The sequence below is a fragment of the Brevundimonas sp. genome, assembly GCF_044239655.1.
Taxonomy (GTDB): Bacteria; Pseudomonadota; Alphaproteobacteria; order Caulobacterales; family Caulobacteraceae; genus Brevundimonas.
The window spans coordinates 1-55,286 of record NZ_JBIIAY010000004.1; the positions used below are offsets into that span (position 1 = coordinate 1).

Sequence of the window (55,286 nt, forward strand, 5' to 3'; positions counted from 1 at the left end):
GCGCAACGAGATCCTGGCCGGATACGAGAAGTCGCTCGACCTGCCACGCTTCATCTATGCGATCGACTGGGGCTTCCTGTTCTTCCTGACGCGGCCGATCTTCACGATCGTGGAGTTCTTCTACAACTGGGTCGGGAACTTCGGCGTCGCCATCCTGCTGCTGACCCTGTCGATCAAGCTGATCATGTTCCCGCTGGCCAACAAGAGCTACGAGAGCCTGTCCAAGATGCGTCTGCTCCAGCCCAAGATGGAGGAGATCAAGGCCAAGCATAAGGACGATCCGGCGACCCAACAGAAGGAGACGATGGCCCTCTATCAGCGCGAGAAGATCAATCCGCTGGCGGGCTGCCTGCCCATCCTGGTCCAGATCCCGGTCTTCTATGCCCTGTACAAGGTGCTGTACGTCACCATCGAGATGCGGCACGCGCCCTTCTTCGGCTGGATCCGGGACCTTTCGGCACGCGACACCACCAACATCTGGAACCTGTTCGGCCTGATCCCCTGGGATCCCTCGACCGCGCCCCTGATCGGCGATCTCATCGGGTCCGACTCCACCGGCGGCATGTTCACCCTGGGGCTCAGCGTCCTGGCCATCTTCTATGGCCTGACCATGTGGCTGCAGACGGCGATGAACCCGCCCGCCGCCGATCCGGTCCAGCGCCAGATCTTCATGTTCATGCCGCTGATCTTCACCTTCATCATGGCACCCTTCCCGGCGGGCCTGCTGGTCTACTGGTCGTGGAACAACATCCTGTCGATCATCCAGCAGTATTTCATCATGCATCGCTTCAAGGCCGAGAACCCGATCGATCAGTTCTTCTCGCGTCTGAAGAAGGCGACGTGACCGACATCCCTCCAGCCTCGGATGGGCCGATCCCCGACTTCAAGGTCGGCGAATACGACGAGGCCGAGGTCGAGGCCGCGCGGGTGCTGTTCGCGCGGCCCGCGACCTTCGTCATGGGCGCCGCCAAGATCGAACAACTGCCCGAGCCGAACCTGCCGGAGATCGCCTTTGCGGGTCGGTCCAACGTCGGCAAGTCCAGCCTGATCAACGGACTGGTCGGGATGCACAAGCTGGCGCGGGCTTCCAACGAGCCGGGGCGCACCAGAGAGGTCAATTTCTTCGACCTGGACGGCAAGATGCGGCTGGTCGATCTGCCGGGCTACGGCTGGGCCAAGGCGTCCAAGACGACGGTCAAGAAATTCCAGGACCTGGGCCGCGACTATCTGCGGGGCCGGGTCACGCTGAAGCGGGTCTATCTCCTGATCGACGCCCGCCATGGGCTGAAGTCGGTGGACAAGGACGCCCTCGACGCACTCGACAACGCCGCCGTCAGCTATCAGATCGTCCTGACCAAGGCCGACAAGATCAAGGCCCACGAGCGCGAGACGGTGCGCGAGGCGACGCTGAAGGCCATCTCCAAACGCCCCGCCGCCTTCCCTGCCGTGATTGTGACCTCGGCCGAAAAGGGGCTGGGCATGCCGGAACTGCGCGCCGAGATCATGCGCACCACCGGGGCCTTGCTTTAACCGACCGCAGCGCCGATCCTTCAAGCCCGCCGCGACGACGCGGCGGGCTTTTTCGTGCCTATCCGGCCGACGGATCGTCGCCGCGCAGAGCCAGAAGATCGCCCAGAGCCTCGCGCAACTGGTCGCTGGAATAGGGCTTCCGGAGGAAGGGCCAGGGCGCGTCGGCCAGGGCCTCGTCGACGTCATCGCCAGCATAGCCTGAGGTCAGCAGGATGGGCAGGCCGGAATGCCGCTCGCCGCACAGCCGGGCCAGCTCGATTCCGGTCATCCCGCCGGGCATGACCACATCCGACACCATCACGTCGAAACCACCCCCGGCCAGTACTTGCAGGGCCTCCGGGCCCGTCTCGACCGCCTCGACCTCGAAGCCCAGCCCCGTCAGCAGGTCGACCGCGATGGCCGAGACGTTCAGGTCGTCCTCGACCAGCAACAGCCGCGTCCCCGGGACGATGACGCCGGAGCCCGCGCTCTCGTCCTCGCTGGCCAAGGTGTCGGTCGGGTCGAGTGGGGGCAGATACAGATGGATCTCGGCGCCCTTGCCGGGAGCGGAGATCACCTTGGCGGCCCCGCCGCTCTGACGCGCGAACCCATAGACCTGGCTGAGGCCCAGACCTGTGCCTTTGCCGATCGCCTTGGTGGTGAAGAAGGGCTCGAACACCCGGACCAGGGTGTCGGCGTCCATGCCCGCCCCGTTGTCGGCGACGGTGACGCAGACGTACTCGCCGGGGGCCAGGTCGAGGACCTCGCCCGGCGCGACTTCGCAGCGCAGGGTCTGGACCGTGATCCGGCCCCTGTGCCCCGGCTTGTCGCCCATCCGGGCGACGACGGCGTCCCGCGCGTTGACCAGCAGATTGATCAGGGCCGCCTCGAACTGTGAAGGGTCGACATTGACCCTCGCCCCGCCGCGACGAAGTTTGAACCGCAGGTCGATCGTCTCCCCGACCGCGCGACGCAGCAGGGGTTCGCCCTCGTGGATCTGGGCGTTCAGGTCGATCGCCTGGGGGCGCAGGGCCTGGCGACGCGAGAAGGCCAGAAGCTGATGGGTCAGGCCCTCGCCGCGCCGGGCGGCGGCCAGGGCGGCCTCGCCCAGCTTCTTGCGCCGGGCCGCGTCGTCGGGCGAGCGCAGCATCATGTCCAGCGCGCCGATGACGACCGTCAGCAGGTTGTTGAAGTCATGGGCCACGCCCCCGGTCAGCCGCCCCACCGCCTCCATCCGCTGGGCGTGCATCAGGTCGGCCTCGGCCTTGGCCTTTTCGGCGAGGGCCTCTCCGACACGCTCCTCAAGCAGTTCGTTGATGCGTTTGAGGTCGTCCTCGGCGCGGCGGGCCTCGGTGATGTCCAGGCTGGCACCGACATAGCCCTGGAACACGCCGGCGGCGTCGAAGCGTGGGATGCCTTCGCTGCGCAGCCAGCGCAGCCCCTCGGTCGGATGGGTGACGCGCATGATCGCCTCGAACCGGCCGTGGGCCTTCAGGGCGGTCATGAAGGCGCGGGTGAAGGGCTCAAGGTCGTCGGGATGGACCCGGCTCTGCCAGCGTTCCCCCATCAGCTCGCCGGTATCGACCCCGAAGACCGAGGTGTAGCGCTGATTCACGAAGACGATCCGGGTGTCGGCGTCGGTCATCCAGATGAACACAGGCGCGCTGTCGGCGATGGTGCGGAAACGGGCCTCGGATTCGCTGATCCGGTGCTCGGCGTCGATGCGGGCGGTCTCGTCGCGCAGGGTCAGGACCGCGCCGATCCGGGCCCCGTCGGGGCCGGTTACGGGGCGTGCGTTGCCGACCGCGATGACCTCGGTTCCGTCCGGGCGTCGGATGCGCCAGCGGGCGTCGGTGACGATCTCACCGTGCAGGACGGCCCGCGCCAGGGGCAGCTCCAGCGGCGGATAGGGCCGGCCGTCATCCGTGAGCAGATGATAGGTCTCCGAATAGGCCTCCGGCGTGACCCCCAGATCTGCGACACCGTGCAGGCGGCTGGCCGCGTCGTTGACGAAACTGATGGCCCCCTCGCGATCGGTGACGATCACCCCTTCGCCCAACTGACCCAGGATGGCATCGCGTTCCGCGGCCAGGGTCGCGAGGCGGGCGTTGGACTCGCGGATGTCGGTGACGTCGAAGGCCACGCCGACGAAGCCGATCACCTCGTCGGCGATGCCGAAGCGGGGCCGGGAGAAGGACTTCAGCCACCGGTACTCGCCGTCGTGCCTCAGATACCGTGCCTCCAGCGAGAAGGGCTCTCGCGTCGCCTCGCCGGCGAGGGATTCGGCGACCAGCCGATCCTGGTCCTCGGGATGGATGAAGCTGCGCCAGTCGGCGAGGCGGACGGTCTCGTAGTCGCCGCCCATGAAGGCGACATAGGCCTGGTTGACGAAGGCGCGGGCGCGGTCCTCGCGGGTCACCCAGATCAGGACGGGGGCGGTGTCGGCGATGGCGCGGAAGCGGGCCTCGCTCTCGGCCACCTCGGCCTGGGCGCGTGCGCGCTCGACCTCGGCCCAGGTGCGTTCGGCGACGTCGTCCAGCAGGCCCATCTCTTCCGCCGTCCAGATGCGCGGCGTGCTGCTATGGACGTTCATGAAGGCCTGTAACCGGTCGCCGCGCATCAGTGGCGTGGTGGCGAAGGCACGGACCCCGATGGCTTGATAGGCGCCGGTGGTCGCAGCGGTGCGCGGGTCGAGATCGACGTCCTCGACCATGATCAGGACGCCGTTCTGAAGCTCCCTTTCCAGTTCGCCGACGACACCTGGCAGGGGCCATTCCCCGGCGCTGGTCGCCGTGCCGTCCGTCCAGTCGGGATAGAGCCGGAACACCCCGTCGGTCCGGTTCAGCTCGCCGAACCCGGCGCGGGTGACGCCCAGGTGCTGACCCAGGCTTCGCGAGGCTTCGGCCATGACGGCCTCGGTGCCGGTCAACTGGCGCAGGCGGTCGCTGAGAGCCAGCAGGAAGCTCTGGCGCCGCTCCTGGGCGGCCAGGGCGTCGAGCGCCTCGCGCTTTTCCGTAACGTCGAACGCCATGCCGACATAGCCCCGGAAGGCACCGTCACCGTCGAAGCGCGGATTGACCGAGACGCTGGACCAGCGCCAGGCCCCGTCATGGCGCTGGAACCGGCACTCGAACGCATAGGGCCGATGATGCGGACGGGCCGCACCCTGGACCTCGGCGACCGCCCGGACATCGTCAGGGTGAATGGTCATGCGCCACATCTGGCCCAACAGGTCCTCGGCGGGCTTGCCGTAGAAGGCGACCAGGGCCTTGTTGACGAACTCGACGTCGCCCGCCTCGTTGGTCAGCCAGACCGGCGACGGGGCAGTGTCGGCCATCAGGCGGAATCGTTCCTCGCTCTCGCGCAGGGAGGCCTCGGTGGCCTTGGCCTCCGAGATGTCGAGAACCACGGCGATGAAGCCGCGCGGCCGACCTTCGTGATCGAGCAGCCGCTGCAGACTGGTCACGGCCCAGACGATCGAGCCATCGGGCCGCAGATAGCGCTTCTCCACCTGACCCGCGCCGCCGGCCAGGGCCGAGGCCAGCAGGGCGCGGGTGGACTCGATGTCGTCGGGATGGGTCACGTCGCGGGTGCGGATGCCGACGACGCCGTTCGGGTCGAGGCCCAGCATCTCGGCGAAGCGGGCATTGGCGCTCAGGATCGCCCCGTCCATGTCGACGCGAACGATGCCGGCAGCGGCCTGGTCGATCATGGCGCGCAGCTCGACCTCGGTCTCGTCGATGCGGGCGTCGGCGGCCTGCTGGGCGGCCTGGACGGTGGTCAGCCGGGCCATGATCTTACGCAGGGACGCCCCGACCCAGGTGCAGAAGACCCCGACGATGATGAAGTTCACCGTCGCAACCGTATTGAGGCGGGTCCCCATGCCAGCGTCGCCACTGTTCAGCGACACGATCAGCCAGCCGCCGCCGAGACAGGCGGCCGTGGCGGTCAGGCCGGCGATCCGACCCCCGGCCAGGGCCGCCAGGATTACCCCGGGCAGCAGGATGATGAAGCCGCTGATCTCCTGGTACAGGGTGCTGGCGGCATAGCGGATGGCAAGGACGGCGATGGCCCAGAGCAGGCCGATCACGGCCGAGCGCCACGGGGAAACGGGTCTGGACCTCGCGAGACGAAGCAGGCCTGCGTCCGTGTCGGCGATCCGCCTGATAAACCCGACCCAGTCCATTCATCCCCCGACCCGCAAGCGCGCCCGCGAGATCAACGCAACGCCAGCCGTTGGCCTGCCGTTCCCTGACTGCATCACCGTCGCTGGCACGAATCTCGAGCCTGGCCGGTTGGCGATGGAACCGCGAATGACTACCTGCGTCTGACGTTACGAAGTTTCGCCATCAAGGAGCAAGCATGTCCGAAAAAATCGACACCGGCATCGGCAAGGCCGAGCGCACCGACGTGGCGGGCCACCTCAGCAAGGTGCTGGCCGACAGCTATGCCGTCTATCTGAAGACCCACGGCTATCACTGGAATGTGCGGGGCCCCGAATTCTTCTCGCTGCACGGTCTGCTCGAACAGCAGTACCGCGAGATCTGGGACGCGCTGGACACCATCGCCGAACGGATCCGCGCTCTGGGCGAGCTCGCCCCCATGGGCGGATCGGCCTTCGCCAACCTGACTTCGATCAAGGACGGCGATCCTGAGAAGGACTCCCATGCCATGCTCAAGGAACTGGTCAAGGACAACGAGACCCTGATCGCCACGGCGCGCGCCGCGCTCGAGGCCTCCGAAAAGGACGGCGACGACGTCTCGGTCGATCTGATGACGCAGAGGCTGGCGGCCCACGAAAAGGCGGCCTGGATGCTGCGCGCCTCGATCGCCTGAAGGAAAGGCTGACGGATCGGGCCGCCGGGCGCGTTCAACGACGTAACGGCGGCCCGAAAACCGCCGCTATGCCCGTGCAAGGGCTCTGCCCTCCCGGCGCATCCCGCCGCTGACCGGACCCATGATGCCGTCAATCGACTGGACCAGGACCAAGGCTTCCGCCCGCAGAGCCGCCACCGGCCTGCCTGCGATGCTGGCCGCCCTGGGCGTGGCGATGGCGGCCAGCTCTGCCCCCCGGCCCGAGATCGACCGCACAGCCGCGGCCGTGGCCCGGGTGACCCATGGCGATCTGTCGGACAAGGGCCTCGCGGCCCTGGCGGCGCGGCTGGATCCCTCCCAACAGGCCCAGGCCATGCGCGCAGACCCCAGCCGCCGCGATCCGGCCCTGTACGGCCTGACCCCGGGCTGGGAGAGCCTGACCCTGGCCGGCAAGCCCTCGCTGGATTTCGGACCGACCGGCCTTGACGCCCAGCGCCTGAACGCCGCCATGCCGTCGATGACGGGGGCGCTGCGACCCGCCCTGCCGTTCGTGTTCAAGGCGGCCAGCGAGGCGGATCGCAGGCGCGCCCTGCGCTGTCTGACGCAAGGCATCTATTATGAAGCGGCCCTGGAAAGCACCGAGGGTCAGGAAGGCGTGGCCCAGGTCATCCTGAACCGCGTTCGCGATCCGAACTATCCCAACACCATCTGCGGCGTCGTCTTTCAGGGTGCCGAGCGGACCACCGGCTGCCAGTTCAGCTTCACCTGTGACGGCGCCCTGGCCAATGCGCCCGTCGGCTGGGCCTGGGAGCGGGCCCGCAGCGTCGCCGAACGCGCCCTGGCCGGCCATGTCGCGGCGCGCGTCGGCACGGCGACCCACTATCACGCCGACTATGTGCATCCCTGGTGGTCGCCGACCCTAGCCAAGATCACCCAGATCGGGGCCCACATCTTCTATCGCTGGAAGGGGGCTGCGGGCGAGACCGCATCCTTCGCCCAGGCCTATGCGACCCGCGAGCCGGTGATCGACGAGGCGCGGTTCTCGCGTCCGCGCCTGATGCTGGCTTCCGCCGACGCCCCGACCGACGCCGAGATCGCGGCGGGTGCCCCGGTGCTCAAGACTGTGGAGATCGACGGTCAGCAGCGCGTCGTCGGCGTGGTCAGCCTGGGCGGCCGTCGCCTGCCCACGCCCGAGGAAGTCGCCGCCATCAATGCGCGGATCAAGGCCTTCGAGGCCCCCGCGCCTGCGCCCCGGATCGAGGTACCCGGAGCCGTGACGATGGACGTCGAGGAAGTCGGAAAGCCGGTCAACTGACCCGCCGCGCCTGATGCCCGTTTGCAAACGCGGCAATAGAGTCGCATCTGTTCGGAACGAAGGCGCGTTCGCCCGGTTATGTTCGGGTGCCCGCCGTGAAGCTTGATCAACCCGCACCGATCTGGACCGAAGCCGACCGCGTTTCGGCCCTCCATGGCTATGGTATTCTCGACACCCCGCGCGAGGAGGCGTTCGACAAGGTCGTGCGTCTGATCGCCAGGGTGTTCGACGCCCCGATCGCCGTGGTCAATCTGATCGATACCGACCGGCAGTGGTTCAAGGCCGAGACCGGGCTGGGCGTGCGCGAGACCCCGCTGGAAACCTCGTTCTGTGCCCACGCCCTGCTGCAGCAGGACGGGATGGTTGTGCCGGACGCGACCGAGGATCCCCGTTTCCAGTGCAATCCCCTGGTCACCGGCGAGATGGGCCTGCGCTTCTATGCCGGCCGGCTGTTGAAGACGCCGGAGGGGATGCCGCTGGGGACGCTCTGCGTTCTCGATGACAAGCCCCGACCCGAGGGGATCACCGATCTTCAGGCCCAGACCCTGGACGTCCTGGCCGACCTGGTCATGGAACAGATCACCCTGCGCCGGTCCGAGCGTGAACGGGCGATGGGCGAGGCGGCGCTGGACGTCAGCGAGGCCCGGTTCGCGGCCATCGCCGATTCCATGCCCCAGATGGTCTGGTCGACGCGGCCGGACGGATTTCACGACTACTATAACGCCCGCTGGTACGAGTTCACCGGCATGCCCGCCGGATCGACCGACGGCGAGGGCTGGAACGGCATGTTCCACCCGGAGGATCAGGACCGGGCCTGGACCCTGTGGCGGCACTGTCTGGCCACCGGCGATCCCTACGAAATCGAGTACCGGCTGAGACGGCATGACGGCCTGTATCGCTGGACCCTGGGCCGGGCCATGCCGATCCGGCACGCGGACGGCACCATCGTGCGCTGGTTCGGCACCTGCACCGACATCGACGACCTGAAGCGGATGGAGCAGGGCAAGGAACTGCTCAGCCAGGAACTCAGCCACCGCATCAAGAACATCTTCGCCGTCGTCTCGGCCCTGATTGCCCTCTCGGCCCGCGAGTATCCCGAGGCCAAGACCTTTGCCGTCGCCGTGCGAGACCGCATCGCCGCCCTGGCCCGGGCCCACGAGTTCGTCCGCCCCCATACGGAGGTGTCGCGGCCCACCGTCGGGGCGATGACCCTGCATGCCTTCCTGGAAGCCCTGTTCCGACCCTATGCGGCCGATGACGGATCGGCGCGGGTCCGGCTGAGCGGCGACGACGCCCGCTTCGACGACCAGGCCGCGACCTCGGTCGCCCTGCTGTTCCACGAACTGGCCACCAACGCCGCCAAATACGGGGCCCTGTCCCTGCCGGGTGGTTATGTCGATCTGGAGACCCGTCTCGACGGCGAGCGGTTCGTCCTGACCTGGAGCGAGCGCGGTGGTCCCCCCGTCGCCGGCAAGCCCGAGCGCAGCGGTTTCGGCTCGTCCCTGGCCACGGTGTCGGTCGAGGGGCAGTTGGGCGGTCGGCTGGAACGAAACTGGGCCCCTGGGGGTTTGGTCGTGGTGGCGGACCTGCCGTCCACCGCGCTGTCGCGACGCAAGGCTGCGGAATTGATCTCGCAGATGCGAACAGCGTGAAACCCGCAAGGGCTTTCCGCGTTATTTCACGGAACGTCGATCAAGCAACCCGGCTCTAATGACTGCGCGCATTCTCATCATCGAAGACGAGGCCCTGGTGGCCATGGAGCTTCGGTTCGTGCTGGAGGACCTCGGCTATGAGGTCGTCGGCAGCGCGGCCGATGCCCGCACCGCGCGTGATCTGGCCAAACAGGCGCTGGTCGATCTGGCGCTCGTCGATATCCATCTTTCGGACGGTCCGACCGGCGTCGATCTGGGTCGTGACCTGGCGCAGGAGGACGGGGTGACCGTCGTCTATATGACCGCCAACCCCGGCATGGTCCGCAACGGCGTGGCCGGCACGATCGGCGTCCTGTCCAAACCTTCGGACGAGCGCGCGGTCGAACAGACCGTCGCCTATGCCCTGGGCCGTCGCAAGGGCGTCCCCGTCGAATACGCGCCGCCTGAACTGCAGTTGTTCGCGTGACGACCAAGCTGTCCATCGTCGGCTTGGCCGACCAGGGGGCTCTCGCCCAGCTCGTCTATCGCAGCACCAGCGTCACCGGCGTGACCAGTGCTCTGGAGATGTCCGACATCCTCGCCGAGGCCCGTCCGCGCAATGCCCAGCTGGGCATCACCGGCATCCTGACGGCCGTCGACGGCATGTTCGTGCAGCTGATCGAGGGCCCGGTCGCCAGCATCGAGAGTTTGCTGATCCGGCTCGGTCAGGACCGGCGCCATACCGATATCGAGGTCGTGGACCGCCGCCTGACCGACGACCGCGCCTTCGGTGACTGGGACATGGTCAGCCCCCGATTTGCTCCGGCGGAACTGACCGCGCTCGCGAACCTGCTGTCGACGGGCGCCCCGGGGCTGGACGACCTGATCGAGGTGCTTTCGCGCGCCCTGAAGCGCCAGGAGGCGGTTCTTGAAGGCCGCGATCGTCCTCTCGCTCAGGCCGTGTTGGGCGAGACCGGCTTCCTGGCGGACAGGGTCGAACCCGACATCTGATCGGGCTTACCAGACGCCGATCTTCTGCGCCTCATGATGGCTGATCGGGTGGTGGGCCCTGGCGTGATCGACCTCGGCAAGGAACCGCACGGCGTCCAGCGCGGCCATACAGCCCATTCCGGCAGCGGTCACGGCCTGACGGTAGATGTCGTCGGTAACGTCCCCGGCGGCATAGACGCCCTCGATCGCCGTGGCGGTGGAGCCGGACTTCACCACCAGATAGCCCCCCTGTTTGGTCTCCAGCTGGCCCTGGAACAGTTCCGACGAGGGGGCGTGGCCGATGGCGATGAAGACGCCGTCTGCGGAAACGCTCTGCTCGGCGCCGGTCGTGGTGTGCGACAGCCGCACGCCGGTGACGTTGGAGGCGATGCCGTCGCTCTGGCCCAGGATTTCCTCGACCTTGTGGTTCCAGATGACCTCGACCTTGGGGTGGGCGAACAGGCGGTCCTGCAGGATCTTCTCGGCGCGGAACTCGTCCTTGCGGTGGACGACGGTGACCTTGGCGGCGAAATTGGTCAGGAACAGCGCCTCTTCGACCGCCGTATTGCCACCGCCGACCACGATCACCTGTTTGCCGCGATAGAAGAACCCGTCGCAGGTGGCGCAGGCGGAGACGCCGAAGCCCTGGTATTTCTGCTCGCTGTCGAGCCCCAGCCATTTGGCCTGGGCCCCGGTCGAGATGATCACCGTCTCGGCAAGCAGCTCGGCCCCGGAATCGAGCTTCAGTCGGAAGGGCCGCGACGACAGGTCGGCGGAGACGACGATGTCCTCGATCACCTCGGCCCCGACATGCTCGGCCTGGGCGCGCATCTGATCCATCAGCCAGGGGCCCTGGATGGTCTCGGCAAAGCCCGGATAGTTCTCGACGTCGGTGGTGATGGTCAGCTGGCCGCCGGGCTGAAGACCCGCGATGATCACCGGCTCCAGCATGGCGCGCGCCGCATAGATGGCGGCGGTCCAGCCGGCGGGGCCCGAGCCGATGACGGCGAGGCGGACGGAGCGAGGGTCTTTGCGAAGGTCGGTCATGGTCGTCTATTTAGGCGCTGATTCCGTTTCGTGCGATGCCGGGACGCGAACTGTTCACAGGGGAGGTGCGCATGGCGCAGACGAGTTTCATGGGCGTCGGGATCGGGCTGGGCCTGGCCCTGGGTGCGGCCTTCGGGATCATCACCGACAACCTGGCCCTGGGCCTGGGGGTCGGCGTTGCGATCGGGGCCGGACTGGGCGTGGCGATCGACGCGAGCAAGAGCAAGGCGGCTGCCCGCAAGAACGACGGCGGCGACGGCGGGGTGATCACCACGAGTGACAGCGGCGGTCGTGACAAGTCGGCCGACAACGACGGTGCCATGGACGGCGGGGACGGCGGCGGAGATGGCGGAGGCGGCGGGGACTAACCCCGCGCGCCCATCGCCTCCAGCACGGCGCGCGCCGCCCGGTCGGTCTCGGTCAGGGGCTCATAGGTCCAGCTTTCCAGGACCCCGTCGAACGGGCGGGTCGCGCCGCGTTCTTCCAGGTCGGCGTGCAGGGCCGCGAACTTGCCGGGCGGCTTCAGGGGAACCATCGGCAGGATGTGGACCGGCTTGCCCGTAGAGGCGGCTTCGGTGGCCATGTTGGCGCTGTCCTCGGTGACCAGGATGTGGTCGGCGGCGGCCAGCCAGGCAAACAGCGGGTTGGGCCCCGTCCCGTCCCAGATCAGGCCGGGCAGGGCCTTGAGCCGCTCGGTCATCGCGGCGCGCGCCGCATCCGGTGTGCGACGGGAATAGGTCAGCATCAGGGAGCCACCGATCGCCCGGACCGCTTCGGCGATCTCGTCCGCCATCTCGACCGCGTGGCCTTCGGACAGGTCGAACGCCTTGGACCGCCCGCCGATCAGGACCGCGACGCGCGGGTGGGGCAGGGGGTCGATCTGGTCGGCAAATGCCGGCACCGCCTCCGCGATCCGCTCGGTGGTGACGCGATGGGGAGAGCCGGTGATCGCAAAGACATTGTCGCCCTCGAGATCGTCGTGGGCCGGGGCGACAACCATGTCGAACCGCGCGGCGTTCAGGCGGGGGTCCTGGGTCTGGACGACGAAGGTCTGGCCCCCGCTCAGGCGGCGTGCGGCCAGGGACAGCGGCAAGGTCGCCCGGCCGGTCGCGATCCACAGATCGGGCCAGGCCTCTCCGGGGGCGGGGAAGGGGGCATCTGACGTCGGGTCGAGCATGGCCGGCGTCTTCAGCGCGACCGGCAGCCGGTCGAACAGCGGCCGCCAGCGGATGCGTTTGATGGTGATCTCTGCGGGGGTCAGGCGCTGGATCGCCTCGGCGAGGCCCAGCGCCTGATTCTCGATTCCCGCGCGGCCGTCAGAGACGACCTGGATTCGCAGGGGTGAGCCTACTTCCACTCGACCTTGAGGATCTCATAGGCCTTGACCCCACCGGGGGTGTTGACCTCGACGACGTCACCGACCTCCTTGGAGATCATGGCGCGGGCGATGGGCGAGGAGATGGAGATCTTGCCCGCCTTCACGTCGGCCTCGTGCTCGCCGACGATCTGGTAACGGCCTTCGTCCTCGGTGTCCTCGTCGACCACGGTGACCGTGGCGCCGAACTTGACCTGGCTGCCCGACAGTTTCGAGACGTCGATGACCTGGGCGCGGCTGATCTTGTCCTCGATCTCGGCGATCTGGCCTTCGATCCAGCCCTGGCGTTCCTTGGCCGCATGATACTCGGCGTTTTCGGACAGGTCGCCGTGTTCGCGGGCTTCGGAAATCGCCGCGATGACGCTGGGACGCTCTACCGACTTCAACTGCTTCAACTGGTCGTCGAGGACGCGATAGCCCTCGCCCGTCATAGGCACTTTTTCCATAGGGATCAGGAGTTTCTTGGATATCGCCCGGGGTACCGGAGGCGGACTGAAGGGATTGTCTCGAGAAAGGAGCGGTCGCTGGGCGCGCGCGACCGGCCAAAGAGACTAGGGCGCCTGACGGCAAAACTCAAGTCGGCGGCCCAAACGGCTCAGGATGGGGTCACGTCCCGCGACCGGCGCTGGCTCAGCATCCGCCGGGCGATGCTGTAGGTGACCCACCCCAGTGCCGCCGCCCCAATCAGGGCGAAGACGAACGACACCAGCGCCACCCCCGCCGAGATGAATGCGATGACGAAGGCGATGGCGGCGACGACGCCGACGGTGATCTGGAGGGTCTGGATACGCATCCGTCCTTAACGCGGCCCGACCCCGCCGGTTGCCCCGATCACCGCAATGTCGGAGGCGCCGCCTCAGGCATAGGCGTAGGGCCCGCCCCGTTCCAGCGCCCGCTGATAGGCCGGGCGAGCGTGGATGGTCTGGAGGAAGGCCTTGAGCTTCGGCTTGTCCGGCCCGAACGGCACGCGGCTGGACGCCGCCTCGACCGGGAAACTCATCATGATGTCGGCGGCGCTGAAGGCCTCGCCCGCAAACCACGGCGACCGGACCAGTTCGCCCTCCCAATAGGCGGTGTGGGCGGCGATCTGGGGATCGATGAAGCCGGACTGGGCTTTGGACGACACCGCCTTGACCACCGGCCGGATCAGGCCAGGCGCGCGTCCGGGCAGGGCCCCGAAGACAAGCTTGAGCAGCAGGGGCGTCATCGCCGACCCCTCGGCATAGTGCAGCCAGTAGTTCATCCGCTTGGCCGCCTCTGTCCCGGCGGCGGGCGTCAGGGCGTTGCCGGGATGCCGGGCCAGGAGGTGCTCGATGATGGCCCCGGTCTCGGCGGTGGTGCCCGTCTCGTCCTCGATCACCGGCGACTTGCCGAGCGGGTGGATGGCGCGCAGTTCCGGCGGGGCCAGCATGGTCTGGGCATCCCGCTCATAGCGTTTCACGTCGTAGGGAACGCCCAGTTCCTCCAGCAGCCACAGCACCCGCTGCGAGCGCGAGTTGTTCAGGTGATGGACGGTGATCATCGGCTTATCCCTCGGTCGAACCCGAGACTACGCCGGTTTACGCAACGGAGGGCAAGCGTCGTGCGTCAGACGCGCCGGCCGCTCCAGCGGGTACGGCTTTGCGGGCGGGGCGGGGGCGGGGCAGTCGTCGCCTGCGGGCCGGTCGGTACGGCCTTGTTGCGATGCTGTTGATACAGCTCCCAGGCCAGGGTCGCGAGCGCCAGCTTGCCCGCATGCCGTCCGGCGAACCGACGTCCGCCCTTGGAGATCAACAGGCCGCCGAGGACGGTGGCGATACGGGACAGGGCCATGGGTCTTCTCCAGATTGCCGGGATCAACGCCGATCCGACGGTAAAGGTTCAGCCACAGCGGCAACTCGCCTCAGTGGGTCCGATCAGCTCTTCGCCAGCAGCGCCAGACCTGCGACCACCATCGCCTCAGTCCCCGTGGTGACCGAGGGCTCGGGATCGATCCTGAACAGGGGTGAGTGGTGGCCGGGGGCGGTGTCCACCTCGGCAGCCGGTGTGCCCCCGACGCTGAAATAGACGCCCTTCACATCGCTGTCGGGGGTGACGAAATAGGCGAAGTCCTCCGCCCCCATCCCGGTACGCGGTTGGTCGATCAGGACCCCGTTCCCCATGGCGGCGACGATGGCGTCGCGAACCCGCTGGGCCGTCGCCGGGTCGTTGTGGGTCGCCGGCGTGGTCTCGGTCGGCGACCGGACGACGTCGGGCAGCTTGTCCTCGGGCACGCCCAGGGCCTCGGCCGTACCCCGCGCGACCCGGTCGATACCGTCCAGCAGCCGGGTGCGGACCTCGGGCGTATCCGCGCGGACGGTCAGTTGCAGATCGACACGGTCGGAGATGATGTTGTGCTTGATCCCGCCGTGGACGGCGCCGACCGTGACCACCGCCCCCTCCAGCGGATTGATCTCGCGGCTGCGCAGCGACTGCAGATTGACGACGATCGACGAGGCGACCAGCACCGGATCGACGCCCAGGTGCGGATAGGCGCCGTGCGTCCCCACGCCGTGGACCGCGATATCGACGCTGTCCGAGCTGGACGAAACGATGCCCAGGGGCACCTCCACCCGCCCGGTCGGCAGGTCGGCCGCGACGTGGAAGGCGATCGCATAGTCGGGCTTGGGAAAGCGGGAATACAGGCCGTCCTCGACCATGGCCCGGGCACCGAAAATGCGTTCTTCTGCCGGCTGGACGATGAGGACCAGGTTGCCGGACCAGTCACCCTTCCGCTCCATCATCTGGCGCGCCGCTCCGACCAGGGCGGTGATGTGAACGTCGTGGCCACAGGCGTGCATGACCGGCTTCTCGGTCCCGTCGGCATCGACCTGGGTCACCGTGGAGGCATTGGCGAGGCCCGAGTTTTCCTTCAGCGGCAGGCCGTCCATGTCGGCGCGCATCATGACCGTGGGCCCGTCACCGTTCCTCAGAACCGCCACCACGCCCGTTCCGCCGACGCCGGTGGTGACCTGATACCCCAGGCCGGTCAGCAGCGCCGCCATCCGGGCCGAGGTCCGCACCTCCATGCCCGACAGTTCGGGATGGCGGTGGAAGTCGTCGAAGATGGCGCCCAGGCTGGTCTCGTAATCCCGCTGGATCGCGTCCTTGAGAGGGGTCGAGGTCTGGGCAGTGGCGGAGCCGGCTACGGCCAGGATCATCAGGGCTGCGGTCGTCGCCAGTCTGCGCATCAGTCGTCCTTGGGGTCGGAGGAGGGTTCGGGGGAGGGGGGAGGAACCTCGTGCTCGGCGGGCTCATCGGCGGCCGGTGCCGTTGTGGAAGGCGCTGTCGTGGACGGTGCGGTCGCGGGTGCCGTCGATGCCGGCTCCGATCCCGGCGGTGTCGCGGCATTGCCGCTGGCCGGCAGGCCCGTGCCCGAAACGGCCGGGCCGCCGCTGATATAGACGGGCGGGATCACGGTCACGATCGTCCCGTCGGGCCGCACCGTGGTCGCACCCGCCGTCGCCGGGCCCAATCCAGAAAGAGCGGGCGAGGTCTGGGCGCTGACCGCCGCCGTCGCGCCCGCCGGGACCGAGGCGACGGCGCTCAGGGGCGAGACCCCGGTGTCGCCGAAGGCCTCGACCGCGAAGAAATAGTCCACGCCCACGTTCAGCGCGCCGATCTCGACCTGACCCCCACGTGCGGCCAGTTCATCGGCCCAGACCTGATAGGTCAGGTGCAGGCGATCGGCCCTGACGCCCCAGCGGATATTGTAGCCCAGGATACGCCCGCCCGCCGGATCTGCGACAGGCGCGACCTTGACCGTGGCGTTTCTCTGGTCCTTGCCGCGCGTGACGGTGATCTCGGCGGGCGCGAGGGGGAGCGGCCCCGTCGCATTGCCGAACACCCGCAGGTCGGCGATGGCCAGATGGGCGCCGGGCGTCTCGCCGTGCTGATAGCGGATGAAGCGGGCTCGTGTCGGTCGCTCGGCCTGGACATAGGCATTGGGGCTGTCGCGGTTGGACGACATCCGGTTGGCCAGGGTGAACCACTGCTCGCCGTCCAGCGACCACTGGATGCGGAACCGGGTGCGCTGGTTCGGAGCGTTCTCGAACATCCCGGACTGGTAGTCAGCGTAATTGACCTGGACCGACTGGACGACCTTCACCGCCCCGAGATCCAGCGTCAGGGTCTGGTCCGGGGTATTGGATTGCGCGACCCAGAAGGTGCGCGGATCCTCGTCCACGGCCCGGTCGGCGGTGAACACGCCCTCGGTCGAGGAGGCGGTCGCCTTCGCCTTGTAGGACAGCGGCATCCAGCCGGTGAACAGGCTCTCGGGATTCAGCACCGGCCCGTCCGGCGTCCGCTGCGGGAAGTCGCCGAACCGGCTGGAGAAATACAGCTGGCCATCGGTGTGGAAGGCGCCGGGGAACATCGCGACCCGGCGCTCGAAGCTCCAGTTCAACCCGATCCAGGCCCCGCCGGTGTTCCACCAGTTGCCGTAGCGGTCCTGGAAGGTCGAGCCGTTGCCCGCACCCTGGACGAAGCCGCCGGGCTTGTAGCTGGTCGGGTTCCACGGCGCATAGGTGAAGGGACCCAGGGGCGATGTGCCGACATAGGCCCCGTTGGCCGAGCCGTTGTATTCCGCGCCGGGTGCCGAATACTGCAGGTAATAGCGCCCGCCGTTGCGGGTCATCGAGGCCCCGTCGATATAGGGGGCCACCGGCGTGCCGTCCGGCAGGGTGCCCGAATGGTCCTGGCCGTAACGCTCCCAGCCGTGGCGCGCCGGATCGAGCCGGAACATCGTCGTCGGCTCGTCGATGAAGGCCATGGGCGAGATCGGGTCGATCTCCGACCCGTACAGCGGAAACACGTCGGACGACCCCCAGTACAGGTACCACCGATTGTCGTTGTCGATGAACAGGTCGGGCGACCACGGCCCGGCCGGCAGGTCGGTATTGGGGCCGGGTGCCGGGTCGCGGCCGGTCACGGCACCCGGAATGCGCGGCATCCTGCGGGTATAGAAGTCCCACCGCCCGGTTTCGGGCCGGTCGCTGGCCAGCATCCCGAGCGGATCCAGCGACGACTGCATCAGATAAAGCCGCTCCCCGTCCGACACGGCGGCGGGCCCCACAGATCCGTCCAGCGGCCAGCGGTTGGGCTCGACGAAGCTCCATTCGGCCAGGTCGCGCGACACCCAGTATCCGTCGGCCTGGGTCACGAACAGATAATAGCGGTCCTGATGCAGGACCACGGTCGGCTCGGCCCCGGTGCGATAGCTGACGCCCTCATGGGTCTGTTCGAAATTGTATTTGTAATCGATATCGACCGGGTTGGCCCAGGTCCGCCCGATCGACTGGGCGGCGGCCGGCGCAGCGGCCAGCATCGTCACGAAGGGGGCCGTGGCGGCGGTAAGCAACAGGGCGGCCAGGACCGGAAACGATACGCGCATGTCGCGATGCTATCACGGCTTTCGCCCGTGGCCATGGGGGGTCGCGCGCGACGGGTGCAACGGGCTCTCTGGCGTCCTGACGCGGGAATGTTAAGGATGACGGATGCCGATGTCTCGCCCCCGATCGCGCCTGCGCGCCCTTCTGTCGTCGATGAGCCTGTGGGTCGTGGCGGCCCTGATCCTGGGCCTGGTCGTGGGGGCCCTGGTCGAGGTGTCGGGGTCAGCGGCGCTGACCGGTGCGATCGAGGCGGTCGAGCCGGTGGGCGGCCTCTGGCTGAATGCGCTCCGGATCACCGTCATCCCCCTGGTCTTCGCCATGCTGGTGACCGGGATCGTGTCGATCGCCGATGCGGCCTCGACGGGGCGGCTGGCGGTCAAGGCCCTGGTGGTGTTCGGCATCATGCTGACGGCGGCGACGACCTACGCCATCCTGGCGGGGCTGGGCCTGCTGAACCTGTGGCCGATCGATCCGGTGGCGGGCCAGGCCCTGCTGCGCGGCATCCCCGGCGACTCGATCGCCGCCGTGGGCGAGGCCGCCCACACCGACGGCTTCAGGGCCTTCCTGAGCAGCCTGGCCCCCGCCAACCTGATCAAGGCGGCGGCCGACGACGGGGTACTGGGCGTCGTGGTCTTCGCCATCGCCTTCGGGTTCGCGGCGACCCGGCTCCAGCCCCGGCTGCGCACCCCGATCGCCCTGTTCTTCGAGGCGACGGCCGAGGCCGTGGTGGTCATCGTCCACTGGGTCCTGCTGGCCGCCCCGATCGGGGTCTTCGCCCTGGCGCTCGGCGTCGGCCTGAGAGCCGGGGTGGGTGCCGCCGGGGTGCTGGGCCACTACATCGCCATCGTCTGCCTCAGCCAGATCGGCGTCATCATCCTGGTCTATCTGGCGGTGCGGGTCTTCGGAAAGATCGGCTTCGGCCGGTTCAGCCAGGCCATCGCCCCGGCCCAGGTCGTCGCCTTCTCGACCCAGTCATCGCTCGCCAGCCTTCCGGTCATGGTCGAGCGGGCACGGGATTATCTGGGCGTGTCGCACGCCTCGGCCGGTCTGGTCCTGCCGCTGGCCGTGGCGGTCTTCCGCCTGACCAGCCCGGTCGCCAACCTGGCCGTCTGTCTCTATGCGGCCCAGCTGTACGGCGTACCTCTGGGGATCGCGGCCCTGATCGCCGGCGGCCTGACCGCCATCGCCGTCTCGATCGCCTCGGTCGGCCTGCCGGGCCAGGTCAGCTTCTTCGCCTCGGTCGGCCCCATCTGCCTGGCCATGGGCGTCCCGATCGGCGTCCTCCCCCTGCTGCTGGCGGTCGAGGTCATCCCCGACATCCTGCGCACCATCGGCAACGTCACCGCCGACCTCGCCGCGACGCGGATCATCGCGGGGGATGACGCGGTGGAGACGGAGCCGGTGGCGGCGGGAATCTAGCCTGCGATCAGTCTTGTCGCATCGGGGGTAGCGGCCTTCGCCTGGCCCGCTGAGGAGCGGTTGCGATAGGCGCGGGGCGTCAGGCCGGTCTCGTCCTTGAAGGCGCGGTTGAATGGGCCGATCGAAGCGAAGCCGCAGTCGAAAGCGATCAGCAGGATCGGCCTGCCGGTCAGGCCGGGGGCGTCGAGCATCTGTTTGGCCTGTTCGATCCTGTGGTGGTTGATCAGACGGTTGAAGTTGGCGAAGCCGAGAGCCGCGATGCTCCGCGTCACCCTGTGCTCGGGTTCCGCCAGCCTGTGGACAAGGTCTGCGACCTTGAGGTCGGCGTTGACGTGAAGTTTTTCCTCATTCAGCAGCGCGAGGATCCGCTGGGCCAATAACCGGTCCTGTGCCGTCACAACGCGTGTGGCGGGCTTCGCCTCGCAGGTTGGCACAAGCGGATGTCGGGCGCGGAACCACAGGGCGCTGCCCACCGCCACCAGCCCGACAGAGGCGCACAGGCTCTTGACGAAACTGGCGTTGGCGACCTGCGCCTCTCCCAGCAACAGGATCGATGCTGCCACCAGCGCAGCGTAGACGACGAGAAAGGCGATCCGGAACCTCTGCTCCGGCTTCGGCAGCGATCGTCGGAAACCCTGAAACGGCTCCACAAAGGTCAGTAGAAGTGCGGCGGATCCGCTGAGCGCATAGGCGTTGTCCGCAGCCGTCTCGAACGGGCCGTGTTCCGGACCGGCGGCGATCGCGGCGATGCCCGTCAGCCAGACGATGGCCACCACGATCCGGGGCCAACGGGCGTCGCGTTCCGCTGGATCAAACAGGGCGCGGGCAAGCAGCCACGACCATCCGCAACTGGCCACGCCGACCATGGCGAACAGGGTCGTCAGGGGCCCGTCGCCCACGATCTCCTGCCCCAGGATATAGGCCACGAAAGAAGCCGACGTGATAAGTCCATACGTCTGGAGACGGGTCGGCGGAGCCGTCCGCCGCCGAATCGGCTTCGGCTGACGCAGGCCCGGTACCGAAAGGCTCGCTGAAAGTCTGGGCAAGTCACGCAGTCCTCGCGGCACGGCGCCGCCTGTCCCGCCAAAGAGTGCCGAATCTCTGGCCGAATTCCAAATCGGCGAGACGAGCGCAGTGTTCCTGCGGTCATGAGCTCCGGCGGTCCTCCCATTTCGGATCGCGTTGGAGGTTCCATGTCGAGCGTCAATCAGCCCGTCCGCACGGCCCCTTCGATCGCCCAGAGGGCCCTGGCCTGGGCGGGTATCGCCTGGTTTTCGGTCGCCGCCTTCGGGCAGGCGGCCTTCATCTATTTCATCCTCGCCTTCTACGGTCCGCGCACCCTGTCGGGCGACTTCGAGCGCTGGAACGACAAGGATCTGATCACCGGCTATATGGCGGGGGATACGGCGGGCAATCTGGTCTTCGCCGCCCACGTGCTTCTGGCGGCCGTCGTCACCCTCGGCGGATTGATGCAACTGGTCCCGCCGCTTCGACGCAGGTTTCCCGGCCTCCACCGATGGACCGGCCGTGCCTTTCTGAGCGTCGCCTGCTTCCTGGCGCTCAGCGGCTTCTGGATGGCCATCTTTCGCGGCGCCTACTTGTCGATGATCTCCGCCGTCGCGATCTCGATCAACGGCGTCCTGATCCTCGCCTTCGCGGCCCTGGCCTGGCGACACGCGATCAAGCGGCGCTTCGACCGCCACAGGATTTGGGCCATGCGCACCTTCATGGTCGTCAGCGGTGTCTGGTTCCTGAGGGTCGGCCTGATGGGCTGGATCGTGCTCAATCAGGGGCCGGCAGGTCTGACGGGCGACATGTCCGGACCGACCGACACGGTCTTCACCTTCGGCAGCTATCTGATCCCGCTGGTCTTGCTGGAGGTCTATTTCACCGCCCAGCGCAGCCCCCGTTCCCCGCTCAAGGTCTTCACAGCCGGGCTGATCGCCGTGGCGACGCTCTTCACGGCTGCGGGCGTATTCGGAACCGTCGCAATCATGTGGGCACCCCATCTCTAGCCAGAGAAAGTGGCGTCACCCCTTCGCCGCCCAGGCCAGCTTGTTCAGCGCCTCGGCGGCGCGCAGCAGCAACGACGCCTCGTTCGCCTTTCCCTCGCTGACCAGCCAGGCCGCGCGACGCACAGCCCTGGCGACGGCCTCGCGCGGTGCGACGGTCGGTGGCTCGGGCAGACCGTCAAGGTCCGCCAAGGCCATCAGCGCTGGACGCGGATCGTCGGCCCCGCCACGCAACGGCTTGAGGTCCAGCGTCTCGGCAATCTGCTTGCGGGTCCAGCCCTCGATCCTGGCCCGCCAGCGCAGGTTGGCGTAGCCGGCGTCGAACCGCCGCACGAGCGAGGGGGCAGATTCTCCGGCGATATAGGCCTGCCGGACCATGGCCCAGGTCTCCGGCCCCCGATATTTGCGCAGACGATGGTGCTCCATCCGCCCACCCTGGCACACGCCTGCGTCAGAATCGGTCGCAGCGGCCGACGCCTTGGTCGTATCGGCGCAATCTGCGGGTTTCTTCAGGTTTCTGCATAGCCGACCTGACCCGGATCGCCGCGCTTTGGCACCCTCGGCATAGCCGAAATCACCGGGAACTCACCGGTTGGCGGGGGCGGCTGTATTGACCGCAATCGCTCCCGCTCGTCATCCTCCGGTTTCGCCAAGCTCGCTGGAGGATGACGAAAGAACAGGGGGCCCTCTCGTCTTACCCGTACTCCTGGATCGCCTTCACATCCAGCTCGCCTGCCTTGATCGCCGCGATGCCTTGCGACGCCGCAAGCGCTCCCGCCGCCGTGGTGTAATAGGGGATCTTCATCATCAGGGCGGTGCGGCGCAGGCTGAACGAATCCTGCAAAGCCTGTTTGCCGTCGGTGGTGTTGAAGACCAGCTGGACGTCGCCGTTCTTCATGGCGTCGACGATGTTGGGGCGGCCTTCCAGCACCTTCTTCACCGGGGTTACGGCCAGGCCCTGGTCGGCCAGATAGGTCGCGGTTCCGCCGGTGGCGATGACCTTGAACCCCTGGGCGATCAGGCCGGCGACAGCCTCCTTGATGAAGGGCTTGTCGTCGTCCTTGACGCTGACGAAGGCACAGCCGGACGTCGGCAATGTGGTGCCGCCGCCGATCTGGGACTTGGCGAAGGCGCGGGCGAAGGCGGGGGCCATGTCGGCCTCGCCGTCGCGTTTCCAGTCCAGGCCCATGACCTCGCCGGTCGAACGCATTTCGGGCCCCAGGATGATGTCGACGCCCGCGAACCGCGCGAACGGGAAGACGGCTTCCTTGACCGCGATATGGTCATACGGCTTGTCGGCCAGGCCGAAGGATTTCAGCGGCACCCCCGCCATCACCTTGGCGGCGATGGAGGCGACCGGTTCGCCGATGGTCTTGGCCACGAAGGGCACGGTGCGGGACGCGCGCGGGTTGACCTCCAGCACGAAGATGCGGGGCTCGGCCGAATGCGGCTCCTCGATCGCGAACTGCACGTTCATCAGGCCACGCACCTTGAGCGCCCGCGCCATGGCCTCGGTCTGGCGTTTCAGCTCGGCGATGATGGCGGGCGACAGGGAGAAGGGCGGCATCGAACAGGCGCTGTCGCCCGAATGGACCCCGGCTTCCTCGATATGTTCCAGAACGCCCGCCACGAAGACGGTCTCGTCGTCGCAAATGGCGTCCACATCCACTTCGGTGGCGCGGTTCAGATAGTGGTCGATCAGGACCGGATCGTCGCCCGAGACCCGCATGGCCTCGCCGACATAGCGGTCCAGCTGTTCGCGATCGTGGACGATCATCATCCCCCGCCCGCCCAGCACGTATGAGGGGCGCAGCACGACCGGATATCCGACCTCTTCCGCCTTGTCCGCCGCTTCCTGGGCCGAGCGTGCCAGGCCGTTGGGTGGCTGTTGCAGGTTGATCGACTGCAGCATCTGCTGGAACCGCTCGCGGTCCTCGGCCAGGTCGATGGAATCCAGCGACGTGCCCAGGATCGGGATGCCGTCCTCATGCAGGGCGTGGGCCAGCTTCAGCGGCGTCTGGCCGCCGAACTGCACGACACAGCCGATAAGCTCGCCCTTCGAACGCTCGACTTCGATCAGCTCCAGCACGTCCTCGGCCGTCAGGGGCTCGAAATACAGCCGGTCGGAGGTGTCGTAATCGGTCGACACCGTCTCGGGGTTGCAGTTGACCATGATGCTTTCGACACCGATGTCCGCGAACGCAAACGCCGCGTGACAGCAGCAGTAATCGAACTCAATTCCTTGCCCGATCCGGTTCGGCCCGCCACCCAGAATGATGGCCTTTTTCAATGACGTAGGCTCGGACTCGCACTCGGGAATCTGGCCCAGCGCCCCGGTCTCATAGGTCGAATACATATAGGCGGTAGCCGAGGCGAACTCGGCCGCGCAGGTGTCGATGCGCTTGAACACGGGACGCACCGACAGGTCACGCCGCGCCTTGCGCACGGTCTTTTCCGTCGTTCCGGTCAGGGTGGCCAGACGGGCGTCGGAGAAGCCCTTGGACTTCAGCTTGCGGAACTCGGTCGGCTCGGTCGGCAGGCCCTTGACCCGCACATGGCCTTCCTCGCGCACGATGTCGGCGATCTGGCGCAGGAACCACGGTTCATAGGAACAGGCGGCGTTGACCTCCTCGACCGACAGGCCGTGGCGGAACGCTTGCGCGATCACCAGAATCCGGTCGGGCGTCGGCTGGCCCAGGGCCCGGATCACGGCGGCGCGGGCCGAGGCGTCGTCGGCGACGTCGGCCATGCCGTCGATCTCGATCTCGTCGAAGCCCGACAGGCCGGTTTCCAGCCCGCGCAGGGCCTTCTGCATCGATTCCTGAAACGTTCGCCCGATGGCCATGACCTCGCCCACCGACTTCATCGAGGTGCCCAGCAGGGGCTCGGACCCCGGGTATTTCTCGAAGGCGAAGCGCGGGATCTTGGTCACGACGTAGTCGATCGACGGCTCGAACGAGGCCGGCGTCACCATGGTGATGTCGTTCTGGAGCTCGTCCAGGGTGTATCCGACGGCCAGACGCGCGGCGACCTTGGCGATCGGGAAGCCCGTGGCCTTGGACGCCAGAGCCGAGGACCGCGACACGCGCGGGTTCATCTCGATCACGACCATCCGGCCGTCGGCGGGGTTGATCGCCCACTGGACGTTGGATCCGCCCGTCTCGACCCCGATCTCACGCAGGACGTTGATCGAGCCGGTCCGCATCCGCTGATATTCCTTGTCGGTCAGCGTCAGGGCAGGGGCGACGGTGATGGAGTCGCCCGTGTGGACCCCCATCGGATCGATGTTCTCGATGGAGCAGATGATGATGCAGTTGTCCGCCGTGTCGCGGACCACCTCCATCTCGTACTCCTTCCAGCCCAGCACGGATTCCTCGATCAGCACCTCGGTCGTGGGGCTGAGGTCCAGCCCGCGCAGGACGATCTCCTCGAACTCCTCGCGGTTGAAGGCGATGCCGCCGCCGGTGCCGGCAAGGGTGAAGGACGGACGGACCACGGCGGGCAGGCCGACGAACTCCAGCCCCTCCAGCGCCTCTTCCATCGAATGGGCGGCCTTGGACCTGGGCGATTCCAGGCCCAGCTTGTCCATGGCGTCACGGAATTTCTGGCGATCCTCGGCCTTGTCGATAACCTCGGCCTTGGCCCCGATCATCTCCACGCCGTACTTCTTCAGCGCGCCCGACGCATCCAGCGCCAGCGCCGTATTCAGCGCCGTCTGCCCGCCCATGGTCGGCAACAGGGCGTCCGGCCGCTCTTTTGCAATGATCCGCTCGACGAACTCCGGCGTGATCGGCTCGATATAGGTCGCATCGGCCATGTCCGGGTCGGTCATGATCGTGGCCGGGTTGGAATTGACCAGGATGACCCTATATCCCTCGGCCTTCAGCGCCTTGCACGCCTGGACTCCGGAGTAATCGAACTCGCAGGCCTGACCGATCACGATCGGCCCCGCGCCGATAATCAGTATGGATTTCAAGTCTGTACGTTTGGGCATCGCGGCCTCTTTTTCTTAATGGGTCACGACCGCGCACTCCCAGCCGTCGTAGTCGAGCTGGAAGGCCGCGGCCCAGGATTGCATCATGGCGGAAACGGGGGCGAAGGACGCCTCGTCCACCGGGATCGTCGTTTCGAGCACGGTCATGTCGTCCTGACCGCGCGTGACGAAGCCGGCGCGGCGGGCGACCTCGTTCAGGTCGTCGTGGTCGCCCTCACCGTAGAAATAGAACAGGGTGTGGCGCGGCGTGACGCCCGAATCGCCATGCACGGCGAGCGAGGCGCGGACGGCGGCGTCTTTCTCGTCTTGCTCGGACATGGGTCGTTCCATCGCGCGCGAAGGCCCCGGCGAAGCGTGTGCCTCTGCCGCTGGCGTTCAGGTTGTCGGTTAAGCGGCCCGTCTAAAGACGGGGGGCACACGGCACAACCCCTCTGAAACGAAAGGTGGGGACAGCGAAGCTTAAGGCCGCGTCTGCCCCGTCCCGCGCACGACGTATTTATAGCTGGTCAGCTGCTCGGCCCCGACCGGTCCGCGGGCGTGCAGGCGGCTGGTCGAGATGCCGATCTCTCCCCCGAAGCCGAACTCCCCGCCGTCGGCGAACTGGGTCGAGGCGTTCCAAAGAACGATGGCGCTGTCCACGGCGTTCAGGAAGGTTGTGGCGGCCTCGGGGTCTTCGGTGACAATAGCCTCGGTGTGGCCCGAGCCGTAGCGGCGGATGTGGGCGATCGCCGCGTCCAGCCCGTCCACGACCCGCACGGCCAGGATGGGGGCCAGATATTCGGTGGACCAGTCGGCGTCCTCGGCCGCGATCATGGCGGGGACGAGGGCGCAGGACCCCGCATCGCCGCGCAGTTCGCACCCGGCGGCAATCAGGGCCTGGGCGACCGGCGGCAGCAGGCGGACGGCGGCCTCGGCGTCGACCAGCAGGGTCTCGGTCGAGCCGCAGACAGAGACCCGCCGCATCTTGGCGTTGACGACGATGTCGCGCGCCATGTCGAGATCGGCGGCGGCGTCCAGATAGGTGTGGTTCAACCCCTCCAGGTGGCTGAGCACCGGCACCCGCGCCTCGGCCTGGACCCGGGCCACCAGGCTCTTGCCGCCGCGCGGGATCAGCAGGTCGATGGAGCCGTCCAGCCCGGTCATCAGGGCGCCGACAGCCGCGCGGTCCGGCGTCGGGACCAGTTGCACGGCGTCGGCCGGGAGCCCTGCCGCCGTCAGCCCCTCGACCACCGCCGCGTGGATGGCCAGTGAGCTGTCCAGACAGTCGGAACCGCAGCGCAGGATGGCCACATTGCCCGAGCGGATGCACAGGGCGGCCGCATCGGCGGTCACATTGGGACGGCTCTCGTAGATGATGGCCAGCACGCCCAGCGCGGTGCGCACCCTGGCGAAATCCAGCCCGTTCGGCCGGGTCCAACGCGCGGTCTCGACGCCCAGCGGATCGGGAAAGGCGGCGACCTCGTCCACCGCATCGGCCATGGCGGCGATCCGGGCGGGCGTCAGGGCCAGGCGGTCAATCAGGGCCTCGGTCACGCCGTTGGCCCGGACGCGGGCGACGTCGGTGGCGTTGGCGCTCAGGATGGCGTCGGCATGGGTGCGCAGGGCCGTCGCGATCGCGCTCAGAGCCTCCGACCGCGTCGCGGCAGAGGCCAGGCGCACCGCTTCGCCAGCAGCTCGGGCACGGCGGCCCATGTCGGCCATCAGGGCGGCGACGTCGGACTGAGCTTGCGGGGGCTGGATGGTCATGGGCGGTCCAGTACCAGATCGTCGCGGTGTATGGCCACGCCTGGCCCCTTGTAGCCGACCAGCCCCTCGATCTCGCCCGAATGGCGGCCGCGAATCCGCTCCATCTCGTCGGCGGCATAGGCGGCGAGACCCACGCCGAGCGCGCCGCCCGTCAGCCCCACGACCCGGATACAGTCGCCCCGATCGAACCGGCCCTCGACCCGCTGCACGCCCGAGGCCAGCAGGCTGCGCCCCCCGACGAGGGCCAGGGCCGCGCCGTCGTCGATGGCGATGGCGCCTGCGGGTTCCAGGCTGCCCGCGATCCATTGCTTGTAGGCGGCCAGCGGCGTTGCGGGTGCCGTGATCAGCGTCGCCCTCGCCCCCTGCGCCAGGGCCCGCAGCGGATGCAGTTCAAGCCCCGAGACGATCAGGGTCGCACACCCCGCCGACCGGGCGATCCGCGCCGCCTCCAGCTTGGTCGCCATGCCGCCGGTGCCGACGTCGGCCGCCGCATTCGCCCCGCCCGCCATGGCGAGGATCTTGGGGGTCAGGGCCTCGATGACGGCCAGATGGCTCGCCGCCGGGTGCTTCCTTGGATCGGCGGAGTACAGACCGTCGACGTCCGACAGCAGTATCAGCAGGTCAGCCCGCACCAGTTGGGCCGTCCGCGCCGCCAGCCGGTCGTTGTCGCCATAGCGGATTTCTTCGGTGGCGACGGTGTCGTTCTCGTTGACGACGGGGATGCAGCCGAGCTTGAGCAGGGCGTCCAGAGTGGCTCGTGCATTCAGCCAGCGCCGCCGCCGTTCGGTGTCGTCGCGGGTCAGTAGGACCTGGGCCGGGGTCAGGGATTGCGGGCCCAGGGCCGCCTCCCAGGCCTGCATCAAGAGCGACTGCCCGACCGCCGCCGCCGCCTGTTTCTCATCCAGTCGCGCATTCCGGGTCAGGCCCAGCCGCCCGCGCCCCAAAGCCACCGCCCCCGACGACACGACGATGACCTCACGGCCCCGGGCGCGCAGCTCGGCGATGTCCTGCGCCAGGGCGGCCAGCCAGACTGCCGCCGGGGCGCGACTGTCGGCGTCCACGACCAGCGATGAGCCGATCTTGACGACGATGCGCCGCGCGCCGCCCAGGGTTTCAGAGGCCGAGATTTTCACGCAGCGGACCATGCCGCCAAGGTTGCGACGCAGCAAGCGCGGGATTCTGTGGGCAGGCGACAGTCTGGCTGACGACGAGCCTGCCGCCTACAGCGCCGCGAAGGTGTCGCAGGTCGCCGGGTCGCCGGATTGATAGCCGCGTTGCAGCCATTCCATCCGCTGTGCCGACGAGCCGTGGGTGAAGCTTTCGGGAGAGACCCGGCCGCCGCCGCGCTGTTGCAGGGTGTCGTCGCCGATGGCCGAGGCGGTGCGAAGGCCCTCTTCGATGTCGCCGGCCTCGACCACGACCTGGCCGTTGCCGACCTGGGCGGCATTGGCGGCCCAGACCCCGGCATAGCAGTCGGCCTGAAGCTCCAGCGCCACCGAATAGCGATTGCCTTCGCCCTCGCTGCGGGCCCGCTGCTGGGCCTCCTGCGCCTGTTGCGAGGCCCCGGTCAGGGTCTGGACGTGATGGCCGAACTCGTGGGCGATGACATAGGCCCGGGCGAAATCGGCACCGGATGCGCCCAACTGGGTCTCCATCTCCTGCCAGAAATTCAGGTCCAGATAGATGGTCTGGTCGGACGGGCAGTAGAAGGGCCCCATCGCCGCCTGGCCAAAGCCGCAGCCGGTCGGGGTGCCCTGAGTGTAGATGACGACATTGGGTCTGCGATAGCCGTTCAGCTTCTCGGCCCAGACGTCGTTGACGTTTTCGCCGACGACATCGACGAACAGCCCGGCCTGATCCTCGGGGGTTCCGACGGTGCCTTCCTGCTGGCCCGTGGCGGGACCGAACTGGCTGACGACCTGCTGGGTTGTGGAGGGATCGATGCCGAAGAACAGGTATCCGGCCGCCGCCAGCACCAGACCGACCAGGCCGCCGCCGGCCGCGACGCCGCCGCCCAGGCCACGCCGATCCTCGATGCCGCCACCGCGTTCTCCACCTTCCCAGCGCATGATGTCGTCCCTCCGTTGGCCCTCAAGCTAGGCCGGAACGCGCGTTGAAGGAAAGGGATGCGGCGTGGTGATCACCGCTATTGCGGGCGTCGGTCGAGCCAGGTGTCGATCTGGGTGGTGGAGCGGACGACGGCCCCGCTGCGGGCCTCGGCGGCTTGACGGGCCTGGCGCGCCTCTTCGAGAGTCAGGGGGCGACGGGCTTCGGGCAGGACCAGAGGCGGCTGGCGTCGAGACTGGAGTTGCTGGATCGTCGTCCGGGTCTGGGCCGACTGCGATTGGGCCAGGGCCTGGCTGCGATCCGCCTGGTTGCGCAGCCTGTCCATCTCGTAGCGATGGATGTCGCCGGTGGTCAGGTCGGGACGACCCGCCGGGCTGTAGGGATGGACCTGGGCCGAGACCGGTCCGGCCAGGGAGATGATGGCGACGGCAAGGGCGATGGATCGGGTCATGACGGACATATGGGCCGCATCGGCAGAAGTCCAAGCGTGGCTGTCCGTGCTCACGGCATGGCCCAGACGCTGGAGCGTTTAATGGCGAAATCCTCGAGCTCGCGCGTGGTCGGCACCTGGTATTCGGCCAGCAGCTTGAGATCCGACTTGGGGAAATAGGTCCGGTGCGGGTCGCCGATCAGGACGCGGGTTCCGTTCGCCCGTGCGGCCCCCAGCCAGGCCAGGACCCGCTCGGTCATCGGCTTCTCGTAGCAGACGTCGCCGGCGCAGATGACGTCAACCGGGGGCGGCGGTGCATCCAGCAGGTCGCGGTCGGTGAACCCCATCTCGACATGGTTGGCCTCAGCATTGAGAGCGACCGCCGCGCCGCAGAAGGGGTCGATGTCGGCGCCCAGCGCCGAGGTCGCCCCGGCCATCATCGCCGCGATCCCGACCAGGCCCGAACCCGTGGCGAAGTCGATCACGGTTCGTCGGGCGACCTCAGCGGGATGATCCAGCAGATACCGCGCCAGTCCCTGGCCGCCAGACCAGGCGAAGGCCCAGAAGGGCGGAGGCAGGCCGATTTCGCCCAGTTCCTCCTCGGTCATCCGCCAGATGGGGGTGATCTCGTCGGCCAGCCACAGCGAAATCTGCGGCGCATGGGGCACGGCCTGAAGCCGGGTGTTGGCCAGGATGAAGGCCCGGGGGTCGGATATTCGATCTGAAAAAGTCACGCGGTCCTTACAGAAAGTCAGGTTGACACGACAAAAGCCTGATGTAATGTACGCCTTACATTTCGTCAGGAGAACACGTCATGCTCGCTCTCGGCAGATCGGCCACGCCGGCCCATCGAAGATACGTCATCCGCACCATGGCCTTCATGGCCGGCTATGTCGCCGTCAACATGGCCGCCATCTTCGGGGCCTTCGACGATATCGCCAGTCCGGTCGCGGCCTGGGCCCTGGCCCTGACGGTCTCGGCCCCGGTGGCGGGCCAGATCTGGGCCACCCTGTCGCTGATGAACGAGTCCGATGAGTTCGTGCGCAGCCTGACGGCCAAACAGTTCATCCTGTCGGCCGGGATCGCCATGGCCCTGTTCAGCGCCTGGGGCTTTGGCGAGAGCTATGCCGATGCGCCGCATGCGCCCGGCTGGCTGATCTATCCGCTGTTCTGGGGAATCTATGGCCTGGTTTCCCCCTTCGTGAAGACCAGCCGATGAAGAACCGGCTGAAGATGCTGCGCACCGAGCGTGGCTGGACCCAGGAACAGCTGGGTCAGGCCCTGGGGGTCTCGCGCCAGGCGGTCAACGCTCTGGAGACCGAGAAGCACGACCCCTCGCTGGACCTCGCCTACCGGATCGCGGTGCTGTTCAAACAGCCCGTGGAAGAGATTTTCGAAAACCCACACGGCTGACCCCGTCAGCCTGATTTCACCCTGGAGACCATGATGCTCAACGCCTTCTTCCAGGCGCGCCCCCGGCTGCGCGCTGCCCTGATCGGCCTCGCCGTCTGCTCGCCCTCTTTCGTCGTCGCCGCCCAGGCCTGGGGCCAGGACACTGCGATGACGGCACCGGCCCTCGCCCCCTTCATCTCGGACCGGCTGTCGGTCGAGGTGACCGGATCGGGCCCCGACGTCCTGATGATCCCCGGCTTCGGCTCTTCGCGCGAAGTCTGGCGGGCCGAGGCGGAGCGGCTGAAGGCGACGCACCGCGTCCACCTGGTCCAGTACGCCGGTTTCGCCGGCGAGCCCTGGAGCCACGGCGACGGACCCTTCGTCGATCCGGCGGTGGAGGCCCTGGCCGCCTATGTGCGCAGCGCCCGGCTGGACCGGCCCGCCGTGATCGGCCATTCGATGGGCGGTCTGTCGGCCCTGCTGCTGGCCCAGCGGCATCCAGAGCTGGTCGGCAAGGTCATGGCGGTCGACAACCTGCCCTTCTTCTCGGCCCTGTTCGGACCCCAGGCGACGGTGGAGTCCGCGCGGCCCTTCGCGGCCCAGGCGGCCGCCTCGATGCGCGACACGCCCGAACCCGCCCTTCGCGCCGCCCAGACCCAAGGTGCCGTCGGTCTGGCGCGCGATCCGGCCACGCGTATCGCCATGGTGGACTGGACGATGGCTTCGGATCGTCAGGCCCTGGGCGCGGCGATCCGGGACGTGATGACCACCGATGCCCGGCCGGGTCTGGCGGCCATGACCACGCCGGTCACGGTGCTGTATGCCGCAGACGCCGACGGCGGTGCGCCCGCCGTTATGGCCGACGCGACCTGGGGCCGGGAGTATGCGACCCTGCCCGGCGTCAAGCTGATCCGGGTGGACGGCAGCCGTCATTTCATCATGGCCGACCAGCCCGCCCGGTTCGCCGAACTGACCGACGCCTTTCTGGCCCAATAGGCTACTGGCCGTCTTCCTCGGGCAGGGGCGTCGGCTCGCCGGCGAACTCGTCGGCATAGGCGGGCGCGATCAGGGCGCGGAAGGCCGACTGGGGCACGTTCACCCAGAAGGAACCCTCGGCATAGGATCCCACCAGATAGGGACCAATCAGGAAGGTCAGCCCGCCCGCCTTGCCCGGGGTCGATCCGGCGGCCAGCACGAAGGGCATCCCGGCGGCGGTGGGGCAGGACCAGATCTCGCCCTCGACCGTGCCCAGCGTCAGGGGTTCGACACCGGGATTGCGCTTTTCCTTCTCGGCGTTCAGGGCGGCGCACAGGGCGGTGTCGAGGACCGACAGGTCGGCGCCGGGCCGAAACAGCTGGGCCGCAGTCATCTGTTGCTTCGACGCCTTGTCCCACAGGATGGCCGAATAGCTGGACAGGCCGTGGGCCCCGCCGGTGTATTCGTAGACGGTGCGGGCAAGGCTGAACAGTTTCCCGGTCTCGACCGGGGTGTCGTATTCGATCGTCTTCTCATAGGCCCCGAGGCCCATGTCGCCGCCGGCCTCGGTGCGATCGGACTGGGACCCTTCGGTGAACTGACGCAGGTCGCGCACCCCAGCCGCGAACAGCCGGGCGTGCAGGTCGGGATAGGGCTTCAGCGCCGGGGGCAGGGTCAGTTCCACCGAGGCGTAGGGGGTCTCTGACCAGAAATCGAAGGGGGCGGCGGCCTCGGCCGGGGTCACGACCGCCGTGGCGGGCGGGGGTGCGGGTGTCGGTGCCGGCGTCTCGTCCGGGCGGCTGGTGATGACGGCAAAGGCGATCGCGCCCACGACGGCCAGGGCGGCGGCGGCCGTGCCGACCAGGACGACCGGGCGCTTGAACGGAGAGCTCATCGAATGTCCTTCACGAGAAATGCAGTCCGCCGAGCGCGATGGCGAGAAGCAGGATCAGGCCGGCCTCGCGGTTCGACTTGAACAGTCGCAGGGCCAGGGGGCTGTTGTCGAGCCGCAGCGTGCGGACCTGCCAGGCCAGATGGGCCCCATAGGCGATCAGGACGGCGTAGAACAGCGGACCCAGACCCGCGTTCAGCCCGGCCAGTCCGGCGCAGGCGACGGCCGCGACATAGAACAGGGCCACGCCGCGCGGGACGTTCTGGCCCAGGCGTCGGGCCGAGGACTTGACCCCGACCATGGCGTCATCCTCGATGTCCTGCAGCGCATAGATTGTGTCGTAGCCCAGGGTCCAGAAGACGCCGCCGGCGTAGAGGAGGAGGGCGGGCAGATAGGCTGCGATGTGAAGCTCGACGTAGTGCTGGTCTTGCAGAGCGTAGTCGTTCGACGTCATTTCGAGCGCCTGCCAGAAAAACGGATGCAGTTCTGTGCGCATCTCGGGCGGCAGGATCGTCACGGCGGCAAGGGGAATGGCGGCAGCGAACCCCATCAATGCGCCCCAGTTGAAGGTCAGGCCGAGCCAGGCCTGAGGCCACCAGGTGATCCGCTTCATGAAGGGATAGGCGGCGACGAGGACGAGGGAGGCGACGCCGAGCCCGATGGCGGCGACCGGCAGGGTCAGCAGGATCAGCAGGCTGACCAGACTGCAGCCGATCAGAAACCCCCAGGCCTGTTTGACAGTGATGCGGCCCGAGGCGAGCGGGCGAGCCGCCGTGCGGGCGACCCTGGCGTCGATGTCACGATCCACGATGTCGTTGAAGGCGCACCCCGCCGCCCGCATCAGACAGGCCCCGAGCGCAAAGCCCACCACCAGCCACAGGACATAGAGGCCGGGAGGCTGAGCGAACTGCGCCTGGGCAAGGGCAATCCCTTGCCAGCCGGGCAGGAGCAGCAGCCAGATGCCGATCGGCCGGTCGAACCGCCCCAGCTTGAGCCAGGGCTTCAAGGCCTCCGGCGCATGATCATCCACCCAGTTGCGGCCGGCGTCGGGGAGTGGGGCAGAGGACATGGCGGCCAGTGTAGCGGGGGAGGAGGGGTGTGGGGAGGGGGCGAGGTCGGCGGTGATGCTGGTGAGTCGTGGCAGGGTCCGTGGTCAACTCGATCAGGCCCATGCCCTCGGCTAACGGTCTGATACGGTGAGCATTTTTATATCCCGTCATCCTCGGGCTTGTCCCGAGGATCCAGAAACACCGTCAGCAGCCAAGACTCGGGATGCTGTTATCTCGCGTAGAGGGCAACGCCAAATGCTGCCAGCGTGAGTCTGGATCCTCGGGACAAGCCCGAGGATGACGGAAAAGATAACAACTATTGAGTCCAGACCCTAGCACTACCACTGACCACACACGCCTCTTCGCCCTCACGCGATCTCTCGCTGAAGCGATGGGAAGGGCCGGCGGAGCGCCGGGCGCGACGCCCGGTGACCGTGGGGTAGAATGTGTTTCGGCATCGCGTCGTCGCTCCGCGTGCGTGGTTTTCCAGGAGCTGTACGGCTCGTGTTTCCACGAACCAGCGGGGGTATTAACCCCTTGCCGCTACCGCGCCCCCGGCGGGAGGGTCGTGTCCTTACGACACGAGCCCCTGAACGATCCGACTCTCTGCGCCAGACCCTTTGCACGACCGGCGACACCGTCCCCGATCCCCCGGGCGCCGCGCCCGGTCGAAACCGGACCTCGGAGCTCGCCAAGGCTGACCAGGGACGAGGCCTCGACCGCCCCGCTCCACACACCCCCGCCGCAACAAGATCGCAAGGCCTTGCGCCCTTCCCCGCGACGGGACGAAGGGCAGTATAGCCGCGTGGGATACCTGGGCGCGTTTGAGAGATCGAGAAATCTGCAATCCGTTGCGGGGCAAGGGATTGGACGCTCGAAGTTTGAAACCTGGAGGCGTTGGACAAGCCAAATCCTTCCCCCTCTTGCGGGGGAAGGTGGCCGCGAAGCGGACGGATGGGGGGTGAAAGGCACTTTCCAATGCGAGGACGAACGGACGCGATCTTTCGCATCGTGGCACCACCCATCCGTCAGGCTCCGCCTGCCACCTCAGTCGATCGCGATGCGCTCTCCTTCGACCCCCGCAAGGGGGGGAAGGGGTTCCTCACCGGCCGGCCGGGTAAGCCCCCCTCCGTCACGACGCTGAAGGAGCGCCGCACCCGTTGTCGGCTCGCATGCGAGCCTTTCTCCACCCCCGCAAGCGGGGAAAGAATGAGAGGTACCAGACAGACCTCATCGCCCCTCGGCGTCCGGGAGGAGACTATGCCGATCACCCGAGGGTGACGCGGGCGCGCCGGACGGTTAAGTCCCGGCGATGACCACGATCCTTTATGGCCGACCGCCGCTGGTGTTCGATCCGCCCGCAACCGGCGAGGGCGGCGCGATCCAGACCTCACCCCTGATCCCCGGATCGACCGCGCTCGAAAGGCTGGAGGCCGGGTCTGTCGACGAGGCCATGATCTATGCGCCGCCGGGGGTGCTGGAGCGGCGCTACACATTGGCGCTGACGCTGCAGGCGCTGAAGGTCGGCGGGCGGCTGGACGTCATGGCTCCCAAGGACAAGGGCGGATCGCGACTCAAGAAGGAACTGACGGCGTTCGGCGTCGAAGTCGGCGAGACGGCCAAGGCGCATCACCGGCGCTGTGTGGTGATCCGGCCGGAGGCGATGACATGGGTGGATGAAGCGATCGAGGCCGGGGCGCAGCAGCGGATAAAGGGCTTCTGGTCTCAGCCTGGCATATTCTCCTGGAACAAGCTCGACGCAGGCAGCGCAGTCCTTGCCAGCTATTTCGCTGAGAACGGCGGCCGGGATTTGGGCATCAAGGGCGCGGGCGCTGACCTCGGATGTGGGTGGGGTGCCTTGGCGGGTGCTGTACTGCAAGGGTCGCGAGTGACGTCCATGCGCCTGATCGATCTGGACCGTCGAGCCATTGAATCTGCGAAGAAGAATGTCGAGGACGCGCGGGCGTCCTTTGAATGGGCGGATGTGCGGACGATCGAGGGGGCGGGGGATCTTGATTTCATCGTCTCCAATCCACCCTTCCATGACGGCGGGGCCGAGGACCGTCGGCTGGGCCAGGCCTTCATCAAGAAGGCGGCCGAAATGTTGGGCAAGGGTGGCGTGCTGTGGCTCGTGGCCAACCGGCACCTGCCCTATGAGGCCGAGTTGAAGGCGGCGTTCAAGCGGGTCACCCCGGCCGGCGACGGCGGGCCCTACAAGCTGTTCGAGTGCGTGAAGTGAACCCCCTGCGGGCGCAAGCAGCGCGATGACGAAGGTAAAGACATCGCGGGTCGACAAGCTGCTGGGCTCCATGGGCTATGGCTCGCGGACCGAGATCGCGCGGCTGGGCAAGGTCGGGGGGATCGTTCTGGACGGCGCGGACGTGACCGATGTGTCGCAGCGGATCGCGGTGACGGCCGACCTTTCCGGGCGGATGGAGATCGACGGCGAGGCGCTGGATCCCGTGCCCGGCCTGGTCATGATGCTGAACAAGCCGCTGGGGATGACCTGTTCGAGGAAGGAGGACGGGGCCCTGGTCTATGACGTCCTGCCGGATCGGTGGCGTCGACGCGATCCGGCGATCTCGACCATAGGGCGGCTGGACAAACAGACCTCGGGCCTGTTGCTCCTGACCGACGACGGCGATCTATTGCACCGGGTCATCAGTCCGAAGAAGCACGTGGCCAAGGTCTATCGCGCGACCCTGGCAAGGCCGCTGGTCGGGACCGAAGACGATCTGTTCGCCGCGGGCGGACTGGTGCTCGAGGGGGAGGACAAGCCGCTGGCCCCGGCTGTTCTGGAGGTGATCTCGCCGACCGAGGCGCGGCTGACGGTCACCGAGGGCCGCTATCACATGGTGCGCCGGATGTTCGCCGCCGTCGGCAACCACGTCGAGGCCCTGCACCGCGAGCGGATGGGCGGGCTGGTCCTGCCTGACGATCTGGCACCGGGGGAATGGCGTCTGCTGGAGGCGGCGCAGATCGATCTGATCTTCGCGGCGGAACCGATCGCGCCCTGAACGGCTAAGGCTCCGCTTGATCGGAGACTTCCATGACCGGCGCGACCCTCAAACGTGATCTCAGGACCGGACGGTCGTTGTGGGCCGACAGTCCCGGCCTCGGGGTGCCGGTGCGTCCGCTGAGCCAGGCGATCAGCGTCGATGTGGCGATCATCGGGGCGGGGATCAGCGGGGCCTTCATGGCCCATGAGCTGTCCAAGGACGGGTCGGTCGCCGTGCTGGACCGCAGACCGCCGCTGATGGGATCGACCGTGGCCTCGACCGCCCTGCTGCAATGGGAGATCGACCTGTCGCTGACCGCCCTGGCCGAGAAGATCGGCATGGCCAGGGCCCGGCGGGCCTATCTGCGGTCGCGCTCGGCGGTGGACGCGCTGAAGGCGATCGTGGCCGAGGAACGGATCGTCTGTGGCCTGAAGGACAAGTCGTCCCTGTATCTGGCGGGCGACGAATACGGCCATCGCGCGCTGGAGGCCGAGGCCGAGGCGCGGGCCGGGATCGGTCTGGAGAGCGAATATATCGGCCCGGCGCAGTTGCGCGAGCGGTTCGGGATGGAGCGGACGGGGGCCATCGTCTCGGCGGGTTCGGCCAGCGGCGATCCGGCACGGCTGGCGGCGGGACTGCTGCGACGGGCGCAGGCGCGGGGGGCCAGGGTCTATTCTCAGGTCGAGGTGCTCGAGGCAGCCAGCGATCCCGACGGCGTCACCCTGCTGACCGACGCAGGCCATGCGGTGCGGGCGAAATCGGTGGTGTTCTGTTGCGGCTACGAGTTCCCCAAGGGGGTGCCGACGCCGGGTGCGAAGGTCATCTCGACCTGGGCCATGGCGTCCAAACCGCGCCAGCGGTGCCCGGCCTGGCTGCGCGACATGCTGGTCTGGGAGGCCTCGGATCCGTACCTGTATTTCCGCATGGGCGGCGACGGCCGGCTGATCGTCGGCGGCGAGGACGAGGCCTCCCCGACCGCCCACGAGGACGAGGCCAGGGGCCGCCGCAAATGCGCGACCATCGCCGACAAGTTGAAGCGGCTGCTGCCGCAGGTCGAGTTCGAGGTCGACTACAGCTGGGCCGGAGCGTTCGGAGAGAGCGCGACGGGCCTGCCCTCGATCGGGCCCGTCGAGGGGATGGACCACTGCTGGGCGGTCATGGGCTTCGGCGGCAACGGCATCACCTATTCGGTCATCGCCTCCCAGATCGTGGCGGCGGAGGTGCGCGGCGGGAGCGATCCGGATGCGGGGCTGTATCGGGGTTAGATGGCAAGACTTACGAGCTTGGGCTATAGTGCCGGCATGACCCACTATTCCGTCGCCGATGCTCAAGCCCAGCTGCCCCGCTTGCTGGAAGCAGCTAGGCGCGGCGAAGACGTCTACATCGCGCAGACAAATCCCGACGCAGCCATCAAACTCGTGTGGACCCCGCTAGAACCCAGGGCTGTATGGGACATGGAATGGCTGGATGCGCATCGGGTTCGTCCCCGCCGAGGCCGCATCAGCACCGCTCGGGCGATCAATGAGATGAAGGACGAAAATCCCCGTTGAGGTTCTATCTGGATGCCTCATTTCTCGTTCCCTTGTTCGTGGACGATGACTGGACCGAGCGCGCAAAAGGATGGGCCGCCGGTGATCCCGAAGTCCTGGTCTCGGATTGGGTGGTGACGGAGTTCTCGTCCGCCCTGTCGCATCATGTTCGCCGACGAAGCCTCGACGCCGACGAGAGAAATGAGGCGGAGAATGCTCTCGACGGGTGGCTGGCCGGTCGTGTCGTGAAAGAACCGATAGACCCCGACGACGTCATTGCCGCGAGAGCCTTGCTCCATCGCCACGGGAAGCTTCGTGCGCCCGACGCGCTTCACCTTGCCGTCGTTCTGAGACTGGGTGTTGGCTTGGTGACATACGATGGCGATCTCGCTGATGCCGCGCGCGGCGAGAATGTGCTCGTCGTCACACCATGACCCACGCCAAGATCTGCGGCCTGACCACGCCTGAAACTCTCGACGCCGCGCTCGACCACGGGGCGGCCTTCGTCGGGGCGGTGATCTTCGACAAGAGCCCCCGCCATCTCGAGCCGCTGCATGCCGCGACCCTGTTCGAGCGGGCGAAGGGGCGGGCGAAGGTTGTGGCGGTGGTGGTCGATCCGGGCGACATGCTGCTGACCGAGATCGGGCTGATCCTGAGGCCGGACTTCATCCAGTTGCACGGGTCGGAGACGCCTGAGCGAGCGGCGGAGATCCGGCGGCTGACGGGAGCGGGGATCATCAAGGCCCTGCCGATCCGGACCGAGGCGGATTTCGGGGGCGTGGCGGACTGGGAGCCGGTCGCCGACCATCTGATGTTCGACGCCAAGCCGGTGGAGGGATCGGCCCTGCCCGGCGGGGTCGGGGCGCGGTTCGACTGGGGGCTGCTGGCTGGCCGGACGTTCCAGAAGCCCTGGTTCCTGGCGGGGGGGCTCAACCCCGACAATGTGGCCGAAGCCGTGCGGGTTTCGGGCGCGCCGCTGGTCGATGTGTCCTCTGGCGTCGAAAGCGCGCCGGGTGTTAAGGACGCCGGCCGGATCGCGGCCTTTCTGAAGGCTGTGGCCCGGTCCTAATTCCGACGCCTCCCCGCGTGAAGGTCCTGCCCGTGAACGCCATCATCCCCAACCAGTACGCCATGCCCGACGCGGAGGGCCGGTTCGGCCCCTATGGCGGGCGGTTCGTGGCCGAGACCCTGATGCCGCTCGTGCTGGAGCTGAACACGGCGTACGAGGCGTGCAAGGCGGACCCGACGTTCCAGGCCGAGCTCGACGACTTCCTGACCCACTATGTCGGGCGGCCCAGCCCTCTGTATCTGGCCGAGCGGCTGACCCAGCATCACGGCGGGGCCAACATCTGGTTCAAGCGCGACGAGCTGAACCACACGGGCGCGCACAAGATCAACAACTGCATGGGCCAGATCCTGCTGGCCATGCGGATGGGCAAGAAGCGGATCATCGCCGAGACCGGCGCCGGCCAGCACGGGGTGGCGACGGCGACGGTCTGTGCCCGGTTCGGCCTGCAATGCGTCGTCTATATGGGCGCGACCGACGTGGAGCGTCAGTCGCCGAACGTCTTCCGCATGAAACTGCTGGGTGCCGAGGTGGTGCCCGTCACCAGCGGTCGCGGCACGCTGAAGGACGCGATGAACGAGGCGATGCGCGACTGGGTCACCAATGTCGGCGACACCTACTACCTGATCGGCACGGCGGCGGGACCGCACCCCTATCCCGCCATGGTCCGCGACTTCCAGTCGGTGATCGGCAAGGAGACGCGGATCCAGATGCTGGCGCGGCGCGAGAAACTGCCCGACGCCTGTGTGGCCGCGATCGGTGGCGGATCGAACGCCATCGGCCTGTTCCATCCCTTCATCGAGGACGCGGGCGTGCGGCTGATCGGGGTCGAGGCGGCCGGGCGCGGTCTGGACGGCCCGGACCATGCGGCCTCGATCCAGGGCGGGCGGCCCGGCGTACTGCACGGCAACCGGACCTATCTGCTCCAGGACGAGGACGGCCAGATCCTCGAGGGCCATTCGATCTCGGCGGGCCTCGACTATCCGGGCATCGGGCCGGAACACGCCTGGCTCAAGGACATCGGCCGGGCCGAATATCGCGCGGCGACGGATGCGGAGGCGCTGGAAGCGTTTCAGCTTTGTTCGAAGCTGGAGGGGATCATCCCGGCGCTGGAGCCCAGCCATGCCCTGGCCCGCGTCGGCGAGATCGCGGCCGAGGTCGGCACCGGCGGCGACGTGGTGCTGAACATGTGCGGGCGGGGCGACAAGGACATCTTTGCGGTGGCCAGACATCTGGGAGTCGAGCTGTAGGTGCCGTTTCTTCAACCTCTCCCGTCATCCTCGGGCTTGTCCCGAGGATCCAGAAACACTGACGTCGAAAGTCGCGCGCGATCTGGATTTTGGTGGCGAGAGACGTACAGAAACGGTGACAGCGTGAGTCTGGATCCTCGGGACAAGCCCGAGGATGACGGAATGGGTTTAGGGTTCAGGCCCATGTTGAAGGTTCGGAGATTGAGCATGAAGACAATCATCGCAGCCTTGGCCGCCACTCTGGCTATGAGCGGCGTCGCCTTCGCCCAGGACGGTGTGCAGACCACGGCCCCCGCGCCCATCGTGCCCCAGCCGATTGGACCCCAGGGCGGACCGGCGACGGATATCCCCCTGCTTCCGGGCGCGGAACTCGCTCCGGATTGCGGCAATCTGTACGGCCTGAACGGCAAGGCCTTCTGTGTCGCGGCCCTGATGGCCAATGTCGGGACGGTCGCCGAGGCCTATATCGCCGATCTGGGGACCAAGGGCTGGCTGGCGGCCGGCGGCGACGACAACCGGGTGGTCTTCGTGCGTCGTCGTGACGGCGGCGGCTGCGACGGCATGCAGATGCAGGCCTTCTACGACACCACGCGTCCGGCCACACCGACCAGCCTGGGCTATCTCGGCTTCGCGACCATTCCAGGCAACGTCTGCGCGGCGCCCCCCGGATCGACCGCCCAATGAGCCTCCCGGCCCTGATGGTGGCGCTGGCGGTGCAGGCGGCCCCGGCGACGGTCCTGCCCGGCGATCTCGGCCTGCCCCTGCTGGCGGGCACGACCCGGTCTGCGGATTGCATGGGTCTGCGCGAGCGTTTCGACGGACTGGGCAAGCCGTTCGAATGCCTGGCCACGACCGTCGCGATCGGCAATGAACGGGCCTTCCAGTATGCGGACGCCGCCAAGGCCAGGGGCTGGCAGGACGCCGGAGGGGCCGCCAACGCCCTGATGATGATCCGGCCGCTCGACGACGGCGGCTGCCAGCGCCTGTCGATCGCCGCCTTCCCGGGCACCGAGGCCATGGCACCCGGCGACCCCGCCTATCTGCTGTTCGCGGTCGACCCGGCCGGAACCTGCCCGCCGCCCCGCCCTGCATCAGGGGCTGCCTCACAAAGCCCTACGCCTCCGAGACCCGCAGAATGACCACCGCCCGTATCGACGCCCGTTTCGCTGCTCTGAAGGCCGAGGGCCGGGCCGGGTTCGTGGCCTATGTGATGGCCGGTGATCCCACGCGCGACGAGGCGCTGGAGATCCTGCGCGGCCTGCCCGCCGCCGGGGCCGACATCATCGAACTGGGCTTTCCGTTCAGCGATCCGATGGCCGAAGGGCCGCCGATCCAGCGCGCGGCGCTGCGGGGGCTGAAGGCCGGGCTGACGCTCAGGGGCACGCTGGATCTGGCGAAGGCGTTCCGCGAGGGCGACGCCGACACGCCCCTGATTTTGATGGGCTATCTCAATCCGATCGAATCCTATGGATACGAGGCCTTCGCGCGCGATGCGGCGGCGGCGGGGGTCGATGGATGCATCGTCGTGGATTGCCCGCCCGAGGAGGCCGATCCGCTGTCGGATGCGCTGGATGCGGCCCAGGTGTCGCTGATCCGGCTGGCCACCCCGACGTCGGACGACGCGCGGCTGAAGATCATCGCGCGGCGGACCTCGGGCTTCGTCTACTATGTCTCTGTCGCGGGCGTGACGGGGGTGAAGGAGGCGCAGGCCGTGTCGGTGGCACCTGCGGTCGAGCGGGTGCGGGCGGCGTCCGGCCTGCCGGTCGCGGTCGGGTTCGGGGTCAAGACACCCGAACGGGCCGCAGAGATCGCCCGGGTCGCCGATGCGGTGGTCGTCGGATCGGTCCTGGTCGAGGAGGTCGCTGGCGCGCTGGCCGCCGGCACGTCCGCCGCTGATGCGGTCCTGGCCAAGGTCAAGGTACTGGGCGACGCAGTCCGGGGTGCGCGCGTGACGGAAACCGTCTAAAGGCACGACCATGCCCGACAACAAATCGACAGAACCCAAGCGTGGCGGATGGCTCAGCCGTTTCGCCCCCGGCGTGCGCAAGATCGTCAGCCGCCGCAGCAACGACACCCCCGACAATCTGTGGGTCAAGGATCCGGATTCGGGCGAGATGCTCTACCGGCCGGATCTGGAGACGGCCCTGTGGGTCACGCCGTCCGGCCGCCACATGCGGATCAATGCCGAGACCCGGCTGCGCTTCACCTTCGACGACGGCCGCTATGAGGCCATCGCCACGCCGGACGTGCCCGAGGACCCGCTGAAATTCTCGGACGGCAAGTCCTACAAGGACCGGCTGAGCGCGGCGAGGAAGGCCGCTGGGCGCAAGGACACGATGATGATCGGGGCGGGCGAGATCGCCGGAACCCCCGCCGTCGCCATCGTCCAGGACTTCAGCTTCATGGGCGGGTCGCTGGGCACCGCTGCGGGCGAGGCCTTCATCGCCGCCGCCCACGCTGCCATCGCCCGGGGCGTACCGCTCGTCTGCTTCACCGCCGCCGGTGGAGCCCGGATGCAGGAGGGCGCGCTCAGCCTGATGCAGATGGCCCGCTCCACCCTGGCGGTGCAGGAGCTGAAGGACGCGCAGCTGCCCTACGTCGTCGTCCTGACCGACCCGACTACCGGCGGGGTGACGGCCAGCTATGCCATGCTGGGCGACGTTCACCTGGCCGAGCCGGGGGCCCTGATCGGGTTCGCAGGCGCGCGGGTGATCGAAAGCACGATCCGCGAGAAGCTGCCCCCCGGCTTCCAGCGCGCCGAATATCTTCAGGAAAAGGGCATGGTCGACCGCGTCGTCAGCCGTCCCGAGATGGCGGCGGTGCTGGGCGGGGTGCTGTCCATGCTGATGGATGGGCGTCGGCGGGCCGCCTAAGGGCGCCTTCCAGCGAACCGGCCGGGCGCGAGACGTTCGGCCATATCGTACGCCAGCGGCGACGCCGTGCTCGTGATCAGCGCCGCGACATGCTCGCCCAGCAGGGGGGCGACGCAGAAGCCGCGTGAACCCAGACCGGTCAGGACGAACAGGCCCGGCCGACCCGGCACAGCGCCGCAGACCGGCAGCCGATCCCGCGTCGTGGCCCGGACAGCCGCGCGGGCCTGGATCGGCCGATCCGCGGCGGCCGCCGCGAGCTGGGGCCGACGGGCGGTCAGGGTCTGGAGATTGCGCTCGGTGTCGGCAAGGCGCACGTCGGTCTCGACGTCGTCGCGATCGTGGGTGGCGCCGAACAACAGGCCGTCCGTGGTCGGCACGGCATAGCCGCCCCAGGCGACGGCGGGCGCCGTGACCCCTTCCACCCAGCTCGCCTGACCCCGCACGGGACGCAGATCGAGCTCGGGAGCCAGGGCCGCCGCGCCCCATCCCGCCGTGATGACGACGCTGTCGACCTCGGCGATGACGACGCCGTCGGGGTCGGTCAGGGACCGGCCGCCGCTCTCGCCGGGCGTGATCGCGGCGACGGTGCCGGAGACGCGTCGGGTGCCTTCGAGCCAGGCGGACAGGATCGGGGCGGGGGCCACCGCGAGGGCCCCGGCCATGAGGAGGCCGCCCGTACCCGTCTCTTCGCCCAGACGGGCCGTGGCCTCGGCGGGGTCGATGACGGTCATGGCACCGGGCGACCACCAGGGCTGGGCGGCGATCTTGTCGAAACGGGCGGCGTCGCGGTCGGTCTGGTGCAGCTGGACCACGCCCTCTGCGACGATGGCGTCCGGGACGACGGCATACAGGGTGAGGGCGCGGTCCAGCGCCTGGGCGTGGAAGGAAGCGATACCGACGTCGCCGGCATCGAGACGGGGCGTGACGAGGGCGGCGGGGAAGCCCGAACCTCCCGCGCCCGGCCGGTCGGCCTCGACCACGGTGACGATGCAGCCGGCCGCGATCAGGGCGCGCGCCACCGAGGCCCCGGCGATGCCTGCGCCGATGACGGCCACGGTGGGACGCCGCACCGCCTCCAGCCGCTCGCGCTTGCGGCCGTGGCCGGGGCGTTTGTCGACCTGAAATCCACGCTGCGTCAGGCCACGCCGGACGAAGCCGGCGACGGTGAAGGTGGCCAGTCGGGATCCGGGGGCAGACCGGACGGCAATCAGGTCGAGCACGGGCTCGGACCACATCCCGGGGTTCAGGGCGGGGGAAAAGCCGTCGAGGAACCAGGCGTCGGCGCGGCCGGTCCAGGCGGACAGGGCGTCCACGACCTCACCGACCGCGACCTCGATCACGGCGTTGAACTCCGGCAGGTCGATGCGGTGGACGCCGGGATCGCAGTTGGGCCAGCGGTCCAGCAGGACGGCGGCGATCCCGGCCAGTTCTGGCCAGGCGGCCAGGGCGCGGGCGGCCTCGTCGCGGCTCAGGGGAAAGCCTTCGACGGTGAAGACGTGCAGGCGGGCGTTCTCCGGCTCCTCGCGTCGCCACAGGTCCAGCAGGGCCAGGATGTTCAGCCCCGTGCCGAACCCCAGTTCGGCGACTGTGAAGGTCGCGCGTCCGGCCCAGGCCCCGGGCAGGCCGCAACCCTGCAGGAAGACTGCGCGGCTCTCGGCCAGGCCGTCGTCGGCCGAGAAATAGACGTCGCCGAACCGGCCCGAACGCGGCGCGCCGTCCTCGGCCCAGGTCAGGCGGGGAGAGGCGTCGTCGTCGGCGGTGTCGGGAGCGGGGGGCACGGCGCTCGCTTAGCACCTCCGCACGAAAAAGGGGCCGCACGACGTGCGACCCCTGATCCGTCAGAGCATCCGAAAGGATGCGCCGGACGATGCCTCTTTAGTGCTTCTCGGCGGCCGGGGCTGCGGCGGTCGGGGCCATGGAGCCCGTGGCCGGGGCCATGGCCGAGTCGGCGGCGGCCGGAGCGGCGGCGGCAGCGGCCGATGCAGCCTCACCGGCAGCGGCGGCGGCGTCGGTCGCAGCGGCGTCGGCGGTGGCAGCGGCGTCAGCGGCGGTGTCGGCGGCGGCAGCCGAATCGGCGGCGGCGTCGGCGGCCTTTTCCTCGGCCTTGGGCGTGCAGGCCGCCAGGGCGACTGCGGCGAGACCGGCGGCCGAAACGGCCAGCAGTTGGCGAATGGTCATCGTGGAATTCCTTCCTATGTCACGGGATCTTGAAGCCCCGCGAGGGAAGGATAGGTACGGGTCGCGACAAATCGCAAGTGATTTTCTCACGGGCCTGTGATCGCCTGTGATCGTCCGTGATCGGCGTGTCAGGTCAGTGCGGCTTCTTGTCGGGCGGCAGAACGGCGGCGTTGTCGTCGGAATCCGCGCCGATGGCCTCGGCAGCCTGGGTGCCGGGGGCGGGGGCATCGGGATCGGGGGCCGTCGCGGGCGGCGATGCGGCAGGGGCCTCCGGCTTGCGGTCGCAGCCGGCCGCCGCAAGGGCGAGACCGGCGAGCAGGATCAGGGACAGACGCATCACAGGCCTCCGGTCAGAAATTCAGGACGGGTTTTTCCGGCTCGCTCTTTTCAGGCGGCGGAGGTGTGGCCTCCCTCGGAGCAGGCGCAGGCGCGACGCGGGCACGCACCGCAGGCTCGGCGGCCGTGGCGGCCGTGGCGGCGGCGGTCGATGGCTTTTCGGGGATCGCCACCGTGATCGGCGCGGCGGCGTCCGCCGTCTCGGCATCAGGCTTTTCATCCGTCTTGGCCTCGGCCCTGGGCGCAGGCTCTGCGGCGGGCGGCGGGGTCAAGGGATTGTCGTCGAGCGGCAGGGGCACGGCATCGATCGGCTCAAGCGACGATTCCGCCGTCTGGCCGGGCGCGCCGGGCACCGAGGCCTGTTGACCGCAAGCGACGAGACCCAGGGTTGCGAGCGCCAGAACGCTCGCTGCCGTCGCCGTTGTCCGGTTCATCATGGTTGTGCCCCCCGTCCCGGCGCGGACAATCCTCCGGCCCGGCGCGAGAGGCAAGAGCCGAGCGGCGCGAAATCGAGTGCGCCGCTCCCTGTCGTCAGTTGGTCGGGCGGGGTGCCGTCGGGCCGCTGGAGGCACCGCCGGGCGACAGGGTCGGTTTGGTGGCGGCGATGGTCTCCTGGGCGTTCGGCACGGTCGAGGCCATGGGCTGGCCCGACATCGCGCCCGACCCGGCGGGACGCATCGTCTCCTGGCCCGAGCCGGCGTTCCCGGTCGAGGGCGCGCGGGCGGACATCGGGCCTGCTGGATCTGCGCCAGACGCGGCGGAGCCCGACGCCATCCCATCGTCGGCCGGAGCCATGGCACTGTCGGAGGGAGTGGCCTCGGCGGGCACGACGGAGGTGGAGGTGTCCGCGGTTTCCTCGGCGGGCTTGTTGCAGGCGGCCAGGGTCAGGGCGGCGGCACCGGCGGCGATCAGCAGGGCGGTCTTCATGGCACGGTCTCCTTCGCGACCTCGCAGGTCGCTGGTGGAGACGAAACGGTCGTCGGCGAGCCCTGTTCCCGCAACGCTTCAGCGCGGGGTGGCTCAGGCGTCGGTCGGAGCCGCCGCAGTCTTGTTACGCGTCGGTCGGAGCCGCCGCGAGGGCCTCTTCCATCTCGCTGAACGAGGGCTGGGCCGAGGAGGGGATGTCGCCACGGCCGATCTCGACCGAAATCTGGGCGGCGTTGCCGTGCAGGTGGGCGACCAGGACCGACTGGATGATCTTGTAGAAGGCCGCGTCGCTGTTGAGGATCCCGGTCAGTCGCGCAGCCAGCGGGCCGACCATGCCATAGGCGAGAAACACGCCCAGGAAGGTGCCCACCAGAGCGCCACCGATCATCCCGCCGAGGACCTCGGGGGGCTCGGTGATGGCGGCCATGGTCTTGATGACGCCCAGCACGGCCGCGACGATGCCCAGGGCCGGCAAGGCGTCGGCCATGTTCTGGAGGGCGTGTGCGGGGTCGAGAGCCTCGTGATGGTGCTTTTCCAGCTGCTTTTCCATCGCATCCTCGATCTGGTGAGGATCCTCCAGGTTCATCGTCATCATCCTCAGGGTGTCGCAGATGAAGTCGATAGCGAAATGGTCCTTCATGACCTTGGGGTATTTCTGGAAGATCGCGCTCTCGCCGGGCTTTTCGATGTGGCTTTCCAGGGCGATGACGCCCTTGGACTTCATCGTCTTGGTCAGCTGGAACAGCAGGGACAGCAGGTCCTTGTAGTCCTGCTTCTTCCACTTCGGCCCCGCGAAGGTGCGGCCGAAGCCTGCGAGAAGGCCCTTCAGCGTCGACGGGGAGTTGGAGATCAGGGTCGCCGCGACCGCCGCGCCGCCGATCATCATCATCTCGTACGGCAGGGAGTGAAGGATCACCCCCATCTTGCCGCCGGCGATGGTGTAGCCCCCGAAAACCATGGCGAACAGGACGACGAGGCCGATGATCTGAAACATGCAAACGTGTCCGGAGCGCAGGGATTGCGCCAACCATGACCGTTAATGCTTAAGGGGCTGTTAGCTGTGGCGCATCTCCCTCCCCCGAGGGGGAGGGTGGTCGAAGCGGAGCGAAGACCGGGTGGGAAGGGCAAGGCGAGTTCCGCGCCGTTGCGCCTTGCCGCCCCCACCCGATCGCTTCGCGATCTGCCCTCCCCCGAGGGGGAGGGAGAGGACGGAGTCCAGATTACAGCCGGAACGCGCCCGAGATGATTTCCTCGTAACCGGCAGGCGTCAGCTTCTGATAGCCGGCCTTGCCGCCGCGAACGTAGACGGACCCGTCGACCTTGGCCGGGTCAAAGCCATCGGTGACGAGATCGACCTTGCGGTATTTGAAGGTGCCCGTGGTCTCCAGCGTCTTGGCGATGCGCACGAACACCGGCCGGGCATAGGCGGGCAGGTGTTCGGCGGCATAGGCGTTGAAGCTGGTGGCGTTGAACCGGCTGCCGTCCAGCACCAGGGTGACCATCCCTGCCTTGCCTTCCTGGCCCGGGACGGGAACGCCGTAGGCGATGACCTCCTTGACGCCCGGCGCCTCGGTCAGGCGCTGTTCGACCTCGGAGGTGGAGACGTTCTCGCCCTTCCAGCGGAAGGTGTCGCCGATCCGGTCGATGAAGTAGAAATAGCCCTCCGAATCCTGGCGCATCAGGTCGCCGGTGCGGAACCAGCGGTCGCCGCGCGCGAAGACGTCGGTCAGGATCTTCTTCTCCGACGCGGCCTTGTCGGCATAGCCCGAGAAGTCGTGGCGGATGTCGTTGGCGATGGCGCCGATGGCTTCGCCGATCTCGCCCACGCGGGCCTCCTGGACCAGGCCGTTGTTGCCGCGCACGACCTCGTCGGTATCGACGTCGAACCGGGCCAGACGGATGTTGATCTGTTTCTTGAGGAATTTGGGCACGCGGCCGATCGCGCCGGCCTTGCCGTCGAAATTGAACAGGGAGACATTGCCCTCGGTCGAGCCGTAGAATTCCAGGATGCGGGGAATGGCGAACCGCGACTGGAAGTCGGTCCAGACGTCGGGGCGCAGGCCGTTGCCGTAGGCGAGGGTCAGTTTGTGCGCGCGCTCGTCGTCATGGGGCGGGCAGTTGACCAGGTAGCGGCACAGTTCGCCGATATAGACGAACATCGTCGCCTGTGAGGTCTTCACGTCGCTCCAGAAATGGGTGGCTGAAAACCGCTTGCGCAGGATCAGCCGGCCGCCGTTCAGCAGGGCAGGGCCCACCCCGACCAGACCGCCGGTCGAGTGATACAGCGGCAGGACGTTGTAGATCCGGTCTTCCGGCCCCGACTTCGTGCAGCCGGCGAAGGCGCGCATATAGGTGCGGGCGCGCGAATGCGGGATGCGCGCGGCCTTGGGCAGGCCCGTGGTTCCCGACGTGTAGATATACAGGGCCGTGTCGCGGTTGGTCAGGCCGGCACGCACGGTCTTGGGCGGGCGCACCGACGAGCCGCTGCGCACCGCATTGTCCAGATTGCGCCGCTCGGACGCCTCGTCCTCGGTCTTCAGGCCGACGACCCACAGCAGTATGGTGCGGTTCACATGGGCGCGAGCGGTCTCGACCTGTTTCCAGGTGTCCTCGTCGGCGACGACCTGGGCGACATTGACGATGTTCAGACAGTGGGCCAGGGCCTGACCCGACAGATTGGTATTGATCAGGGCCGTGGCGATCCCGACCTTGGAAAAGCCGATCCAGGCGGCCAGATATTCGGCGCGGTTGGTCATGACCAGACCGATCACGTCCGACCGGCGCAGGTTGCGGCCCCGCGCCCAGGTCGCATACCGGTTGGCCAGGGCGTCCAGCTCGCGATAGGTCAGGGACCGATGCTCGTCCTCGACCGCGACATTGTCGCCGAACCTGTCGACCGCCTCCTCGAAGTCGTCACAGACCAGGACGTCGCTGTCGAGCTGGATCGGCTTGATGCGGTTGAGCAGCGCGCGCAGGCCGAGGGCGAACTTGAGGTCGCGCCGAATGTTCGCTGCGAGACCCATGGTTGTCGTCACTCCTGATACGTCGCCTTGAGGCTGTGATGGGACATAGGCCGGGTCCGGGTCAACTCGCGTGGTGGGGACTTGCCGTCACAGGACGGATTTCAGGTCCGGCGTGGCGCCGTTGCGCCGGTGACGCGACGTCAGGAAGCGTGGCCTTGAAGGAGACGGTCCGGCGCGCATAGGATCGCCGTCAACCGATGTTCGGGCTGGCCGACGCGGATGGGAACCGATGCGATGCGAAACCTGATCCTGAGCGCCCTTGTCGCGGGCGCGGCCCTGCTGGGTGCGAACGCCGCGTCGGCCCAGGACATCGACAGCAGCACCAACTACGGCGAGCTCAATCTGTCGGCCGGCTTCACGCCCGATCCGGCCCTGCTCAGCCTGCTGGCGGGGGGCAGCGTCGACGCCGACGACCGGTTCGACGGCTGCACCGGCTATATCACCGAGAGCCCGGACGTGCGGCTGTTCTGGAGCGGCAGTTCCAAGGGCGCACCGAACATCAAGATCTCGGCCCTGTCGAACGCGGACACCACCATCATTGTCAACGGCCCTGACGGCCGGTGGTACTGCGATGACGATTCGGGCGAGGATTCCAACCCGGTCGTGGAACTGTCGCCCATGAACGGCCGCTATGAGATCTGGGTCGGCACCTATTCCGAAGGCGAGACCAAACGCGCCGTCCTGTCGATCTCGGAAGTGACCAGCTTCTAGGGCGGGCACCACAGTTTTCTTGAGTATAGGCTGCCGCGATCGGCAAGTGTCACGATTGTGGCGCGAATGGTGTTTCTTCGCGTCATAGTCGATTTGACGGAACCTCGATCGATCGGGGTGGTTTTTGTGGTCCAAGTTTCTGGAGGATCACGATGACCTACACCTATACTCAAGACACTCTGGCTCCTGTTTCGATCGAGCAGGACGCGGTCTTCACGCCGTCCTATGCGCGCCGCCCGGTGAAGCAGAAGAAGCTGAAGACCTGGATGGTGCTGGCCCCCATCGGTGCCCTGGCCCTGATCGGTGGTGCCGCGACCATGCTGCTGAGCGGCGGTGAGGAGACCCAGCCCCTGGCCGAGCCGGCCCCGACCGCCGTGGCCTCGACGCCGCTGGCCCCGGCGACCGTCAGCCCGCCGCTGAGCTCGACGCCGGTGGCGACGCCCGCTCCGGTCGCGGTGACTCCGGCCCCGGTGGTGCGTGAGGCCGCGCCGTTCCGCCGCGCCGCGCCTGTGACCCGTTCTGCGTCGGCGGCTGAGGCCTCGCCCGCTCCGCGCGTCGAGGCTCCGGCCGAACCGACCGGCCCGCAGGCCTGGTCGCCCTCGGTCGCAGTCCCAACGTCCAGCCCGGCGGTCACGACCCCAGCTCCCGTGACCCCGCCCGCCCCGGCGATCACGGTCCAGCCCCTGAACTAAGGGTTCTGTAGAGACAAAGAAGGCCCCGGCGGAGCGATCCGCCGGGGCCTTTCTTCGTCTGGACTTGCCGCGTCAGGCGGCGGGGCTGACCCGCCAGATGACGTTGCCGACGTCATCGGCGACCAGAAGCGCACCGGTCCGGTCCGTCTGGACCCCGACCGGACGGCCTTGGGCCTGGCTCTGCGCATTCAGGAAACCGGTCAGGACGTCCTGGGGCGGACCCGACGGCTTTCCGCCTGCAAAAGGCACGAAGATGACCTTGTAACCGCTGGGCTCGCTGCGGTTCCAGGAGCCGTGCTGCCCGATGAAGGCCCCGTTGCGGAACCGGGGCATGGTCGTGTCGTCATAGAAGGTGAGGCCCAGGGACGCCGTGTGGGCCCCCAGCGCATAGTCCGGACGGATGGCCGAGGCGACTATCGCGGGATTGGCGGGCTTGACCCGCTCATCGACGGTCTGACCGTAATAGCTCCAGGGCCAGCCGTAGAAGGCCCCCGGCGTCACCGAGGTCATATAGTCGGGCACCAGATCGTCCCCCAGTTCGTCACGCTCGTTGACCGCGACCCACAGCATCCCGCTCTCGGGGTTCCAGGCCATGCCGACCGGGTTGCGCAGGCCGCCGGCATGGATGCGGCTGACGCCTGTCATCCGGTCGATCTCCAGAATTGCGGCGCGGTTCGTCTCTTCCGCCATGCCGTGGTCGGCGATGTTGGAGTTTGACCCCACCCCGACATAGAGCTTCGATCCATCCGCACTGGCGACCAAGCTCTTGGTCCAGTGGTGGTTTCGCTGTGCCGGCAGGTCGGTGAGCCTGGTCGGAGGCTCCGAGGCCTCGGTCTCGCCGTCCTGGTAGGGCACGCTGACGACGGAATCAGCGTTGGCGACGTAGAGCCGTCCTCCGGCCAGGGCCATGCCGAAGGGCGACGTCAGGCCCGAGAGAAAGACCGACTTCATCTCGGCGATCCCGTCGCCGTCGGCGTCGCGCAGCAGGCTGATGCGGTCAGCGCTGGGCGTCACCGACCCGGCCTTCTTCATGAACAGGGCCTGGAAGAAGCCCTTGATGCCCTCGTCCTTCTTGAGACCTTCCGGCTTGGGCGGGGCGGCGCTTTCGGCGACCAGGATGTCGCCGTTGGGCAGGCGGTAGATCCAGCGCGGATGATCGAGCCCGCTGGCAAAGGCCTGCACCCTCAGGCCCGGTGCCGCGATCGGCGTGGCCCCGGCCGGCCAGCCCACGGCGTCAGCGACCTTCACCGTCGGGAACATCGCCTTGTGCGGCTCGGGCAGTGTCGGATTGCTCCCGAACCCGGCCGAGGGGGGCAGGGGCGCGGGCCCTCCGCAGGCCGCCAGGGCCAGGGCGGCGGTCGAGGCCAGGATCAGGGCGTGTCGGGACATGGTCGGGCTTTCGGATCAGTTCGGAAGCGGGGCGGGAAACTCGAGACGGTCGGTATCATAGCCCAGGGCGCGGGCCCGCTGGACCAGCCGCTCCAGCTCGGCCGGCGACGGCGCGGTGCGCGTATAGATCCACAGCCGATCGAAGGTCGGGTCAGCCGAGATGAACCAGCTGTAGGCCTCGTCGTGATCCAGGATCCAGAAATCCCAGGTCACCAGACCCCCGAAATAGCGGGCGCGGAACTTCGTGTTCGCCCCGGGGTCCAGGATGGTGGCGCGCGCCCCGATGGCCTTCTCCTTGCCGGTCGGGGTCTTGTCCTGACAGGTGTCGCGTAAGGTCAGGCTGTCGGGACCGGTCAGGCTGTAGCTTGTCGTGCCGGCGACGCAGCCGTCGGTCAGCCGCATCGGGGTGCGCCCGATCTCGAGCCAGCGACCGCTGTACAGGCGCTCGGCATCGACGGCCTTCGCAGGTTGCGGTGCGCGATAGGCGGACAGGGGCGGGGCGGTGACGCAGGCCGACAGGGCCATGGCGGCGCTGGCCGCGACCAGAAGGGTTCTCAGGGACATGGTCCGCTCCATAAGCGCATCTGCAATCCCGCAGCTACGTCGAGGTTCCGCCCCCGGACGCGCTCAGCCGACGCTCAGATCGCGCGGCGGGCTGATCCGGCGAAAGCGCGCCTCGATGAAGGAAAACACCCCGAAGGCGATGAAGCCCAGGGCCACGCACCCCAGGACCCAGGGCCCCGCGGGCTGGGCCGCCAGTCCGTCCAGGGCGTCGCCGAAGGTGCGGACCTCGGACGCCCGCGACCGCAGGCCGCCCAGAACCACGAACACCCCCAGCGGCAACAGCGACACCCCCTTGGCCACATTGCCCGCCTTGGCCAGGGGGGCCAGGCGTCGGCAAAGGGTCTCCGAACAGGTCAGCCGGCCGATGAAGTCGGCGCGCAGGCCGTTGACAACATTGCCGATCCCGATCCCGACGATCGTCAGGCCGATGGCGATCAGCAGCAGATCGCCGGACGGAAAGGCCAGGACGCGCGCCGCCGCGTCATGGGTCGCGACGGCCCCCTCGATCCGTGCCTGGACCGGGCGATCGATCCACAGCAGGCGAAACGCCGTCAGGGCCAGCACCAGGTGGACCAGGCCGTTCGCCCCCTGTCCCGCCCGCTTCATCAGCCCGTCGCGCGAGCGCCCTTCATGGTCGGCGTCGAACACCGATTGCAGCACGCACCACTGGAAAAAGGCCAGCAAGCCCAGCCCCAGCAGCAACAGCCAGACCCGGCCCAGCGGCTGGGCGGCCAGCCAGACCGTCGTCTCCTGCGATCCCGCCGCCTCGTCGAGCACCCCCAGGGCCGCCAGCAGGGTCAGGACTCCGGCCGACAGATAGACGAAGCCGAGCGCCCCATAGCCGATGCGGGCCGCCGTCTCGATCGCATGATGGACGGGGCGGTGCCTCGGCGTGACCAGGGTCTTCACCAGGGGAATGCGATGCGCCCAGCGGTCGAGCCGAACGCGCGCGGTATCGATGATGTTCACGGTGCGAGCCTCCCGACCGGCATCAACACCTGTGGCTTTCAAAGGCTCCCCGGGACGGAGGCGATGCAAAGCCGCCCCTTGCGTCTTGAGCGGCGGGCGAACGTCGCCATATTGCGCGGGCGGGCCGGACGAGAGCGTCGGGCGCCGGGGAGCCTTCATGCCGTCCGCCATCACCATCACGGGTCTGACCAAGACCTACAAGTCGGGGCTGCAGGCCCTGAAACAGGTCGATCTGACCATCGAGCGCGGCGAGATCTTCGCCCTGCTGGGCCCGAACGGGGCGGGCAAGACGACCCTGATCTCGGTCGTCTGCGGCATCGTCTCGCCCTCGACCGGCACGGTCATCGCCGACGGGCACGACATCCAGAAGGACTACCGCCTCGCGCGCTCGAAGATCGGCCTGGTGCCCCAGGAGCTGACCACCGACGCCTTCGAGACCGTGCTGGCGACCGTGACCTTCTCGCGCGGCCTGTTCGGCAAGTCGCCGAACCCGGCCTTCATCGAACAGGTACTCAAGGACCTGTCGCTGTGGGACAAGAAGGACTCGAAGATCATGACGCTGTCGGGCGGCATGAAGCGGCGGGTGATGATCGCCAAGGCCCTGAGCCACGAGCCCGACATCCTGTTCCTGGACGAGCCGACCGCCGGCGTCGACGTCGAGCTGCGGCGCGACATGTGGGGGCTGGTCCGAAAGCTGCGCGATCGCGGCGTGAC

General features: G+C 68.1%; 56 protein-coding genes and 1 pseudogene (1 of these 57 running past the window's edge). 27 read left to right on the plus strand and 30 right to left on the minus strand.

All coding sequences use genetic code 11. The features are described 5' to 3' along the window. Window positions 1–844 (plus strand): membrane protein insertase YidC (gene yidC / locus ACILQR_RS01095; RefSeq protein WP_395649679.1); only part of this gene is annotated, 844 nt, incomplete at its 5' end. Between the two features lie 5 nt (window positions 845–849). Continuing rightward, a complete protein-coding gene (gene yihA, locus ACILQR_RS01100) occupies window positions 850–1,530 on the plus strand; it encodes a ribosome biogenesis GTP-binding protein YihA/YsxC (RefSeq protein WP_395649730.1) in 681 nt (226 codons plus the stop codon). A 58-nt stretch (window positions 1,531–1,588) separates the two neighbouring features. Here yihA and ACILQR_RS01105 read toward each other — a convergent pair whose 3' ends face one another. Then, window positions 1,589–5,599 (minus strand): PAS domain S-box protein, encoded by a 4,011-nt coding sequence (locus tag ACILQR_RS01105; RefSeq protein WP_395649680.1) that lies wholly within the window; start codon window positions 5,597–5,599, stop codon window positions 1,589–1,591. A 272-nt stretch (window positions 5,600–5,871) separates the two neighbouring features. Here ACILQR_RS01105 and ACILQR_RS01110 point away from each other — a divergent pair, with 272 nt between their 5' ends. From ACILQR_RS01110 to ACILQR_RS01130, 5 genes and pseudogenes are all read left to right on the plus strand, one after another. Further along, on the plus strand, window positions 5,872–6,345 hold the full coding sequence (locus tag ACILQR_RS01110; protein ID WP_395649681.1) for a Dps family protein: 474 nt from the start codon (window positions 5,872–5,874) through the stop codon (window positions 6,343–6,345). Window positions 6,346–6,466: 121 nt separating this feature from the next. After that, entirely contained in the window at window positions 6,467–7,639 is a 1,173-nt protein-coding gene (locus ACILQR_RS01115; RefSeq protein WP_395649682.1) for a cell wall hydrolase, read from the plus strand. A gap of 95 nt (window positions 7,640–7,734) precedes the next feature. After that, entirely contained in the window at window positions 7,735–9,291 is a 1,557-nt protein-coding gene (locus ACILQR_RS01120; RefSeq protein ID WP_395649683.1) for a sensor histidine kinase, read from the plus strand. 46 nt (window positions 9,292–9,337) lie between these two features. After that, window positions 9,338–9,757, plus strand: a pseudogene (locus tag ACILQR_RS01125) (response regulator); the annotation flags it as partial. After that, the gene (locus ACILQR_RS01130; RefSeq protein WP_395649684.1) at window positions 9,754–10,281 is read left to right on the plus strand and encodes a BLUF domain-containing protein; all 528 of its coding nucleotides are present in this window, start codon (window positions 9,754–9,756) and stop codon (window positions 10,279–10,281) included. The pseudogene ACILQR_RS01125 and the gene ACILQR_RS01130, both read left to right, overlap by 4 nt. 6 nt (window positions 10,282–10,287) lie before the next feature. Here ACILQR_RS01130 and trxB read toward each other — a convergent pair whose 3' ends face one another. After that, a complete protein-coding gene (gene trxB, locus ACILQR_RS01135; RefSeq protein ID WP_395649685.1) occupies window positions 10,288–11,307 on the minus strand; it encodes a thioredoxin-disulfide reductase in 1,020 nt (339 codons plus the stop codon). Window positions 11,308–11,378: 71 nt separating this feature from the next. Here trxB and ACILQR_RS01140 point away from each other — a divergent pair, with 71 nt between their 5' ends. Continuing rightward, the gene (locus tag ACILQR_RS01140) at window positions 11,379–11,675 is read left to right on the plus strand and encodes a hypothetical protein (RefSeq protein WP_395649686.1); all 297 of its coding nucleotides are present in this window, start codon (window positions 11,379–11,381) and stop codon (window positions 11,673–11,675) included. On the opposite strand, the gene ACILQR_RS01145 is transcribed toward ACILQR_RS01140, so the two are convergent. The 7 genes from ACILQR_RS01145 to ACILQR_RS01175 form a co-directional block, all read right to left on the minus strand. Beyond that, window positions 11,672–12,664: a mitochondrial fission ELM1 family protein gene (locus ACILQR_RS01145; protein ID WP_395649687.1), complete on the minus strand. Its 993-nt coding sequence runs from the start codon at window positions 12,662–12,664 to the stop codon at window positions 11,672–11,674. The two genes, ACILQR_RS01140 and ACILQR_RS01145, sit on opposite strands and share 4 nt — an antisense overlap. Then, window positions 12,655–13,128, minus strand: coding sequence for a transcription elongation factor GreA (gene greA / locus ACILQR_RS01150; protein ID WP_271145273.1), 474 nt, complete (start codon window positions 13,126–13,128; stop codon window positions 12,655–12,657). Before greA ends, ACILQR_RS01145 begins: the two co-directional genes overlap by 10 nt. Window positions 13,129–13,277: 149 nt before the next feature. After that, window positions 13,278–13,475, minus strand: coding sequence for a hypothetical protein (locus ACILQR_RS01155; RefSeq protein WP_395649688.1), 198 nt, complete (start codon window positions 13,473–13,475; stop codon window positions 13,278–13,280). 63 nt (window positions 13,476–13,538) lie between these two features. Further along, a complete protein-coding gene (locus ACILQR_RS01160; protein ID WP_395649689.1) occupies window positions 13,539–14,204 on the minus strand; it encodes a glutathione S-transferase in 666 nt (221 codons plus the stop codon). Between the two features lie 65 nt (window positions 14,205–14,269). Beyond that, window positions 14,270–14,494 (minus strand): cysteine protease, encoded by a 225-nt coding sequence (locus tag ACILQR_RS01165; protein WP_395649690.1) that lies wholly within the window; start codon window positions 14,492–14,494, stop codon window positions 14,270–14,272. 83 nt (window positions 14,495–14,577) lie between these two features. Further along, window positions 14,578–15,891 carry an amidohydrolase gene (locus ACILQR_RS01170; RefSeq protein WP_395649691.1) on the minus strand — a complete coding sequence of 438 codons (1,314 nt, stop codon included), beginning with the start codon at window positions 15,889–15,891 and terminating at the stop codon, window positions 14,578–14,580. Further along, entirely contained in the window at window positions 15,891–18,092 is a 2,202-nt protein-coding gene (locus ACILQR_RS01175) for a discoidin domain-containing protein (RefSeq protein WP_395649692.1), read from the minus strand. The genes ACILQR_RS01170 and ACILQR_RS01175 overlap by 1 nt, the downstream gene beginning before the upstream one ends. A gap of 109 nt (window positions 18,093–18,201) precedes the next feature. Here ACILQR_RS01175 and ACILQR_RS01180 point away from each other — a divergent pair, with 109 nt between their 5' ends. Then, window positions 18,202–19,509 (plus strand): dicarboxylate/amino acid:cation symporter, encoded by a 1,308-nt coding sequence (locus tag ACILQR_RS01180; protein WP_395649693.1) that lies wholly within the window; start codon window positions 18,202–18,204, stop codon window positions 19,507–19,509. Here the strand turns inward: ACILQR_RS01180 and ACILQR_RS01185 are convergent. Continuing rightward, entirely contained in the window at window positions 19,506–20,435 is a 930-nt protein-coding gene (locus ACILQR_RS01185) for a helix-turn-helix domain-containing protein (protein ID WP_395649694.1), read from the minus strand. The genes ACILQR_RS01180 and ACILQR_RS01185 overlap by 4 nt on opposite strands. A 267-nt stretch (window positions 20,436–20,702) precedes the next feature. Here ACILQR_RS01185 and ACILQR_RS01190 point away from each other — a divergent pair, with 267 nt between their 5' ends. Beyond that, on the plus strand, window positions 20,703–21,524 hold the full coding sequence (locus tag ACILQR_RS01190; RefSeq protein ID WP_395649695.1) for a DUF2306 domain-containing protein: 822 nt from the start codon (window positions 20,703–20,705) through the stop codon (window positions 21,522–21,524). Between the two features lie 15 nt (window positions 21,525–21,539). On the opposite strand, the gene ACILQR_RS01195 is transcribed toward ACILQR_RS01190, so the two are convergent. From ACILQR_RS01195 to ACILQR_RS01230, 8 genes are all read right to left on the minus strand, one after another. Next, entirely contained in the window at window positions 21,540–21,947 is a 408-nt protein-coding gene (locus tag ACILQR_RS01195; protein WP_395649696.1) for a hypothetical protein, read from the minus strand. A gap of 268 nt (window positions 21,948–22,215) precedes the next feature. Then, window positions 22,216–25,515 (minus strand): carbamoyl-phosphate synthase large subunit, encoded by a 3,300-nt coding sequence (gene carB, locus ACILQR_RS01200; RefSeq protein WP_395649697.1) that lies wholly within the window; start codon window positions 25,513–25,515, stop codon window positions 22,216–22,218. A gap of 15 nt (window positions 25,516–25,530) precedes the next feature. After that, window positions 25,531–25,833 carry a hypothetical protein gene (locus ACILQR_RS01205; protein ID WP_271145158.1) on the minus strand — a complete coding sequence of 101 codons (303 nt, stop codon included), beginning with the start codon at window positions 25,831–25,833 and terminating at the stop codon, window positions 25,531–25,533. Window positions 25,834–25,974: 141 nt separating this feature from the next. Continuing rightward, the gene (locus ACILQR_RS01210; RefSeq protein WP_395649698.1) at window positions 25,975–27,261 is read right to left on the minus strand and encodes a glutamate-5-semialdehyde dehydrogenase; all 1,287 of its coding nucleotides are present in this window, start codon (window positions 27,259–27,261) and stop codon (window positions 25,975–25,977) included. Then, window positions 27,258–28,406: a glutamate 5-kinase gene (gene proB, locus ACILQR_RS01215; protein WP_395649731.1), complete on the minus strand. Its 1,149-nt coding sequence runs from the start codon at window positions 28,404–28,406 to the stop codon at window positions 27,258–27,260. The genes ACILQR_RS01210 and proB overlap by 4 nt, the downstream gene beginning before the upstream one ends. Before the next feature lie 75 nt (window positions 28,407–28,481). Further along, the gene (locus ACILQR_RS01220) at window positions 28,482–29,330 is read right to left on the minus strand and encodes a neutral zinc metallopeptidase (RefSeq protein ID WP_395649699.1); all 849 of its coding nucleotides are present in this window, start codon (window positions 29,328–29,330) and stop codon (window positions 28,482–28,484) included. Window positions 29,331–29,407: 77 nt separating this feature from the next. Then, a complete protein-coding gene (locus ACILQR_RS01225; protein WP_395649700.1) occupies window positions 29,408–29,779 on the minus strand; it encodes a hypothetical protein in 372 nt (123 codons plus the stop codon). Between the two features lie 50 nt (window positions 29,780–29,829). Further along, window positions 29,830–30,492 carry a class I SAM-dependent methyltransferase gene (locus ACILQR_RS01230; protein WP_395649701.1) on the minus strand — a complete coding sequence of 221 codons (663 nt, stop codon included), beginning with the start codon at window positions 30,490–30,492 and terminating at the stop codon, window positions 29,830–29,832. Window positions 30,493–30,572: 80 nt separating this feature from the next. Here ACILQR_RS01230 and ACILQR_RS01235 point away from each other — a divergent pair, with 80 nt between their 5' ends. The 3 genes from ACILQR_RS01235 to ACILQR_RS01245 are packed head-to-tail and all read left to right on the plus strand — an operon-like array spanning window position 30,573 to window position 32,146. Next, a complete protein-coding gene (locus tag ACILQR_RS01235; protein ID WP_395649702.1) occupies window positions 30,573–30,977 on the plus strand; it encodes a hypothetical protein in 405 nt (134 codons plus the stop codon). Then, on the plus strand, window positions 30,974–31,171 hold the full coding sequence (locus tag ACILQR_RS01240; RefSeq protein ID WP_395649703.1) for a helix-turn-helix transcriptional regulator: 198 nt from the start codon (window positions 30,974–30,976) through the stop codon (window positions 31,169–31,171). Before ACILQR_RS01235 ends, ACILQR_RS01240 begins: the two co-directional genes overlap by 4 nt. A 33-nt stretch (window positions 31,172–31,204) precedes the next feature. Continuing rightward, window positions 31,205–32,146 (plus strand): alpha/beta fold hydrolase, encoded by a 942-nt coding sequence (locus ACILQR_RS01245; RefSeq protein ID WP_395649704.1) that lies wholly within the window; start codon window positions 31,205–31,207, stop codon window positions 32,144–32,146. Between the two features lies 1 nt (window position 32,147). Here the strand turns inward: ACILQR_RS01245 and ACILQR_RS01250 are convergent, their stop codons facing one another. Together ACILQR_RS01250 and ACILQR_RS01255 are read right to left on the minus strand one after the other, a co-directional pair. Then, complete coding sequence (locus ACILQR_RS01250; protein ID WP_395649705.1) at window positions 32,148–33,020, minus strand: DUF3298 domain-containing protein; 873 nt, start codon at window positions 33,018–33,020, stop codon at window positions 32,148–32,150. Window positions 33,021–33,030: 10 nt separating this feature from the next. After that, window positions 33,031–34,086, minus strand: coding sequence for a UbiA family prenyltransferase (locus ACILQR_RS01255; RefSeq protein ID WP_395649706.1), 1,056 nt, complete (start codon window positions 34,084–34,086; stop codon window positions 33,031–33,033). A 1,292-nt stretch (window positions 34,087–35,378) separates the two neighbouring features. On the opposite strand from ACILQR_RS01255, the gene ACILQR_RS01260 reads away from it, so the two are divergent. From ACILQR_RS01260 to accD, 11 genes are all read left to right on the plus strand, one after another. After that, the gene (locus tag ACILQR_RS01260) at window positions 35,379–36,305 is read left to right on the plus strand and encodes a class I SAM-dependent methyltransferase (RefSeq protein ID WP_395649707.1); all 927 of its coding nucleotides are present in this window, start codon (window positions 35,379–35,381) and stop codon (window positions 36,303–36,305) included. 25 nt (window positions 36,306–36,330) lie between these two features. Continuing rightward, the gene (locus tag ACILQR_RS01265) at window positions 36,331–37,083 is read left to right on the plus strand and encodes a pseudouridine synthase (protein ID WP_395649708.1); all 753 of its coding nucleotides are present in this window, start codon (window positions 36,331–36,333) and stop codon (window positions 37,081–37,083) included. A 32-nt stretch (window positions 37,084–37,115) separates the two neighbouring features. Then, window positions 37,116–38,330, plus strand: coding sequence for an NAD(P)/FAD-dependent oxidoreductase (locus tag ACILQR_RS01270; RefSeq protein WP_395649709.1), 1,215 nt, complete (start codon window positions 37,116–37,118; stop codon window positions 38,328–38,330). A 36-nt stretch (window positions 38,331–38,366) separates the two neighbouring features. Continuing rightward, complete coding sequence (locus ACILQR_RS01275; protein WP_395649710.1) at window positions 38,367–38,615, plus strand: hypothetical protein; 249 nt, start codon at window positions 38,367–38,369, stop codon at window positions 38,613–38,615. After that, on the plus strand, window positions 38,612–39,028 hold the full coding sequence (locus ACILQR_RS01280) for a type II toxin-antitoxin system VapC family toxin (RefSeq protein ID WP_395649711.1): 417 nt from the start codon (window positions 38,612–38,614) through the stop codon (window positions 39,026–39,028). The genes ACILQR_RS01275 and ACILQR_RS01280 overlap by 4 nt, the downstream gene beginning before the upstream one ends. After that, the gene (locus ACILQR_RS01285) at window positions 39,025–39,663 is read left to right on the plus strand and encodes a phosphoribosylanthranilate isomerase (protein WP_395649712.1); all 639 of its coding nucleotides are present in this window, start codon (window positions 39,025–39,027) and stop codon (window positions 39,661–39,663) included. Before ACILQR_RS01280 ends, ACILQR_RS01285 begins: the two co-directional genes overlap by 4 nt. A gap of 62 nt (window positions 39,664–39,725) precedes the next feature. Beyond that, window positions 39,726–40,910, plus strand: coding sequence for a tryptophan synthase subunit beta (gene trpB, locus ACILQR_RS01290; RefSeq protein ID WP_395649732.1), 1,185 nt, complete (start codon window positions 39,726–39,728; stop codon window positions 40,908–40,910). Between the two features lie 207 nt (window positions 40,911–41,117). Beyond that, window positions 41,118–41,594, plus strand: coding sequence for a hypothetical protein (locus tag ACILQR_RS01295; protein ID WP_395649713.1), 477 nt, complete (start codon window positions 41,118–41,120; stop codon window positions 41,592–41,594). After that, window positions 41,591–42,049 carry a hypothetical protein gene (locus ACILQR_RS01300; RefSeq protein WP_395649714.1) on the plus strand — a complete coding sequence of 153 codons (459 nt, stop codon included), beginning with the start codon at window positions 41,591–41,593 and terminating at the stop codon, window positions 42,047–42,049. Before ACILQR_RS01295 ends, ACILQR_RS01300 begins: the two co-directional genes overlap by 4 nt. Beyond that, window positions 42,046–42,876, plus strand: a complete 831-nt coding sequence (gene trpA / locus ACILQR_RS01305; protein WP_395649715.1) for a tryptophan synthase subunit alpha — start codon at window positions 42,046–42,048, stop codon at window positions 42,874–42,876. Before ACILQR_RS01300 ends, trpA begins: the two co-directional genes overlap by 4 nt. Before the next feature lie 10 nt (window positions 42,877–42,886). Then, a complete protein-coding gene (gene accD / locus ACILQR_RS01310) occupies window positions 42,887–43,783 on the plus strand; it encodes an acetyl-CoA carboxylase, carboxyltransferase subunit beta (RefSeq protein WP_395649716.1) in 897 nt (298 codons plus the stop codon). On the opposite strand, the gene mnmC is transcribed toward accD, so the two are convergent. The 7 genes from mnmC to ACILQR_RS01345 form a co-directional block, all read right to left on the minus strand. After that, on the minus strand, window positions 43,780–45,561 hold the full coding sequence (gene mnmC, locus ACILQR_RS01315) for an FAD-dependent 5-carboxymethylaminomethyl-2-thiouridine(34) oxidoreductase MnmC (protein WP_395649717.1): 1,782 nt from the start codon (window positions 45,559–45,561) through the stop codon (window positions 43,780–43,782). The two genes, accD and mnmC, sit on opposite strands and share 4 nt — an antisense overlap. Before the next feature lie 97 nt (window positions 45,562–45,658). Beyond that, on the minus strand, window positions 45,659–45,961 hold the full coding sequence (locus ACILQR_RS01320; RefSeq protein WP_395649718.1) for a hypothetical protein: 303 nt from the start codon (window positions 45,959–45,961) through the stop codon (window positions 45,659–45,661). A 133-nt stretch (window positions 45,962–46,094) separates the two neighbouring features. Beyond that, window positions 46,095–46,298: a hypothetical protein gene (locus ACILQR_RS01325; protein ID WP_395649719.1), complete on the minus strand. Its 204-nt coding sequence runs from the start codon at window positions 46,296–46,298 to the stop codon at window positions 46,095–46,097. A 13-nt stretch (window positions 46,299–46,311) separates the two neighbouring features. Further along, window positions 46,312–46,734 carry a hypothetical protein gene (locus ACILQR_RS01330; RefSeq protein ID WP_395649720.1) on the minus strand — a complete coding sequence of 141 codons (423 nt, stop codon included), beginning with the start codon at window positions 46,732–46,734 and terminating at the stop codon, window positions 46,312–46,314. A gap of 94 nt (window positions 46,735–46,828) precedes the next feature. Continuing rightward, complete coding sequence (locus ACILQR_RS01335) at window positions 46,829–47,224, minus strand: hypothetical protein (protein WP_395649721.1); 396 nt, start codon at window positions 47,222–47,224, stop codon at window positions 46,829–46,831. Window positions 47,225–47,348: 124 nt separating this feature from the next. Continuing rightward, complete coding sequence (gene motA / locus ACILQR_RS01340; RefSeq protein WP_395649722.1) at window positions 47,349–48,218, minus strand: flagellar motor stator protein MotA; 870 nt, start codon at window positions 48,216–48,218, stop codon at window positions 47,349–47,351. Window positions 48,219–48,444: 226 nt separating this feature from the next. Beyond that, window positions 48,445–50,247: a long-chain-acyl-CoA synthetase gene (locus ACILQR_RS01345; protein WP_395649723.1), complete on the minus strand. Its 1,803-nt coding sequence runs from the start codon at window positions 50,245–50,247 to the stop codon at window positions 48,445–48,447. A 234-nt stretch (window positions 50,248–50,481) separates the two neighbouring features. On the opposite strand from ACILQR_RS01345, the gene ACILQR_RS01350 reads away from it, so the two are divergent. Next, the gene (locus ACILQR_RS01350; RefSeq protein ID WP_395649724.1) at window positions 50,482–50,958 is read left to right on the plus strand and encodes a peptidase S1; all 477 of its coding nucleotides are present in this window, start codon (window positions 50,482–50,484) and stop codon (window positions 50,956–50,958) included. A gap of 152 nt (window positions 50,959–51,110) precedes the next feature. Next, window positions 51,111–51,650 carry a hypothetical protein gene (locus tag ACILQR_RS01355; RefSeq protein ID WP_395649725.1) on the plus strand — a complete coding sequence of 180 codons (540 nt, stop codon included), beginning with the start codon at window positions 51,111–51,113 and terminating at the stop codon, window positions 51,648–51,650. 72 nt (window positions 51,651–51,722) lie between these two features. Here ACILQR_RS01355 and ACILQR_RS01360 read toward each other — a convergent pair whose 3' ends face one another. From ACILQR_RS01360 to ACILQR_RS01370, 3 genes are all read right to left on the minus strand, one after another. Then, the gene (locus ACILQR_RS01360; RefSeq protein ID WP_395649726.1) at window positions 51,723–53,039 is read right to left on the minus strand and encodes a PQQ-dependent sugar dehydrogenase; all 1,317 of its coding nucleotides are present in this window, start codon (window positions 53,037–53,039) and stop codon (window positions 51,723–51,725) included. Window positions 53,040–53,054: 15 nt separating this feature from the next. After that, window positions 53,055–53,603 carry a lipocalin family protein gene (locus ACILQR_RS01365; RefSeq protein ID WP_395649727.1) on the minus strand — a complete coding sequence of 183 codons (549 nt, stop codon included), beginning with the start codon at window positions 53,601–53,603 and terminating at the stop codon, window positions 53,055–53,057. 63 nt (window positions 53,604–53,666) lie between these two features. Next, window positions 53,667–54,572 carry a DUF1206 domain-containing protein gene (locus tag ACILQR_RS01370; protein WP_395649728.1) on the minus strand — a complete coding sequence of 302 codons (906 nt, stop codon included), beginning with the start codon at window positions 54,570–54,572 and terminating at the stop codon, window positions 53,667–53,669. A 157-nt stretch (window positions 54,573–54,729) separates the two neighbouring features. Between ACILQR_RS01370 and ACILQR_RS01375 the strand changes: the two genes are divergently transcribed. Continuing rightward, window positions 54,730–55,286 carry the 5' portion of an ABC transporter ATP-binding protein gene (locus tag ACILQR_RS01375; protein ID WP_395649729.1) on the plus strand. 388 nt of this gene lie beyond the right edge of the window, so the window shows 557 of its 945 coding nt (coding positions 1–557); the start codon lies at window positions 54,730–54,732; its stop codon lies off the right edge, out of view.

What these genes read in the sequence shown, in the direction of transcription:
- ACILQR_RS01235 (WP_395649702.1), top strand. Translation starts at nt 30,573, where the DNA reads ATGCTCGCTCTCGGCAGATCGGCCACGCCGGCCCATCGAAGATACGTC.
- ACILQR_RS01260 (WP_395649707.1), top strand. Translation starts at nt 35,379, where the DNA reads ATGACCACGATCCTTTATGGCCGACCGCCGCTGGTGTTCGATCCGCCC.
- trpB (WP_395649732.1), top strand. Translation starts at nt 39,726, where the DNA reads ATGCCCGACGCGGAGGGCCGGTTCGGCCCCTATGGCGGGCGGTTCGTG.
- ACILQR_RS01345 (WP_395649723.1), bottom strand. Translation starts at nt 50,247, where the DNA reads ATGGGTCTCGCAGCGAACATTCGGCGCGACCTCAAGTTCGCCCTCGGC.
- ACILQR_RS01190 (WP_395649695.1), top strand. Translation starts at nt 20,703, where the DNA reads ATGTCGAGCGTCAATCAGCCCGTCCGCACGGCCCCTTCGATCGCCCAG.
- ACILQR_RS01175 (WP_395649692.1), bottom strand. Translation starts at nt 18,092, where the DNA reads ATGCGCGTATCGTTTCCGGTCCTGGCCGCCCTGTTGCTTACCGCCGCC.
- ACILQR_RS01205 (WP_271145158.1), bottom strand. Translation starts at nt 25,833, where the DNA reads ATGTCCGAGCAAGACGAGAAAGACGCCGCCGTCCGCGCCTCGCTCGCC.
- accD (WP_395649716.1), top strand. Translation starts at nt 42,887, where the DNA reads ATGCCCGACAACAAATCGACAGAACCCAAGCGTGGCGGATGGCTCAGC.
- ACILQR_RS01295 (WP_395649713.1), top strand. Translation starts at nt 41,118, where the DNA reads ATGAAGACAATCATCGCAGCCTTGGCCGCCACTCTGGCTATGAGCGGC.
- ACILQR_RS01180 (WP_395649693.1), top strand. Translation starts at nt 18,202, where the DNA reads ATGTCTCGCCCCCGATCGCGCCTGCGCGCCCTTCTGTCGTCGATGAGC.
- trpA (WP_395649715.1), top strand. Translation starts at nt 42,046, where the DNA reads ATGACCACCGCCCGTATCGACGCCCGTTTCGCTGCTCTGAAGGCCGAG.
- ACILQR_RS01330 (WP_395649720.1), bottom strand. Translation starts at nt 46,734, where the DNA reads ATGATGAACCGGACAACGGCGACGGCAGCGAGCGTTCTGGCGCTCGCA.
- ACILQR_RS01300 (WP_395649714.1), top strand. Translation starts at nt 41,591, where the DNA reads ATGAGCCTCCCGGCCCTGATGGTGGCGCTGGCGGTGCAGGCGGCCCCG.
- ACILQR_RS01240 (WP_395649703.1), top strand. Translation starts at nt 30,974, where the DNA reads ATGAAGAACCGGCTGAAGATGCTGCGCACCGAGCGTGGCTGGACCCAG.
- ACILQR_RS01320 (WP_395649718.1), bottom strand. Translation starts at nt 45,961, where the DNA reads ATGACCATTCGCCAACTGCTGGCCGTTTCGGCCGCCGGTCTCGCCGCA.
- ACILQR_RS01360 (WP_395649726.1), bottom strand. Translation starts at nt 53,039, where the DNA reads ATGTCCCGACACGCCCTGATCCTGGCCTCGACCGCCGCCCTGGCCCTG.
- ACILQR_RS01140 (WP_395649686.1), top strand. Translation starts at nt 11,379, where the DNA reads ATGGCGCAGACGAGTTTCATGGGCGTCGGGATCGGGCTGGGCCTGGCC.
- ACILQR_RS01350 (WP_395649724.1), top strand. Translation starts at nt 50,482, where the DNA reads ATGCGAAACCTGATCCTGAGCGCCCTTGTCGCGGGCGCGGCCCTGCTG.
- ACILQR_RS01255 (WP_395649706.1), bottom strand. Translation starts at nt 34,086, where the DNA reads ATGTCCTCTGCCCCACTCCCCGACGCCGGCCGCAACTGGGTGGATGAT.
- ACILQR_RS01220 (WP_395649699.1), bottom strand. Translation starts at nt 29,330, where the DNA reads ATGCGCTGGGAAGGTGGAGAACGCGGTGGCGGCATCGAGGATCGGCGT.
- ACILQR_RS01245 (WP_395649704.1), top strand. Translation starts at nt 31,205, where the DNA reads ATGCTCAACGCCTTCTTCCAGGCGCGCCCCCGGCTGCGCGCTGCCCTG.
- ACILQR_RS01170 (WP_395649691.1), bottom strand. Translation starts at nt 15,891, where the DNA reads ATGCGCAGACTGGCGACGACCGCAGCCCTGATGATCCTGGCCGTAGCC.
- ACILQR_RS01160 (WP_395649689.1), bottom strand. Translation starts at nt 14,204, where the DNA reads ATGATCACCGTCCATCACCTGAACAACTCGCGCTCGCAGCGGGTGCTG.
- greA (WP_271145273.1), bottom strand. Translation starts at nt 13,128, where the DNA reads ATGGAAAAAGTGCCTATGACGGGCGAGGGCTATCGCGTCCTCGACGAC.
- ACILQR_RS01195 (WP_395649696.1), bottom strand. Translation starts at nt 21,947, where the DNA reads ATGGAGCACCATCGTCTGCGCAAATATCGGGGGCCGGAGACCTGGGCC.
- proB (WP_395649731.1), bottom strand. Translation starts at nt 28,406, where the DNA reads ATGGTCCGCTGCGTGAAAATCTCGGCCTCTGAAACCCTGGGCGGCGCG.
- ACILQR_RS01210 (WP_395649698.1), bottom strand. Translation starts at nt 27,261, where the DNA reads ATGACCATCCAGCCCCCGCAAGCTCAGTCCGACGTCGCCGCCCTGATG.
- motA (WP_395649722.1), bottom strand. Translation starts at nt 48,218, where the DNA reads ATGTTTCAGATCATCGGCCTCGTCGTCCTGTTCGCCATGGTTTTCGGG.
- ACILQR_RS01285 (WP_395649712.1), top strand. Translation starts at nt 39,025, where the DNA reads ATGACCCACGCCAAGATCTGCGGCCTGACCACGCCTGAAACTCTCGAC.
- ACILQR_RS01265 (WP_395649708.1), top strand. Translation starts at nt 36,331, where the DNA reads ATGACGAAGGTAAAGACATCGCGGGTCGACAAGCTGCTGGGCTCCATG.
- ACILQR_RS01225 (WP_395649700.1), bottom strand. Translation starts at nt 29,779, where the DNA reads ATGACCCGATCCATCGCCCTTGCCGTCGCCATCATCTCCCTGGCCGGA.
- ACILQR_RS01270 (WP_395649709.1), top strand. Translation starts at nt 37,116, where the DNA reads ATGACCGGCGCGACCCTCAAACGTGATCTCAGGACCGGACGGTCGTTG.
- ACILQR_RS01365 (WP_395649727.1), bottom strand. Translation starts at nt 53,603, where the DNA reads ATGTCCCTGAGAACCCTTCTGGTCGCGGCCAGCGCCGCCATGGCCCTG.
- ACILQR_RS01325 (WP_395649719.1), bottom strand. Translation starts at nt 46,298, where the DNA reads ATGCGTCTGTCCCTGATCCTGCTCGCCGGTCTCGCCCTTGCGGCGGCC.
- ACILQR_RS01155 (WP_395649688.1), bottom strand. Translation starts at nt 13,475, where the DNA reads ATGCGTATCCAGACCCTCCAGATCACCGTCGGCGTCGTCGCCGCCATC.
- ACILQR_RS01335 (WP_395649721.1), bottom strand. Translation starts at nt 47,224, where the DNA reads ATGAAGACCGCCCTGCTGATCGCCGCCGGTGCCGCCGCCCTGACCCTG.
- ACILQR_RS01250 (WP_395649705.1), bottom strand. Translation starts at nt 33,020, where the DNA reads ATGAGCTCTCCGTTCAAGCGCCCGGTCGTCCTGGTCGGCACGGCCGCC.
- carB (WP_395649697.1), bottom strand. Translation starts at nt 25,515, where the DNA reads ATGCCCAAACGTACAGACTTGAAATCCATACTGATTATCGGCGCGGGG.
- ACILQR_RS01165 (WP_395649690.1), bottom strand. Translation starts at nt 14,494, where the DNA reads ATGGCCCTGTCCCGTATCGCCACCGTCCTCGGCGGCCTGTTGATCTCC.
- trxB (WP_395649685.1), bottom strand. Translation starts at nt 11,307, where the DNA reads ATGACCGACCTTCGCAAAGACCCTCGCTCCGTCCGCCTCGCCGTCATC.
- ACILQR_RS01115 (WP_395649682.1), top strand. Translation starts at nt 6,467, where the DNA reads ATGATGCCGTCAATCGACTGGACCAGGACCAAGGCTTCCGCCCGCAGA.
- ACILQR_RS01110 (WP_395649681.1), top strand. Translation starts at nt 5,872, where the DNA reads ATGTCCGAAAAAATCGACACCGGCATCGGCAAGGCCGAGCGCACCGAC.
- ACILQR_RS01275 (WP_395649710.1), top strand. Translation starts at nt 38,367, where the DNA reads ATGACCCACTATTCCGTCGCCGATGCTCAAGCCCAGCTGCCCCGCTTG.
- ACILQR_RS01355 (WP_395649725.1), top strand. Translation starts at nt 51,111, where the DNA reads ATGACCTACACCTATACTCAAGACACTCTGGCTCCTGTTTCGATCGAG.